The sequence below is a fragment of the Ruegeria sp. CDSB114 genome (genome assembly GCF_059611025.1).
Window position 1 is genome coordinate 229,202 of sequence record NZ_JBXWOT010000003.1, and the last position, 57,671, is coordinate 286,872.

A 57,671-nucleotide genomic window follows, 5' to 3' on the forward strand; every position below is an offset into this window, starting at 1 on the left:
AACTCGGGCAAGGATGTCCTCGGGAGCATCAGCATAATTGTATTTCGCACCGGGAACAGCGCCGGTTGCGAGGATACCCGAGTTGTACGGCCCGCCAAGAATTATGCCCACATCCCGCTTTTCGCAAAGGGGTAGAAAGCTATCTAAAGCGTCTTGTTCCAAGAGGGTATAACGGCCTGCCAGAAGAAACCCGTCAAAGTCGCCCAAGCCCAATAATTTTTCGCAGACCTGCCATTCATTTACACCGGCTCCAATGGCGGAGATTTCACCGGCTTCACGAAGTTCAACCAGAGCTTTGTATCCGCCGCCATCGAACAGTTCTCGGATCTTGGCATCAGATGCCTCCTGACTGCCCTGACTGAACGCACAGACGTCATGCACAAGCAGGATATCGGCGCATGAGACACCCAACCGGTCGCGGCTGGCGTCGTAGGATCGCATGACCCCGTCATAGGTATAGTCGAAAACGATACGTTTCTGCGGCACATCAACAAAGGCTTCGGGTGTGACATGATGCGGTGCGCAATCCAGCAGCAGACGCCCGATCTTGGTCGAAAGTTGAATCTCTTCGCGTCCGAACCGGGCAATAGCCTGGCCAAATCGTTGCTCTGAGCGGCCCAACCCATATTGCGGTGCAGTGTCAAAAAATCGGATACCCAAATCAAAGGCTGCCTGCAGCGCAGCCTGCGCATCCTCATCTGATACTTTGCGATAGAGATTCCCCAAAGGCGCGCCACCAAAACCCATCCGAGTCAGCGGAACGGGTCGCGCCGTGCGGCCATTTAGAAGCTCTGTTGCGGTAACTGTCATCCTGCCTCGCGTATTGGATGAGGGGAGTCCGTGAAAAGGTGGGACTGTTCCTGCTGCAAGCGTTGAATCCGAGGCATCAACTGCCCCAGATGACGTTGCATGGCGTCCTGTGCAGCTTTTTCATCTCTCTCAAGAATAGCGTTGAAAATGGCGCGGTGTTCGGCCAGCGTTTCCACCACCCGGCCCGGGGTGGGCAGCAGCAGCATTCGCGCTCTGGTCACTTGCAGTGAAACGGTTTGCGCGACGTCGCTTAACCTGTTGAATCCTGTGAATTTCATCAGCAGGCCGTGGAATTCTTCATCCGCCTCGTAAAAGCCGGGGACATCTTCATCTTCGATCAGCAGCTCTTGCAGACGCATGTTGCGGCCCAGTATCTTGCGCTGATCCTCGGTCAAATCGCGCGCGACTTTGGCGACCGTCGCAAGTTCAAGTGCTTCACGCAGGAACATACCCTCGCGAATTTCGGACATCGAGAAATAGGATACGCGCGTGCCGGATTGGGGCACTACATCCACCAGACCCTCGGAAGCAAGTCGGGCAATCGCCTCGGTCACGGGCGCACGCGAAACGCCAAGGCGTTCGCATATCGGCGCCTTCCTGAGGTTGTCGCCCGGCGCGAAGTCCAGCGACAGGATTGCATGCTTGATTGAGAGGTAAACGCGCTGAGACAACGAGCCCTCAGACGTAGAAATATCGCGCAGGTGCAGAGCGTTTATGTCCTGTGGTTTATTCATATTTGGTGACCTAGCATACTAACATGTTAGTTGACAAGTGCGTGTCCGACGATTAGCAGTCGGGATCAGCAAACAGGAAAATGATGCAACCAGATCAGAAAATAAAGGCTTCTCAGCCCGCAGCGCGCGATACAGTCAGGTTGAACCCGGACGACAATATCGTCATTGCACTCCGAGATCTGAAGATCGGCACGCAGCCTTCAGGGCTGAATGTCCCGCTTCGGGATCAGGTTCTACGTGGGCACAAGATTGCTATTGCCCCAATTTCTGCCGGAGAAAACGTCATTCGCTATGGTCAGATCATTGGTCAGGCAAAGGCAGATATCGCAGCCGGAGATCACGTCCATGTCCACAATCTTGGTATGGGGGCCCATCAGCAGGACTATGCCCATGCGACCGCAAATACCCCTTTGCCGCATATCGACGAAGAGCGGAGTTTTCTTGGGTATCACCGGTCCGATGGGAAGGTTGGCACGCGCAACTATATCGGAATTCTGACGACGGTGAATTGTTCGGGTTCAGTAGCCCGGTTCATCGCTGAAGCTGCCTCAAAACGTGGGTTGCTTGATCCATATCCCAACGTGGACGGGGTGGTGCCCATCGTGCATGGCACAGGCTGCGGTATGTCGGCTAAGGATGACGGCTATGCTACGTTGATGCGCACCCTGGCCGGGTACGCCCAGCACCCGAACTTTGCCGGCATTCTGCTGATCGGGCTGGGATGTGAGGTCATGCAAGTGGCCAGTCTGGTTGATGGCCGCCCCATCCGCGAGGACGGTGCCTTGCGCTATATGACCATCCAAAACGAAGGCGGTACGCGCCGCACGATCGAGCGCGGGCTTGCCGAGCTGGAGGGGATCGCTCGGCTCGCCAATCAGGCCGTCCGCAAGCCGGCTCGGATCAGTGCGATTACGGTCGGGATGCAATGCGGTGGTTCGGATGGTTATTCCGGCATCACTGCCAATCCGGCGCTTGGATATGCCTCTGATCTGCTTGTGCGCCATGGCGGAACAACAATCCTATCGGAAACCTCTGAAATTTATGGCGCCGAGCATCTTTTGACCCGGCGCGCAGAAACGCAGGAAATCGGCGAAAAACTGATCGAACGTATTCATTGGTGGGAAGATTACACCAAGCGCAATGGCGGCGAGATGGACAACAATCCAAGCCCCGGAAACAAGCGCGGTGGACTGACGACCATTCTTGAAAAGTCTCTGGGTGCGGTGGCCAAGGGGGGCACGGCCCCGATGCGCGACGTCTACAGATTTGGTGAAATTATCGACAAAAAGGGCTTTGTCTTCATGGACAGTCCCGGGTTCGATCCTTGCTCAGTCACGGGTCAGGTGGCGGCGGGTGCCAATTTGATCGTGTTTACCACGGGCAGGGGGTCGGTCTCCGGATATCAACCCACGCCCTGCATCAAGCTGGCGACGAATTCGGAAATGTTCGCCCGCATGTCCGAAGACATGGATCTGAATTGCGGCGACATCGTCACTGACGGGGTCAGTATCGAGGCCAAGGGCGAAGAGTTGTTCGAAATGTTGATCCGTGTCGCATCGGGCGAACAAACAAAAAGCGAAGAGCTTGGTTTTGGGGGCGTTGAATTTGTCCCCTGGCAAATCGGCGCTGTTATGTAGCCGCAGGTTCGTCAGAGGTAGGGGCAAAATGGGAGGAGAGATGGAAAAACTGGTCGAAATGAAGGGGATCGAAAAGTATTTCCCCGGTGTGCACGCGCTGAAATCCGTGCAGTTCGATCTGTTTTCGGGCGAAGTCCACGCGCTTATGGGGGAAAACGGGGCGGGTAAGAGTACGTTGATGAAAATCCTGTCCGGGATCTATCAGCGCGATGGCGGCGACTTGGCCATTCAAGGCAAATCAGCCAGTCCCACATCCCCGCGTGAGGCTCAGAACCTCGGGATCGGGATCATCCATCAGGAACTGAGTCTGATGAATGATCTGACCGTAGCGCAGAACATCTTTATCGGACGCGAGCCCCGGAAACGTTTTGGTCGCCTGGACGAGGCCGCGCTGAACGCTCAAACCGCTGAAATCTTCGGGGCGATGAACCTGAACCTTGATCCCAAAGCGCTGGTCGGCGGGTTGACCATTGCCAAACAGCAGATGGTCGAAATTGCCAAGGCGCTGTCCTATCGCTCCAAGGTTCTGGTCATGGACGAACCGACCGCAGCCCTGAACGATGCCGAGATTGCCGAGCTGTTCGTCATCATCCGCCGCCTGAGGGCCGAGGGGGTGGGGATTGTCTATATCAGCCACAAAATGGACGAGTTGAAACAGATCGCCGACCGCGTGACCGTCATGCGCGACGGCGAATATGTTGGCACTGTTGGTGCCAGCGACACGCCGATCAGCAAGATCATTGCGATGATGGTCGGGCGCGAAGTATCCGAAGACCCTCTGGATGTGCCGGACCTGAGCGATGCCGAGGTTTCTCTGGAAGTCGCAGGACTGACGCGGGGCACGGATCTGAAAGATGTCAGCTTTTCGGTCCGGAAGGGTGAAATCTTGGGCTTTGCTGGGCTGATGGGGGCAGGGCGGACCGAAGTTGCGCGGGCAATCTTTGGCGCTGACACTATCGATGGCGGTGAAATCCGGGTACATGGGCAGATCGTGTCCATCCGTTCCCCTGTGGATGCCGTGCGGGCTGGGATCGGGTACCTGTCCGAGGATCGCAAGCATTTCGGCCTCGCCACGGGAATGAACGTCCGCGACAATATCGCTCTGGCTTCGATGGATAGGTTTACCAGTGCCACCGGTGTTCTTAACGATAGCGAAATCAGCACTACGGCCAAAGACTATATCGCCCAGCTTGGCATTCGCACACCCTCGGATGTGCAAGAGGTGCGCCTGTTGTCCGGCGGCAATCAGCAAAAGGTAGTCATCGCAAAATGGCTTTTGCGAGATTGCGACATCCTGATCTTTGACGAACCCACGCGCGGTATTGATGTCGGTGCAAAATCGGAAATCTACAAACTGCTCGAAGAACTGGCCGCGCAGGGAAAGACGATCATCGTGATCTCATCCGAATTGCCGGAAATCATGCGCCTCAGCCACCGAATCGCCGTCATGTGCGAAGGCCGGCTGACCGGAATTCTGCCCGGCGGAAACAACACCACTCAGGAAGACATCATGCATCTGGCCACCCAACGCACGGCGGCGATGCAGGTCACAGGGACAGCAATATGACCACAGCAACGGATATAGACAAGAAAAAGCCCCTGGCGGGCCTGTCGGAAAGCGGCGCGTATCAAAAGCTGCTGGCCTTTGCCAGTCTCATCGCCCTGTTGATCGGCTTTTCGATCGCATCGCCGAACTTCATGCAGACCTCGAACATGATCGCCATTCTGCAGGCAACTTCGGTCAACGGCGTACTGGCCGTTGCCGCAACTCTGGTGATCATCACGGGCGGAATCGACCTGTCGGTTGGCACTTTGATGACCTTCTGCGCCGTGATTGCGGGCGTGGCCCTGACTTATCTCGGCATGCCCCTGCTTTTGGGTGTTGCTGCAGCCATTGCAGCGGGTGCGTTTTGTGGTCTGTGTTCGGGCACATTTGTGGCCAAAATGAAAATCCCGCCCTTCATCGCGACGCTGGGCATGATGCTGATCCTCAAGGGTCTATCGCTGGTTATCTCGGGCACACGACCGATCTATTTCAATGACACGCCTGGTTTCGATCAGATCTCGCGCGGGTCTCTGATTGGAGAAATCGTCCCCTCGGTACCTATCCCGAACGGCGTGCTGATCTTGTTTTTGGTCGCGATTGCAGCATCCTATATCCTCAGCCGCACTGTTTTGGGCCGCTATACGTTCGCTTTGGGATCAAACGAAGAGGCGGTCCGCTTGTCGGGTGTCAACACCGACGCCTGGAAGATGCGAATCTACGCGCTGGCCGGGGGAATTTGCGGCATCGGCGGCATCCTGATCGCCTCGCGCCTGAACTCGGCACAACCCGCTTTGGGGCTGGGATACGAACTTGAGGCCATCGCGGCTGTGGTCATTGGCGGAACCTCTCTGTCCGGCGGGCGCGGCACGATCCTGGGAACGCTCATCGGCGCGCTTATCATGGCTGTCCTGACCAATGGGCTGCGCGTTCTGTCTGTCGCGCAGGAATGGCAGACCGTTGTCACCGGCGCGATCATCATTCTGGCCGTCTATGCCGACATGGCGCGGCGCAAAAAGACCGGGTGAACAATTTTTAGAACCAAAGAAGATAACGACCAACTGGAGGAGAATATCATGTTAACACGTCGTTTCGTTCTGGGGGTGCTCAGCGCAGCCACCCTCGCAGCTCCGGCCTCGATGGCCATGGCGGAAGAAATCTATATTCCGCTGGTATCCAAAGGGTTCCAGCACCAATTCTGGCAGGCGGTAAAGCAGGGCGCCGAACAGGCAGCCGAAGAGTTTGACGTCACAATCACATTCGAAGGACCGGACAACGAAACGATGGTCGACCGTCAGATCGACATGCTGGCCGCAGCACTGGCAAACAATCCAAAAGCCATCGGCTTTGCCGCACTCGACAGTCAGGCCGCCATTCCGTTGCTGAAGCAGGCAAATGACAAGGGTATCCCGATCATCGCTTTTGACAGCGGTGTCGACAGTGATATTCCTGTTTCTACTGCCACAACCGACAACCTAGCTGCAGCGGGGCTTGCCGCTGACAAAATGGCCGAAAAGATTGGTGGAAAAGGCAAAGTTGCAGTGGTAGCCCACGACCAGACCAGCCGCACTGGCATTGACCGCCGCGATGGATTTGTGAACCGCATTGCGGAAAAATACCCTGATATCGAGGTTGTCACCGTTCAGTACGGGCAGGGAGACCATCTGAAATCAACCGAGGTGACAAAAGCGATCCTCACTGCAAACCCCGATCTGGATGGTATTTTCGGCACCAATGAAGGCTCTGCCATTGGTGTCGTGAACGGGGTTCAGGAATTGGGCACCGAGGGCCTTGTCATTATTGGCTATGACAGCGGCAAAGCCCAAAAAGACGCGATCAAAAGTGGTCTGATGACCGGGGCAATCACCCAGAACCCGGTTGGTATCGGCTATGAAACGGTCAAGGCGGCCGTCGCGGCGATGAAAGGCGAAGAAGTCCCGGCCCTAATCGACACCGGCTTTTACTATTACGATGCTTCCAATATTGACGATCCGAAGATCGCGGCAGTTCTTTACGACTAAGAGCCTGACAGCTTAATACGGACCGGTTCGTCCGATCGGCGGACCGGTTTTTTTGTTTTACTGGGTTGCAACAATCATCTTTTCTGTTTGTGGCGTTTTCATGCTATCCTCTACGGGTTATTTTTTTGATGTTTATTGAAGGTTGAAATTCCGGTGAAAAAAAAGCCCAGCAACAAGACCTATGTCCTGCGTCCCCTGGAAAAATCCGATCTTGAGACAATTCTGCCCTGGTTTCAAAATGTAGAGGATTTAGCCAAATTCGAACGCGTGTCCCGCATTCCTCTTAATCTTGCACAGACAGAGGAAAGCTGGAGCGACATGTTCACCGGCTCAGCCATCGGCCGCAGGTGTTGGTTCGTTGTTGAGAATTCGGCGGGAAAGCTGGTCGGCATGAGCGGCCTCGAGGGGATATCGCCGATCAATCGCGATGCTGTCGTTGCGATGTTCGTCGATCATTCGGTGCGCCGCCATGGAGTTGGTATCAGGGCGACGGCTTTGGTCGCCGATTTCGCCTTTCGACAACTGGGGCTGAACCGGCTGACTTCGTATTATAGGGCGGATAATGTCAGCAGCAGAGACCTGGTTGCCAGACTGGGGTGCCAGATCGAGGGGTCGATGCGTCAGGCCTGGTTTGCAGATGGTCAATTTCACGATATGGTTGTGGTCGGGTTGCTGAGCAGCGATTGGTTCGAAAACCGAAATTCACTGGCGAAAGAATTGGGCGGTGAAACCATCGTTAAGCTTGGCAATAATGCCTCGGATTGCTGGTGTTGGCCCCCGCAAGAGACTGGGTCGGACTAAGAGACGTTATTACCAATCATTTCAAATCTTTTTTTGTTATACAAAAGTTAGGGTTCGTTCAGAACTCAGGAATCGAGTACCGCCAGTGAATACAGTTAACCCGAATTCATCAATCACTCAGAAGCTGGGTGCAGTCTTATTTGCAGATGTCGTCGGCTATTCTCGCCTGATGAGCGAGAACGAACTCGACACCTACAACGCTTTGAAGACACTTCTATCGCAGATCGAAGCCGCATGCGCCCGTTATCAGGGGCGTGTTGTCGAAGTGCGCGGTGACGGCATCCTGGCCCTGTTTGAAACAGCGACCAGTGCGGTCGAATTTGGTGTTGAGCTGCACCAAATTTCTGCCCAGCATAACGATTCAGGATCAGATCAACAGCAAATCAAGTTTCGCGTTGGCATCCATCTTGGAGAGATCCTGATAGATGAGCGTGGAATTCATGGCGACAACGTCAACATTGCAGCGCGATTGCAAGAAATTGCGGAACCCGAGCGGGTCTATGTCAGCTCTGCGGTGTATGATCAGGTTTGTAACCGGTTGCGGTATGGGTACGAATTTCTCGGTCCGCAGCATCTGAAGAACATTCTTTCGCCGGTTTCAACCTACTGTGTCCGCAGCGAGGTTGCCGGTGCTACTTTGGCGGGCACTATGCGTCCCGACGCAATTGTCGATCTGTTGGAACGCCCGGACACTCCGTCGGTCGCTGTGCTACCGTTCAGCATCAGCGGCGGGGATGAGTCTGACGGCTGGATTGCCGATGGTCTGACCGACGACATCATTCTGAACCTTTCCAAATTCAGAAACCTTTTCGTCATCGCCCGAAACTCATCATTCTTCTTCAGGGCGCAGTCCATGCCACCGAAGGAAGCCGCAAGAAAGCTGAATGTCCGGTATATCGCCCGTGGCAGTGTGCGTCGCTCTTCCAGTCGAATCCGCATTACTGCGGAACTGGTCGATGCAAACACTGAACGCACGATTTGGGGTGAGCGGTTTGATCGAAACATTGACGATATATTTGATATTCTGGACGAGGTGACTGAATGTATCGTCGCGGCCACGGCCGTAATGATCGAATCCCATGAGCGCCAAGTTATGGTTCAGGCCGTTCCTTCAGATCTGGAGGCATATGGCTCTGTCCTGCAGGGGCAGCAGCACATCTTCAAATACACGCGCAACGACAACCGCAAGGCACAGAATTTCTATCAATCTGCGCTGGAACGGGACGGCAACTATGCCCGTGCCGCCGCCGCCTTGTCCCGAACGTTGAATCTGGATTGGCGATACTCGTGGACCGAAGATCCAGGCAGTGCTTTCGAGCAGGCGCTGTCTTTGGCACAGCGGTCGATCGAATTGGACCCAACAGACGCACGGGGATTTGGCGAGCTGGGATTTGTCCACCTGTATCGCAAGGAACATAGTGCGGCGCTACAGTCTTACCAACGTGCTTTGGCTCTCAACCCCAATGATGCGGATATGCATTCGGATTTCGCCGATGCGCTTGCACATTCGGGGGAAAATGAGACCGCCATCACGCATCTGCAACAGGCCATGCGTCTGAACCCGTACTTTCCGGATCAGTATCTCTGGCACCTCGGCGGCGCCTATTACAATCTCAGGCGCTATGAAGATGTTATCGAAACCGTCAACAAGATGAACAATCCGACCGAGGGTCAACGGATGCTGGCCGCCAGCCATGCGCAGCTGGGCAACATGGATATGGCACGTATGATTGCTGAAAAGCACCGCGCCGCACACCCGAACTTTTCTTTGTCACGCTGGGCCAAGGTGCTGCCCGACCGTCTGGAAGACGACACGCAGCACTTTGTCGAAGGGCTGAAAAAAGCGGGATTTTAGAACGGAAAAAGGCGCGAGAACCCGCGCCTTCTTTGCTGACTTTGTCCGAAGATCAGTCGCCGCCGCGTACTTTGGCTCCGCTAACCTTAGCGCCACTGACCTTGGCTCCGCTGACTTTCGCGCCACTGACCTTGGCGCCACTTACTTTGGCACCGCTGACCTTTGCACCGCTGATAGCAGGGCTGTCAAAGCCGAAATAGAGGTCTAAAAGAACCTGTTCGAACTGGCCTGTCGTGACATCCATGCGCATGGTCTGATCGGACTTATCATAGCTCCAGTACTTGATACCGTCAGCGACCTGATAGTCCGCCGCCGCAACACCGCCGATCGAAGGATCCGTGGGCGCGCGCGAGGCCTGGTTTGGTGGCTCGCCCTTCTTGGCGACGTCTTGACCATTGCCGTGAACCAGGAAAATCACCGGCTCGGGCAGGTCGTAATAGGTGCCTTCATAGGCAAACCCGTAAATCTTGGCAAATTTTGCTTCGTCATTTCCTGAACTCGCGAGTTGCTCATCAAGATGTTTGTTGTTGCCTTTGCCTCTGCTTTTCTTTTTCGCAGGGTCGTAATCCAAATCGTCGATAACTCTGCCGTAAATCAACACTTCCGAAAAACTGAGCAAGGATTCCGCCATAAACTCATCTCCCAAATATGGGTTCATCACCCGAACCCCCTTCGATTAAATCCCGAGGATGACCGCATCGGTGTCTCCTCAAAAATCACCCCGCCTCTAAATGCCATAAATCTGCCGAAAAAAAAAGAATTTTGCTGTCATCAGTCTGGAACCTGCGTGCGGACGGAGTGTGCGTGACTGTCTTCATCGGGGTCCGGCAGCCGCGGACCGGCAGTTGCCACCCCGATATCACGCATCCGAAAGTTACCTTCGATGATCCGACGGAAGGCACCCCCGGTAATTTCCTGATCCACCGCCAGCATAGCCTTTTCGACACCGAAATAGCTGAGCATATCGGCGTCCAACATGCTCCAGGCGTCGGCCAGATAGGTGCCCAGGAAATCGCGCGCCTCAAGAAGTGCTACGCGGAATCCATCAGGGTTTTCGGCATATCGCTTGTCAAAAATACCCTGCATGACCGCGCTGTAATCGGGTGAATCCTCTAGCTGATCGGACAGGTCTTCCTCGGCCTGTGTGATAAGGTCATGAACCAACAGGCGCTCATGATAGATGTCCACCAAAATGTCGAACATTGCACCTGTCAGTGGCTCGGAAAGTGCATGTTCACTGGACCATCCGGCAGCGAATTCCGATAGTGACCGGTTGTTTGCGGCCGTTCTGATCTGTGCATTTTCCGAAAGCTCGGCAAAGCGATTCAGCCGGTTGAAGCTGTAGAGATTGCCTTTGGTGTTTTCCAACAGCGTCTCTACCACTGAGCCAAAATGCAAAGAGGCCAGAAGCGCCACCATATCGGCGGCTGATTCATGGAACCCGTAATATTCACCCGAGACATCTCCGTCGGTGGGCATGCCCACGACGCTGTAAATGATTGAGTGGCCGATTTCATGTGCGACCACGTCGAAATTCAGGCTGTAGGGGCGATATTCGTCCCCGTGTTCGTGGGTGCCCCCGGTTTCAAGGAAACCCCAACCGATATGCGCATTGTCCAGGCTTGGCAGCAGCGACAGTTCCAGCCGGTCAAAATCGCGGGCGAAATGCCATGGGATTGGTCGGTCAAAATAGCCCTGCCAGACATCCATCGTGAAATGCGCCGAGCCAAACAGATGCGCTGCCTCAAAAGCCGGGTCTGACGGGCCAATATGGATAAAGTTACCGAACTCATCAGGCATTGCAGGGGGATGGATATATCCGTTCCAGGGCGGCAGATACATTCCCGGACCATCCGGTCCGGGCACGATGGCCCCATAGGGTGTAGTCTTTCCGACAGGGTTAACCGTGTACATGCGCTGACCCGATGGACCTGGGCCGATACTGCCCTGCGGGGCCGATATTTCGACTAGCTCAAGCTGTGGGTCCTCTTCCAGAAAAGGGGATTGCGGATACAGCAGAAATCGCGTTCCAGGCTCTTCTTCATCAAGGTGATCTGGTAAGTTCACAATACCCCCCTTTCAGGCCACGCCTCGGATCCGCCTTGGGCGGCTAGTCAACGGTACTATTTAATCCGGCATCCGCGTGACAAAACAAATACTCTGCTTCTATCAAATCAAAAAATGCTTCCCGCCCGGCCAATCCAAGTGAAACTGCATATGATTCAAGATCATCCGGCACTGGTTGGTCAAGCTGTGTTTCAAAATACCACATAACCATAGGTAGGCGCCCGCTTGCGGGACCGCCTCGGGCAGTCATTGATTCAGCTCCCCTTTGTGCCTTGCGATGGGCACGATCCCGCAATTCGGCATAGCTCCCGTCACGGCGCAACTCGCGCAAAAGCGATGAGTCAAGGACCGAAGCCCGAGAGGTAATGTGGCCATGCACCCGAGCGGCATCGGCCAGCATCGCCTCGTATTCCTCGACACTCAGATCATTCTCGTCCAGCCATGCCATCAAAGCGGCGCGGCGCGACAGGCCGGCTTTTTGCCGGTGCGCATCCATTTGTGCCATCAGGGCAGGGCGGTCAGGCTCTTCATCCCGCCGATCAGCCTCTTCCCGCGCCAGCAGTGTCAGCGCGGCCCGTTCACGCAGCCGCGTATACATGTCCGGGTTCAGCCTGACTTCGTCGATAACCGCCTGATCGGCCTTCTGATCGGCATCCACTCGGGCACGCAGCCCTTTCCACATCAGCGTTTTTTCGGTCAGTTGCTGCGTCGCCGGGAAGGGAAGGTCGTTTGCCAGATCTTCGGCCATACGCCCAAGCATCTCAACGGCATCACGCGCTTTTGCATCGACCTTGCCGTTTGGCAGCCAGTCCACAAAACTCTGGATATCAGAAAGCCCGTTCAACGCGTCAATAATGTTGGGCCAACTGCGCTGACGATAGTTCATGCCTTTGGCAATCCGCAGAACCTCTGCGGCACGTTCATCGACCAACATGCCTAGATTTTGCGCCTCCTCAACCGTTGCTCGGACCGAGACCATGGGCTCGCTCAATGGCAAATAGCCCAATTCTGCCGGGCTGTGCAGGACCGCAACTTCGTCGTCATCCTGCAGGGTTTGGCTGTAGAAATCCTCAAAGATTCGACCCACGCCGATCATACCGAAATCAGCCAACTCTGCCGCGCGCAAAGCACCCATGCTGGCACTGCCATAAACGGGGATTCCCTGATCCATCGCCCAAAGAATCTCTTTGTGCCAGACCGACGGGACGCCCTCAAAAAAGCCGTCTATTATCCCGATCGCACGCGGACGATCACGTGCCACGCGATATACGTCCCCCTGCCGGACCGGGGGCAAGATCACAGGGTCCAAACATTGGGCCACAGCATCGGCAGTCAACGTCGGGCCCACAAAAATAACGACACTCATCCGTATGTTTCCATTACACGCTGCGCGCGTTCCCCGGCGATATAATCGGGGTCGTCATGAGGCGCTTCAAGCCCCGGTATGACAGCTCGGACAACGGCGATCTCATATTCCGGGCGCGATAGATCGACCGTGATCACCTGCGAAATACCTACAGTTTCGAGGCGGGTAGTCAGCAAGTTCAAATCCTCTTGGAATGATCCGGTGGCATATGTCGGAGTATTCGAAAAATCCTGCGTAGCGTCCGAGCTGTCAATCTGATTGCGAATATAGGCACATCTTTCGGTCTGCGCCTGGTCAGTAAACTCTTCTGGGTCCAGATCATCACGCGCGCCAGAGATATAGGTGAGGCGGGTTTGTGCCGCTTCGGTCAGGGCCCGCAACAAAGCAATGGCGCGATCTGGATGGCAGCCATCACCAATACCGATGTGGCCGTTCTGCCCGTCCGGCTCGCTGATCGTACATCGGAAACAGGCGATTCCGATGTCCGAGGTGGTGTCCCAGATGCCCAGGTTCAGGCCCGCCGCCTCAATCATGCTTATTGCGTCCTTGCACCTGTCATCATCGATAGTGTCTGGGTGGATCCGTGCTGGCGCGGACTGAAATTGCCACAGTGTGGTGGCATCGCGTTCGATGAGTTCAAAGATCGCATGGCAACTGGCTTCAAACAGGTTGTTGCCGGATGCCAAACCATTTGTCGTTCTGGGAAAGGCTACCTGCCCACCCATCGGCAAAGACGTATAATCGGTATCGACCATCTCCATTGGAACCCAACGGGCGCAAGCGGAATTCAAATCCCGACCCTCTACCCACAATCTGTTCGCATCAGGATCAAATCGGCCACCAGTTACCCGAGGTAGCTTATCAACATCCACCACCGGCGCATCGCGCGCTATATCGGTAAATCGTGCCAGACGCTGAGGCGCCGTTACCCGTTCCGCGTGCCAGCTTTCGATCGCTTCCATAACCCCCGACGCTTGCGCGGCCGGGACTGACAATCCCTTGCCGAGCGACACCGAAACCGATCGGGAATTCGGGCGCGCAACCATGACCGTGGGCAATCCGATACGATCCAGGCCGGTTAAGTTCGCAATTCGAGTAATGCCCATTTCACGCAGATAGGGCGCTACGATTTCCAATGTTTGGCTGGGGCTTCGCAGGCGATGAGTATCAAGCACATATTGCTTTTCCGATACGTCAGACATGATGCAACCTTGCCAAAAACAAAAGAAATTGGCCAGCAGGCGAAAATACATGCCGGTGACCGGATCAGCTCAGGATGGGGGATGATTTCATAGGGGTCAACTCTGCCGCCCATAATTGTCTCAACACGACAATCTACTTGCTGGACAATGATAAGCGCGGGCTGAACCAACTGTGTCCAGCAGCCAGCACCTAGAATCGAATTGCAGCAACGATATTCAAAGGATGCCGCATTATTTTAACATAATCTTCATTCTGCGACATTTATTTCGAGACCGGAAACCCAAAATGTCTCGAAAAGCTGTCAGAAGCGCGCCTTCTTTCGTGCGAAGGTCCCAAGGCAATCGGGAAAGTTGCTCTATTGAGTCTAATTTATAAAATATAATCAATGCAATACACTGAACTATGGTGCGGGTGGAGGGACTTGAACCCCCACGCCTTGCGGCGCCAGAACCTAAATCTGGTGCGTCTACCAATTTCGCCACACCCGCACGACCAGCAGCAGCTGCCGGAATGCCGCTCAATAGCAAAGCTTTTGAACGAGTGCGAGAGGGAAATTGTAGTTTACACGAAGAATATTGATGCCCGTTTCAGAACAAACCCAACCTCTGCTCAGAGGCACCACACAACCCGAAAACATATGAAAGACCGCACGACCACACCGACCGGAAAGGCCAATGGGCTTGCAGCTGACCAAGCTTTGCCTGACGCCGCCTAAAACAGAAATCTCGTAGACCAGGCAGACCCAAAAAAGACTTTGTGAAACATAGCGTCCTGTTAAAATTCACCATTGATGAACCTGCCAAATTTAAACACCCTCACGTTGTGCCGTGTTGTTGTTGCCTTTCCCGAAAGCGCACTTTGTTTGGGCGATGGATTCTGTCCCATGACAAGATTTTGCCAAATATGGAGCTGACCACATGTATGTAAAACTATAATTTAATAAATAGTTACACCCCATTTGGAGACCAGCTATCAAATTTGGCAGGCTGTGAACATCAGCCGATATGCTCATATTTTTATACGCTTTTTAGTTTAGTAGTGGGCCCGGGCAAGTCCGCAGCCATACTTGCGCCACAATTCAAACGCCAAAAAATCTTATTCGCGTCAAAATAAGACCGCCTTGCCAGTAGTTGATGGGTGGAAAGGAGTTAATGAGTCTTTTGCCTTCGGGCGTCTTACCAGTTCGTTCGCTCAACTCCAGTACAAGGGTCTTTACCGTGACCAACATGATGAACTCTGCATCTGCCGAGCAAGACGCGATTGGTCTTGCACGCGAAAGTTTTCTTGGTGAACTCAAAACCCTGAATCGCGAACACCCGAATACCGGGTTTGGCATCTCGCTGCGTACGCATTCTGGCGGGCATTATTTGCTTGCCAATTCCCGAATGCCCCTGCCCGAGGTCAAATCCCAGGGTTTCCCAACAGGGCGCAGTGTTGCGTGCCTGGAAAATAGCGACTGCTTCAGCTCGATCGAAGTGCTGGCCGATGCCCGCGCATATGAATCGATCACACCAAGCGCCGAAGCCGCAATTTTGGGCAACGCCCTGAACCTGATCGCCCGGATTGATACGCTGACCAGCGCACCACACGGGCAGATCGAACCTCATATCGCCGCTACAGGAACCGGAGGCTAACCATGGCGCGTAACGATCATCTTTTGTCTGTTGGAAACGAAGCGCTGACCCCAATGACTTCGGCCATGTCGGCATTGACGACACAGATTGACCAACTGACAGAGGTGGCGGACGCGCGCTCCTCGGCACGTCTTGCGACGCTCAAGACACGCATGGAGAATTTTACTGCCAGCGTCACGCTGGTCGGTCAGGTCAAGGCGGGAAAATCTTCGCTTGTGAACATTCTGTCCGCACGCCCTGCCCTGCTGCCTTCGGATGTGAACCCCTGGACCTCTGTGGTTACCACGCTGAACATCAACACCAGAACCCAGGGTGATACAAAATCCCGGTTCACTTTCTTCGAACAAGAGGAATGGGACAATCTGATGGTTGGCGGCGGCCGGCTGGGAGAGCTGGCCAATCGGGCCGGCGCCGACGATGAAATGGACGATATCCGCCGTCAGATCGGCGAAATGAAAGCTAAGTCCGAGGAACGACTGGGTAAGCATTTCGACCTGATTCTGGGGCAAAGCCATCAATACGACTATTTCGATGAGGAACTGATCCAAAGGTATGTGTGTCTGGGTGATGAAGACGACCCGGACATCAACCCCAAGACCGGTCGTTTTGCGGATGTGACAAAGTCGGCTGAGCTGTACATGGACATCCCCCAGTACCCGATTTCCCTCAAGCTGTGCGACACACCGGGTGTAAACGATACGTTTATGGTGCGTGAACAGATCACCCTGCGCAGCCTGCGCGGGTCCGAAGTCTGCATTGTGGTTCTTGCAGCCAGTCAGGCTCTGACCACAATGGACATGGCGCTGATGCGGATCATCGCTCAGTTCGAAAATCGTCAGATTATCCTGTTTGTTAACCGAATTGACGAACTTGCAGATCCGGTCACTCAGGTTCCTGAGATTCGGGATCGGATTCTGGACACGCTGAAACAGAACAATATCGACACCAAGGCAAGTGTCGTGTTCGGCAGCGCCCTGTGGGCCGAGGCCGCGATAACTGGCAATCCCGATATTCTGTCCGAGGAATCCCGGAAAGCCCTTAACACGTTCTATCTGGCGGCCGGGTTTGGGGATCAAGCCCCGTCACTGGACAAGATTTGGGCGTTGTCCGGTTTGCCCGACCTATTGCTGGCGATGAATGAACGCATTGCCGAAGGCGCAGGAACTCGACTTCTGGACCGTGTACGCCACCGGGCGCGCAACATCGCCAGTCAGATCCGGGCGACCGCCGTGGCCAAAAAACTATCCGACAGCGAAGGGATCGTGCGAGAGCTGAACGGGGTAGCACCCGAAGACGCCGTGGCCGAGGTCAACGCAGAATATGAAAAGAAGGCCACTGAGCTTACAGCTTCCTTGCGCGCGAAAGTGCTTGAGCGTCTGAACTCGGCCGAAGCCAACTTTGTTAAACGTGCCACCGATTCTCTGATCGCGCATCTTGAGCAAAATGGCGAGCAAGGAACGTGGCAGTACGATCCTGCCGGGCTGCGGACCTTGCAAAAAGCGGCCTATTTTAGCTTTGCCCGGTCTATGCGCAAAGAAGTTGGTGCGTTGTATTCAGCGGCAGCCGCTGACATCGAAGCGTTGTATCAAAGCTTGCTGGGCAACCATCTGGGAGAGTTCAGCATCGAGGCACCAATCGTCCCGCGGGTACCACCTCCACTGGGTATCGGACGCACGATTGCCCTGGACTTGCAAAGCACATGGTGGCGCCGCTGGTGGCAACGCCGCAATGGTTTCGAGGCCTATGCGGCGGATTATACGCGCCTGATCACATCAGAGGCGAATTCGATCACCAAGGATATCGAAGAAAACCAGATTGCAGCAGTTCTTGAAAATGTCCGCGCCGCCCTTTCCGACTTTATGCGCGAGCAAAAGGAGACTCTGTTGAACATTTCGGCCTCGGCCGAAAAGGACCCCGTTCGCAGTGCAGCGCTGATGGAGGGGCTGGCCCCTCAGAAATCCCGCGACGATATCCTCGGCGATATCCTGAAAGATCTTAGTAACGAGGCAGCATAAGTAGCGATATGGCAAAAGATTCACAAACCCGCTTCGTCTCTTCAAAAGCATGGGAACGCATCGAGAAATGGTCCCGCAGGAAACCTGTTTTCGCACTTATGGGGGAATTCAGCGCCGGCAAATCAACCTTGATGAACTTTCTACTGCGCTCGGAGGCACTGCCTACACAGGTTACAGCCACACAGCTGCCACCAGTTTGGTTCAGTTGGGGTAGAAGGTCGGCCTATGTACAACGCCCTGACGGAACTCGCGAAAACATTGACCTGGACCAGCTGGAACAAGTCGGGGTGAATGATGCCCAGTTTATTCGCATATTTCTGGAATCCGACATCCTGGAAGCCGTCGACCTGATTGACACCCCGGGTATTTCCGACCCCAAGATTTCTACTGATGTCTGGCGACGGGCTGTCGGTCAGGCAAATGGCGTTATTTGGTGTACGCACGCCACGCAGGCATGGCGCGAAACGGAACGGGCAACCTGGGTTTCCCTGCCCGAACGGTTGCAACATAATTCATTGTTGCTGGTCACACGTGCAGACGTTTTGGATGTCAAGGATCGCCAAAAGGTCCTTCGTCGTGTGAACCGCGAAGCAGGTCACCTGTTCAACCGTTCGATCCTGTTTTCAGCACGTGATGCCATCATGGCCCGCGACAAAAGTGGGGACGCCGAATTGTGGACCCGCAGTGGCGGTGGCAAGATGGTCGACAGCTTCCTGGAAATCACAGAACTGATCATGGACAGCCGCGCTCATCAGCTGGCGCGTTATCAAATTGACACCAGCTTGTCCGATGCTCCTCAGGTACACCCGCTGCGCCCGCGGCGCAATTTCTCGAATGTACAGGGAACCGCTCCGCTGAAGCTGGTAAATCCGCTGCATGAGGGAACAGAGCCCGAGGTGGTGACACAATTCCCCGTGCGCCCTGCCCGGGTCGAACTGCGCCCCGATGAGGTTGAACGTGCCCCGCGCATTGACCCACAAGAGGCCGAACGTCTGCGCGCCGACATGACCTCGGGCGCCGAGATCGTAAAAGAAGAAAAAGAAGACGAATTGCGGGCGTTCTTCCGGGAGACCACTCCCGAGGACTCGGACGTTGCCGATCTGTCCGTTGCTCCTACCGAGGATGATGAAGCAGACCCACAGGCCGTATCCATCATTGATGAAACTGACTTTGTGGAAGTTCAGCCACTTTCTGCGGAAGTCGAAGTTGCTGAAGAAGAAAATCTGTTCAGTGACGAAGACGAAGCTGACACATTCATGGCCTCTTTGGAGGACCAGCTTACAGATGTTCCGGAGCCCGAAGAGACCATTCAGGCAGAGCCGGGAGAAACCCCGGTCGAACTTTCCGTATCCTCGATCACAGCGTTGATGGCAGAACAATCGGATGATGCCGAGGATGAGTTCGAACCAGAGCCGGAAACCAATGGCCTGGTGAACACTCAGGTTGTCGCCCTGCCAGAGAGCAGACCGGAAATCGCGGGCTCGTTTGAAGACATTGTGAACGTGTCCGTCGACACCCCGCTTAGCGCGGCGGCGATGTGGCGCGAGGTCACGGATGGCGAAGACATGCCCACCAACCCAGAAGCGTTGAAGAAGGTATTTCAAGCATTTCTTGAGGAGTTTGACCAAATCACGGCCGAACACAATGCGCGAAAATCAGATAACGCGGTAAGGCCCATGGCCAATACCTCTGAAGACACGGGTGTTGAACGACATGTACTTTAGCGGTGAGAAACCTAGGAGACAGGGCAACTGATGTCTATCGAAACAGCATTAAACGATGCGATGGCGACCATACCCGACTGCATAGCAGCCGGGTATGTCGACATGAAGACAGGTATGTTGCTAGGCACCCATGTCACAGACTCGGAAAGTGCCGAAGCCTTGGACACTCTGGCCATAGCGGTGGCCAACCTTTTTCAGGGGCGCGGTGTGATCGCGTTTGAGAATCTGCTGCGTTCGACCGACGCCGACGATACGGAAAATCCTGGGTTTGGCGAAATCGCAGTGTTTTCAAAGGATCGGCTGAATATTTTCCTGCGGACCCCGGACTACCCGGACCATGTTGTCTGCTACATCTGTCGCGACAGTGCCAATGTGGGGCTGGCGCTTACTAAATCGCACATAAGCCTGGGGCCGGTTACGGCCGCTGTATAACGGGACCAGAGGGGGTCACGGCATGATGGATACTGACATACTGGACATGCTCGAAGACATCGGGCGGTTGTCGGTCGCCCGTTTGAATCCGACGGTTACATTAGCGGCTGAGACGACTGAGATTCGTCGTGAAAAGATCCTGCGTACAATTCGCGGAACCATTTTGCCGCGTCGGCTGGAATTTACCGCGGCCAATGGCGATTGTCTGGCAATGGAGGTCAACAGCTCGCGGGTAACTGATGTTTTCCGGGTTCGCTCGGGCATGATACCGGATTTTGAAACTACTCCGCGTGAAGAGCTTGCGACTCGCTTGGCCGAATTGGTGTCCGATATTGCAGCAGCCCCTGCCCCGTTGGAGCTGCTTTCTCTGCAGCCGGACACAGCGCTTGAGGTTGATGATGTCGGTGTGACTTTCAGCGAGATTGCAAAGGCTTGCGGCACCATCGAGCTGCCGCCCGAGACGGTCGTTTCTTTGGTTCCCGACACGCCTGCTCCGCAAGAAACAGATATTCCAGCGCCCGCCGCCGGGGCGACAGCCGGAACCATTGCCAGCGCGTTTTTTGACGGCGCTGAACGGTTCGCATTGGGACGCGCCGAAGTCACCTTAGACGGTGCAGCCATATCGCGGCTCGAAGGAGTATGCGACGTCGGGCAACCCATGCACGCCGATCAGGATCTGCTTCGTCAGTTTACACAGGATCTTGTTGGGTGGGACGGTGACGCCGCCACCGCGCTGGATCATCCTCAGCTGATTGTAATGCGGCCTTCAGGGGGCAAAGGGGATGCGCTTGCCGTTCTGCATGACGGGTCACAATTTGCGCTGGCCATTCATGAAGCGCGCAAACTGGGAGCCGTCGTAAACCTTTGGAAATCAGTTACGGGATCGGAAAAATGATCCGGTGCCAACAGTTCAATTTTTCAACGAATTCGATCCGTGAAATTAAGTAGTCAGGGTATGTGTTATGAGTGAGAATAATCGTCGCGAGTTACTTCGTATAGCCAACGAGATGAAAGGCGTCAGCAATGACGAAACCGGGCAGTTTATCTCTCGGATCATTGGTGATCTTTCGAACCTGAAGCCCTCGATTGCTTTTGTTGGTCAGATCAAGGCCGGCAAATCCCGACTGATCAATGGTTTTACCGGACAGGCCGAATATCTGCCGTCGGATGTGAACCCTTGGACAACCGTAATCACTGATATGCATTTCGGCCACCCGTCGGGCCGGACGCAAGGTGCCGAGTTCCATTTCTTCGACAACCGTCAGTGGCAGTCCCTGATTGCCGAAGGCGAAGAGCTGCGCAACATGTTCCCCGATGACGAGGACAGTTATAAGCGCGAGATGATCGAAGAACAGGTCGACGCAATGAAGACCCGCGCCAAGCTTCGGCTGGGCGATAGCTATGAACAGCTGCTGGGCCAACATCATGATCTGGAAGACCTGAATTCGGATGATTTGGCACGTTATGTTTGCGCAGGCGATGACCCGACCGAGGGTGGGACACATGATCCGGCATCGGACCGGGGCCTTTACAGCGACATCACCCGAAAGGCCGAGGTCTATTTTGACATCGGACATTTCCCATTTCCGCTTACGGTCACCGATACACCCGGTGTAAATGACCCTCTGCTGATCCGCGAAGAGATCTCTCGTCAATACCTCAAAGAGTCCGACTTTTTTGTGGTTGTCCTGTCGGCGCATCAGGCGCTTTCTCGGGCGGACTTGAAACTGTTCCGCCTAATGCAAGCGCTGGAGCTGGGCCAGATCGTGGTTTTTATCAACCGCGTGGACGAATTGGGAAATGGTGCCGAAGATGCGTTCAAGGTGCGGGCCGATGTTCTGGACGGGCTTGAGAAGGCGCTTGGGAACTCGAACATTGACGTGCTGACCGGCAGTGCCCAATGGGCGCATTACGCCCTGACCGGTGACGAAGCCGGTATCAATCACGACGATGTCCTGGCCTGGCTGCGCGCGCACCCCGATCAGATGAAGCAATATCTGGACGGTGTCGAAGAGATCAAACAAGGCCCCGGCCCGATCAGCCGCGAAGGTGTTTTGCGCTTTGCCGCTATGATCGCCTCCGGGTTGCCCGATCTGCGCCGGCATGTGACCCGAGCGCTGACAGAAGGCCCGCGCGATGAACAACTGCGTATGGCCTGGCAGCATCTCAACAGCTTTGCCCAAGGTGAATTGGACCGGTCCAAAGCGCATCTGCGCGCGATCGAGAACGACACCACAACCTCGGCAGAAGACGCTGGTGAAAACAACAGGATATTGGCCGATCTGCGGAACTCGGTCAGCGACAAGACCACCAAGATCATTGACGAAATGGATGACGTCTTGGCCAACCTGAGAGGCGTAATGGATGACACCGTGGCCGAGGCCGTGTCGGGCGTTGTTCGCGGCCCGAACGGAGATTCTCCGCTGTTGTCGAAAACCGGAGAAACCGAGCTGAATTTCACTCCGCTGCGTGACCGCATGCGCGAACTTGTTCAGGGGGCCACCCAAGTTGTCCGCCAAAGAATGCTGAGCGAACTCTACGCAATCGACATGCAAAGCAATGCCACGCTGCGGGCTCTGCCCGGCTGGCAGGACGCAACCGACAACCGGATGAATACCAGCGCAGTTCGCTGGTTCCGTCCGGACACGTCCGCTTTGACCCGTGGCATCACTGTCGAACTTCGGGTAAACTGGTTGTCCCGGCTGATTTCGCGTAAAAGTGTCGTGTCCCGTGCCGAACGCATGATCGTTCAGGAGTTTGAGATGATCGGAGATGATCTGGTGGATACCGCCCGCGGTGATTTGACCGAGCGGCTCAATACCGTGCTGGACCATTATCTGGCCCTGCTCGCCACACATCTTGAACATCGTGCCGGAACCGGCGAAACAAATGCCCGGGCCGAGGCGCAAGCCGCCTTCAACCACGCACAACATATTTCTGACGAGCTGGGCACCCTATTCAGCCAGCATCAATCAGATGAAAGACTAGCAGAGGCAGCGGAATGATCGAATTTCCCGGAACCGACAAGGAAGTGAGGCAGCTCGAGCGCTTTCTGACCGCGACCGAAAGCCTGCCGAGCGACGTGGCGCTCGAAGATATGCGCGCCCGTGCCTTGGCGCATGCCGAACGCTTGTCAAACGCGGTCAATATTGGATTCGCCGGAGAATTTGGGGCGGGAAAATCCAGCCTGGCCAACATGCTGGCCGGGGCAGATATTCTGCCTACCGGGCCGCAGCATCTGAAACTGCCGCTCGTTATTGTGGCATATTCCGAAACCCCCGAAACAACTGTCGGGTGGTGGGACCGGGAACCTAAGGTCTATTCCGGAATTGCACTTGAAAAAGCCGCCAAAGACGAACCCGACTTTATCTCTGTTGGATTGAACACCCCTGCCCTGCAAGAGATATCGCTCTACGATCTGCCTGGGTCAGGCGCTTTGGATGATACCTATAAACCGACGCTCGATCTGCTTAAATTTGTTGATTGCGCGATCTGGTGCACCAACGGCACAAATGCATGGCGGGAAACGGAACGCCATCTTTGGGCTAAGGTTCCGGAAGAGTTGCGAGCAAACAGCATATTGGCTGTGACACATACAGATTTGCCTCCGGTACGCGACGCGCTTGACCGGGTGTTGGCTCGCTTGAACAAAGAAAAGCGCAATATGTTCCGCTCGGTTGTGCCGATCGGCACCCCAGTGGCTGTCCGTGCCATGGCGCAAGAGCCAGAACCGGATTTCGCCCTTTGGGAAACCTGCGGTGGACAGGGGCTGGCCGAGCAGGTGCTTGATATTGCTTCGAGCCGGCGACAGGCAGACCTGAGTTCGGCGCGCGAAGATCTGGAACAGCACTTTCTGCCCTATCTGAAATCGATTGACGTTCAGGTGCCGGACATAGCCGCCCTCGACGCGCCCTCTATGCAGACCACGCTGGAAAACGTGCTACCCCCTATCGACAATCCGATCCTGGAAGACTGGCTTGCCGCGATTGCAAGTATCTATGAAGACCTGCGGGAAACCTCAAATATGGAGCCAGCGGCTTTCCTGCAAAGCTGTCAGGAAATCGTTGAGGACTTTGCCGAGCGCCTGGAAAACGATGGCGAGATTGACCCGACAGCGGATTGGATTCCGGGTGAGTTCGAAAAGGCCACGGACTTGTTGCTTTTGCTTCAGTTCGAAAGCGGCGTTGCGCCACTGAAGGATGCGATTAGCATTCTGGCACAGCTGAGTGACAACCTTGCTTGGGCCGGCAGCCGGGTTGAATCGGCACAACCAAAGACCGGAACCTGAAATTTTCGCTCAAGGCTGAGCGGCAATTCCGCGAATCGTAGAAGCGATTCCTACGAATCTATTGTTTCGAATTTGTAGACCAATCCTTAAGAATTTGTTTTTAGCTTTCGATTTTTTCACAATATATTTCTATATGTAGTATAAACTGTCAATTAAACACAACATATAGATCAATCGCAAAAACGATCCTTAGTGAAGCCATCAGGCGGCCCCAATAAAGTCAAATTTGAATCGTCTAACCGACTTGAGTGTCCTGCGGTTGTTTTTGGTTGTGTGTTTGCGGGCTATTTGCCCAGGTTTTTTGCCGCAAAACGATTAGAACGGGCGGAATGAAATGAGCCATAACCAGGCTGTCGGTGCAACGCACGACGAACCTAAGATTGAGGGACTTGAACCTGGCGCAAAGCTGTTGCGCGGGCAGTATGAGATCCTTCGTTTCCTCAGCAATGGCGGGTTTGGGATTACCTACCTGGCCCGCGACAGCCTAGAACGCGATGTCGTGATCAAAGAGTGCTATCCAGGCGCTCTGTGCCGTCGGAATGGTGACGCGGTTGAACCCATCAATCCCGACCACAAAGAAGATCTGCGCGCGATCATCGATCTGTTCATTCAGGAAGCGCGCAATCACGCCCGACTGGTTCATCCCAATATCGTTGACGTACATCAGGTCTTTGAAGACAACGATACGGCGTATATCGCAATGGACCTGATCCGGGGTTGCGATCTTCTGGATTATTCCGAGAACCCCGAAAACGACGCTGGCCCGGATTTCATTGTCCAAGTTACCGAGAAAATGCTGTCGGCCGTTTCGTTCATCCACCAAAGCGGAATGCTGCATCGCGATATCTCACCGGACAATATTCTGATTGACCAAAACGGAGACCCGGTCCTCATCGACTTTGGTGCCGCGCGCGAACAGGCGGCCAATCAATCTGCTGCCCTGTTGACTTTGCGCGTTATCAAAGACGGCTATTCCCCGCACGAATTCTATGTACGCGGCGCAGATCAGGGACCCAGCAGCGACCTCTATGTTCTCGCGGCGACGCTTTATCACGCCATCAGTGGCGAACGTCCGATCGACGGGCAAACCCGACTGAATGCCTTCAACAATGGCCAGGATGATCCCTATACGCCCCTCGCAGGTCAGTACAGCGGCTATCCCGATGGGTTCCTTGAAGCGGTCGACAAAGCGATGGAAGTTCACGCAACAGATCGTCTGCAAACGGCCCTGGATTGGCTGCGGATGTTCCGTGGTCCCGGCGTCATGTTTGACTCGTTCGCCTATCGTCCGGTCTCGGTCATCGTGGCGATGGACCGTAAGGACGAAGTCGAAGAGCAAGCCCGGATCAAAGCCGAAAGTGAAAATGCCGAGGCGGTGGTTACTGCCTTGTTGGCTGGGAACCCTGACATTGCCCTGGGTAATGAGGATAAGTCCGAGGGCGATCTGGCCAAGTTTGCGCAAAAAGAAGAGGCCGCGGTTGCGGTCGATACGATCGTCAAGAACGGATCAGGCGGCAGCGGTAAAGTCATCGCAGGCGCTGCTGCGGTGGTGGTTGCCTTGGCTGCAGGCGGATTCGTTTTGTTCAGTGGCAGCGAAGAAACCCCCGAACCGACAGCAGCGCCGGTCCAAGTGACCGAGACAGAGGCACAAGCCTCGGAACAGCCGGAAGAAGTCGTGGAAACGGCGGCACCGGCCGCTGCGGAAGAGGTCGTGGAAACGGCAGAACCGGCCGCTGCGGAAGCTGAAGCACCAGAACAAGAAGTCGCAAGCGCAGAACCTGTTGAGCAGACGGATACCCTCACGGCGCAAAACGCCGAAGCGCAACCTGTCGAGGCAGCCCCTGTTGCTGCTGACCCGGTAGAAATCAGCGCTGCTGCTGGCCAACCGGCAGAAACGCAGATTGCGTATTCTCATTGGGATGTGGAAATACCGTTCCAGACTTCGAAACGCCGCGCCTCGACTGGCAGCGTCGTTGTCGTGACCGGCATTGACCCCACGCTGGATACTTCCGTGATCGGAGAATGGGTGCAGCATGGGGCGTCAATTTATACTGTGAACGGAGTGCCGGTCCAGGCAGATGCAAGTTTTGCCGCCCAGATTTTGGATGACCTGAAGGTCGATCCGGATGGGTATATCCGCATCACTGCCCGTTATCGGGAACTCGGAAAAACCCGTGCGCAGAACGGATTGCTGGCCCTGCCCGCCATTCGCATGTTGGGTCTCGAGAATGGTTATGTGTTCACTATCAGGAACAGCAATGGAAACGGCTGGGCAACTGTTGTTGACACAGCACCAGACGCGCCCGCAGCAGGCAGCCTGCGCAAAGGCGATGTACTGATCTCGGAAAATCATACCGGTCAGAATATTACCAACCCTGAAGGGCTGGACGCGCTTTTGAAGCTCCTTGTTTCCGAAAACCAGTCCGAAGCCCGCTTTACAGTTCTGCGCAACGGTACTGAAACGGGTGCGGTTATGCCCCTGGTACAGGAGTAATGATCCGGTCTGATTGTGATCTGCCTGTGTGTGTTTGCTGAGAGTGAAGCGTAAGCCATCACTCTGACGGGGACCGGCCTGTCGCAGAAGGTAAATGAGTTTTTTGTTCCCAATCATCAGTGCCTGTGTACCGAACGTGCAGAGGTGAGTAGCAGCCCCATGGGACGTAGATCCTGTGCCAAGAAACAAAGGTGTCGACACCATGTTTAAATATAAAAGCCCCCTTAGCCGGCTTCTCGAAGGTGCCGGCAAACCTCAAGAGACCGAAACCGAGGAGGTCGCGGCACCTGAGTCTGATAACGCTGAACCGATTGCGGATTTCAACGCACTTCGTAATGCACTGGCAGGCGGCAACACTACCGCTGATAGCTACGATGAAAGCGAAGAACTATTACCAGAAGACAAGATGCCGGAGTTCTCCGAAGCAGAACAAGCCACTGCCGATGAGATTATCGTCGAGGAAGTGGTCGCCGAAGTGCAAAGCGCCACCGAGGTTACAGTTGATGCCGACCCAAAGGACGACGAACCGGTTGTGACACTGCATGTGTCAACCGAAGAACTGACAGCCACGATTGAAGATCCCGCGCCTGAAATGGCGATGGAAGAACCGGTCGTAGACGTAGTCGTCGAGACAGTTGATCCGGAACCAGAAGCGCCTTCTGCCCCAGAGGTCGAGGCACAACCTCAGCCTGCTCCTGCGGCAAAAGAAGATAGACGCAGCCGTGTGAAAACCACCTTCTTGGGCTTCGAGCGCGCGGATACGCATGTTCAGGACTTGATGGAAACAGCCGAGCCGGTGGCTATGGCCAAGACCGAGGCAGCGCAGGCGACATTCCCGGTAGGATGGCTTGTTGTAACTTCCGGCCCCGGCCGCGGTTCCAGCGTTACGCTGACAGAAGGCCTGATGCAGATTGGGCGTAATGATGACCAGGCGATCCAGCTGGACTTTGGCGACACTGGGATTTCCCGCAGCAACCATGCGGTAATTGCCTATGACCCGGAAGACCGCAAATGCTATCTGGGCCACGGCGGCAAGGCCAATCTGGTGCGCCTGAACGGCAAACCCGTTCTCAGCACGGTTCCACTCTCCACAGGCGATCTTATCCGGATCAGTGAAACCTCAATCCGTTTTGCAGCCTTCTGCGATGACGGCTTTGATTGGCGGGATGTTTAATTGATGCTGGCGACCCCGGCATATGATCTTGCGCTGATCCTGGATCAGGGTCAGCGCGACACGCAGGAAGACGCGGTCGCGTCGCGTATGTTCGACGCGGCGGATGCGGGCTATGTCATCGTCGCGGACGGAATGGGTGGGCATGCGGCAGGAGAAGTGGCATCTGAGCTGGTAGTCAAAGCCTGGCGCGATGCACTGGATACCGAACTTGAAGCAGACGCTCCGGCTGAGACTGCGCTGATCGACGCCTTACCCTTGGCAGCCATGCAGGCAAATGCCGCGATTTCGACTTACTGCGAGGAGCAGGGTGAAGATTTCAACATGGGATCAACCATGTTGGGAGTTTTGCTGCTGGAAAAGCGCGTCTTCTGGATTTCGATTGGCGACAGCCCCCTTTATCTCTATCGCGACCGTACCCTCAGCCAAATCAACGAAGACCATTCGATGGCTCCGATGATTGATGCTCAGGTTGCTGCAGGTACCCTTACGCCAGACCAGGCGTCGTCTCACCCCGACCGAAACCAACTGACTTCGGTGATAATGGGCGCCGCAATTCCCAAGGTCGATTGCCCGGAAGAACCATTGGGTCTTAGCACCGCGGATGTGCTGATCGTGGGAAGTGATGGGCTGCAATATCTGAGCAACACAGAAATTCAGGCAATTCTTGAGGAAAACGAGGATGCGCTGGCTCAAGATATTGCGGATGCGCTGTTGCGGGCACTGAGAACCAGGAACGACCCGGATCAAGACAATACGTCGATTGGCGTCATCAAACTCAGAAGAAACGACTAGAGGCAAAGCAACCGGACCAATGAAACTCCATCTGATCATATCCAGCCTGGCACTAGCTGCCGCGACGGGCGCTGCTTCGGCACAAGAAGCATGCTCAACCTATGAAATCCAGCGAGGCGACAGCCTGCGGGAACTGACCATCGCAGTCTATTCAACCGAAGATTTTCGGATCATCTTCGAGGCAAACCGCGATGTAATCGGAAATAATCCCAATGTTATCCGCGTCGGCGACGTTTTGACCCTGCCCTGTTTGGAAGATATCGGGCGCGCGGCTGCCGTGCCGCAGACAGAGGCCGAAGCAATGGCCGCCGAAATGGCCGCCGAACTTGTCAAGGCTGCGGAAGATCGCGCTGCCAAAGCTATCGCCGAAGCCGAGTCCCGCGTGGCCGAAGCCAAAGCAGAGGCGGTCATCGCCGCCAAGGCTGCGGCCAAAGATGAGATCGAGGCCGCGCGTGCTGAAGGTGCTGCCCTAATTCGCAATGCAGGTACCGGTGAACGTCCTGAAATCCGGGATCGTCAGTTGATTTTGATCACTGGCGGCAACTATTCCCCGTTCACGGATGAAGCTCTGCCGCATCGTGGTCTATATACAAATCTTGTTGAAACCGCGATGTTGCGCGCAGCGCCGGAACAGTCCTACAAGATCCAGTTCGTCAATGACTGGTCATCACATCTGGATCTGTTGATGCCGACGCTGGCATTTGACGCAACCTTCCCGTGGTCGCGTCCAGATTGTGACGACGCAGATGCACTGTCTGAAAATGACCGTTCACGTTGTGAAACCTACAATTTCTCGAACCCGTTCTATGAAGTTGTGGACACGTTCTTTGCTCGCGAAGGATCGGGCTATGAAGAGACCCTGACATATGCGGACTTTGCCGGTGCAACCATCTGCCGACCCGAGGGCTGGTCCCTGTCGCATATGGACGCGGTGGGGCTGTACGAGCCCGCGATCACGATGCTGCGCCCGGTTTCGCCGGATGAATGTTTCCATGCATTGATGGATGGAACCGCCGACATCGCCGCCATTGAGGCCCATCTGGCCGTCGAGGCAATCGGTCGGCTGGGTTACGAGCATCGCATTGTAGAAAACCCCAACCTGGCAGCGATCAAGTCTCTTAACATCATGACTCACAAGGATAATCCTGATGGAGAAGCGATCCTTGAAACGCTTAATCAGGGTCTGGCGATCATGCAGCAATCAGGCGAGTGGCGCGACATCGTCTCAACCGCTCTGCGTTATCAAATGGAAAATGGCTAAGGCCCTTATCGGCCTAAACTCAAAAAAGTCTGGAGGAAGTGGACATGTATAAATTTAACCTGAAGAAAGTCGTGATTTCGGCCACCGCCGTCACCGCCCTGAGCGCCGGAGCTGCCGCAGCACAGGAAGCCTGTAGCAACTATACCGTCGCGGATGGTGACACGATGGCGACCATCGCCATCGCGGCTTATGGCACCTCGAACTATCAGCCGATCTTCAACGCCAACCGCAACATCATCACCAACCCAAACGCGCTGGCGCCTGGATTGGTTCTGTCCTTGCCCTGTGAAGACGGCAGTCTGCCGAATGGCCAGTCAGCACAGGAACTGATCGCAGCAGAAGAAAAGCGTGCGGCCAGTGTGAAACGTTCGAACGTCTACGCCCCGCCAATCAAGCTGGTAGCGGGTAACGGATGGGAGCCATTCACGACCGAAAGTCTGAGTGGTGGTGGGATCATGACCCGCCTGGCGACCACAAGTCTTCAGCGTGCCGGCAACAGCCGTGATTTCTCGGTCAGCTTTGTCGACGACTGGACTTCGCATTTGGAAACTCTCTTGCCGCTCGGCGCATTCGACATCTCGATCGCCTGGACAGTTCCAGATTGTACAAATCACACCTATGAGTGGTCTGCAGCGACTGAATCCCGGTGCAACGAGTTTGTTGCTTCGGTTCCGGTCTATGACATCGTCGGCGGTTTCTTCACTCTGCCGGAAAGCGAATACTCACAAGCGACGGCCTTCGAAGACCTCAAAGGTGCAACCCTGTGTCGTATGGACGGCTGGAGCATGGTTGTACTTGAAGAAGTTGGCTTGAATTCCGATAACCTGACGTTGGTTCACCCCAGCTCGGCCCGCGAGTGTCTGGATGCCGTTTTGACCGGCTCAGCCGATGTGGCCGCGTTCGAGGTCGATCTTTTCGCCGCAACCATGAAGGACATGGGCCTGACCTCGGAAGATATCGTAGAAAACCCCTATGTTTCCACGCTGTCCTCGATGAGCTTCCTTGCTCACCGCACCAACCCGTTTGCACGTGAATACATCGCTATGGTCAACAAGGGCCTGAACGAAATGCGTGAATCCGGCGAATGGTACGCGATCATCTCGGACACGCTGCGTGAACAGAACGAAAAGCTGAACGCCGCGTCGAACTAATACCGATACATATGAACAGTCGCAGGGCCGGTCTTTGGACCGGCCCTGTCTTTTTTCAAGATCCAAAGATTTTTGCGACAAGAATGAGAGTCCGAATAATGGCTGCCGCGGTTTGATGCCTAAAAGGGCCGACCTTCCCTTCGAAGCCGAAACAACTTGGTCCCGGTGGCACTATCTGCCGGCGTTTGATCCAAAAGACTCGACTCTGTAAAAGCGGAAGCATAAAAAGAACAAATCAAGAACATATTGGTATCTGGCATGTTCGATGGAATGCAGCGTCGCGTCGTTTCATTGTGGTTTCCTCGGTTGGCAAGCGACCGGGTTCTGCGTCGACGCCTGGTGAATGGGCCCTTTGTCCTGACGCTCAAACAACAGAATGCCAATCGTATTTATTGCCTGAACGCTCAGGCTGCGGAACAGGGGCTGCATCAGGGCATGTCCTATGCGGATGCGCGCGCCTTTTGCCCCGCTTTGCAAAGCTGCACAGCCGATCCTCAGGCCGATATGCGTTTCCTGCACATCCTGCGTCGCTGGGCAACGCGCTATTGCCCCTGGGTGGGGATGGAAGGCGAGGATGGGCTGGTGCTTGACGTCACCGGGTCAGCCCATCTCTTTGGCGGCGAAGAGGCGATGTTGGCTGATATGCGCGGACGGTTTGCGCGCGCAGGGCTCTGGGTGCAGATCGGGTTGGGGGATACGCGCGGTGCGGCTTGGGCGCTTGCCCGTTATAACGAGGGGGTCGCAGCCTCTGGCAATATGCTGACGGCCCTAAAGTTGCTGCCGGTGGCGGCCTTGCGTCTGGATGAGAAGACCTCGGTCGCCTTACAGCGCATGGGCCTGCGCAAAATTGGTACATTGGCGGCAGCACCGCGCGCACCGCTGACACGGCGTTTTGGTCCCGGTCTGCTGCTCAGGCTGGATCAGGCTCTGGGCGCGCAACCCGAAGCAATCACGCCGCTGTCCGATCCCCCCCATTACGCGGTGCGCATGACCCTGCCGGACCCCATCGGATTACTGTCGGACGTGATGGCTGGTACCGAACGGCTGTTGGCCCAGCTCTGCGCCAAGCTGAAGGCGCAAGAGATGGGCGCCCGGAAACTTTGCATGACATTGCGTCGGGTGGACCAGGACTGCCAGCTGGTTGAACTGCGTCTGGCCCGACCTCTGCGCGATCCTCAGCGTATCCTGTCTTTGTTCGAACGCGGTTTGGGGGAAATAGATGCTGGCTTTGGCATTGATCAAATGCGGTTGGAGGCCACCGGGGTTGAAGCGCTGCCAGTACAACAAATCAGCCATGTGTCGGACCACAGCAAGAGCCGGCTGGATGACCTGATCACCCGGCTGGGCACCCGGGTCGGGCTTGAAAACATTCAGCGTTTCCTACCTGCGGACAGCCATATTCCCGAGCACAGTTTCATCATCGCGGCCGCCGCCTATTCCAACCCCTCCAGCGGCTGGAGCATCCTGAACCCACGCCCGCTCTACCTGTTTCCACCCGAACCAATTGCGGCAACCGGCCCGCATCCGCCCGCGCGGTTCCGCTGGAGACGTATGTCCCTGACAACCGGCCATGCCACGGGCCCCGAACGCATCGCGCCCGAGTGGTGGCATCAGGATGAAAGCTGGCGCTCTGGCCTGCGGGATTACTGGCGAGTGGAAACCACGCAGGGGCGCAGGCTCTGGCTGTTTTACACGCCGCAGAATCCGGGCTGGTTTGTACAGGGAGAGTTCGCATGATCACAGCAAACCGCCCGACAGACGCCCTGCACCGCCATATGCCAAAGCCCCATGCACAGGGGCTGGGTTATGCCGAACTCTGTGTCACCACGAATTTCACCTTTCTGACCGGGGCCTCCCACCCCGAAGAGCTTGTCCTGCGCGCCGCCGAGCTGGGATTGTCGGCAATAGCTATCACGGATCACAATTCGTTGGCAGGGGTTGTGCGCGCATGGTCGGCACTGCGAGAGCTTAAACGACAGACCAAACAGCCCCTTCAAATCAGATCCGAACATCGTGTTGATACCTCTTCCCGGCAGGAGGTTGGCCACAGGCAGGCGCTTCCGAAACCGGACTGTACTGTTCTGCCTAAACTGATTACTGGCTGCCGGCTGCTGCTGCGCGACAGTGCGGTAGATTGGGTGGCGTTGCCCTGTGATCTGGCAGCCTACAAACGCTTGGCCCGCCTGCTGACTCTGGGCAAACGGCGTACAGATAAGGGCGATTGCGAGCTCTATACGCAAGACATGCTGACGGCCTGCAAGGGCATGATCCTGATCGCCCTGCCCCAGACCACCCTGTCAGAGGCCGCATCAGATATTCAGACCGTGCGACGGCGCTTTCCCAATCATGTTTTTCTGGGCGCTGTTCCGCGCTATGACGGCAGCGATCAGGCCTACCTGGCCGAATGCGCCCAACTGGCCCAGAAAAGCTGCGCCCCCATGGTCGCGGTCGGGGATGTTCTGATGCACCGCGCCCACCGCAAGCAACTGGCCGATACCCTGACCTGCATGCGCGAAAATATTACGATTGATCAGATCGGTACACGCGCATTGGCCAATGCCGAACGCCGCCTCAAATCCGGCCAGGATCTGGTCCGGCTGTTCCGCCATCACCCCAGCGCCTTGCGGCGCACGATGGAGATTGCCGACAGGTGCAGCTTTGATCTGGCGGAGCTTTCGTATGAATACCCCGATGAGATTGCAAGCGGGGAACATCCGCAAACGCGTCTGGAACGTCTGGCACACGAAGGGTTGCAGCACCGGTACCCCGAAGGGCCGCCCGACACGGTGGTCGGGCTGATGCGCAAGGAACTGGCGGTGGTCGCGGATCTGCAGTTTCCCGCTTATTTCCTGACTGTACATGACATCGTACAATATGCCCGGTCGCAGGGCATTCTGTGTCAGGGGCGCGGGTCCGCGGCCAATTCGGTGCTCTGTTACCTCTTGGGCATCACGGATGTCAGCCCCAACCAGATCGCCATGGTCTTTGAACGGTTCGTGTCCAGATACCGGGGCGAGCCGCCGGATATTGATGTCGATTTCGAGCATGAGCGGCGTGAGGAGGTGATCCAGTGGATTTACGAGAAATATGGCCGCGAACGTGCTGGTCTTTGCGCAACTGTCATCCATTTCCGCACCCGTGCAGCCATTCGCGAGGTGGGCAAGGTCATGGGGCTGTCGCAGGATGTGACCGCTGGGCTGTCGAGCCAGATCTGGGGCATGAGCAATGGCGGCGTTGATCTGGACCGTATTCGCGAGCTGGGGCTGGACCTCAGCGACCGGCGCCTCATGCAAACCATTCATCTGATTGGCGAAATCATCGGCTTTCCCCGCCATCTGTCCCAGCATGTTGGTGGTTTTGTGATCACCAAAGGACGCCTGGACGAGCTTTGCCCGATTGAAAATGCCGCAATGGAAAACCGCACCGTCATCTGCTGGGACAAAGATGATATTGATGCTCTGAACATCCTGAAAGTCGATGTGCTGGGGCTTGGTATGCTCAGTTGTCTGCGCAAATCCTTTGGTCTGCTGCAACAGCATGAAGGCCAGACCCTGAGCATCGCCAAGGTGCCTCAGGACGACACCGCCACATATGACATGCTCTGCCGGGCGGATGCGATCGGCGTCTTTCAGGTCGAAAGTCGGGCGCAGATGAATTTCCTGCCCCGGATGCGCCCCCGCGAGCTTTATGACCTGATAATCGAAGTTGCCATTGTGCGCCCTGGCCCCATTCAAGGGGATATGGTGAAGCCCTATATCCGGCGACGCAATGGGCTGGAAAACCCCGAACCCTTTGGCCCGAAACTGGAACAGGTGACAGCGCGCACATTGGGCGTCCCCCTGTTTCAGGAACAGGCCATGCAGATTGCCGTGGTCGGGGCCGGATTCACGGCGGAAGAGGCCGACCATCTGCGCCGCTCATTGGCTACGTTCCGGCGAATGGGCACAATCGGCACATTCCGGGATAAATTCATCAATGGGATGCTGGGCAACGGCTATGACATCAAAGTAGCTGAGCAGTGTTTTTCCCAGATCGAAGGCTTTGCCGATTACGGGTTCCCGGAAAGCCATGCGGCGGCCTTTGCCATGCTTGCCTATGTCTCCGCCTGGCTGAAACGCCATCACCCGGCGATCTTTGCCTGCGCGCTTTTGAACTCTCAACCCATGGGGTTTTACGCGCCCGCTCAGATCGTGCGCGACGCCCGCGAGCATGGGGTCGAAATCCGCCCTATCTGCGTCAATCATTCCGAGTGGGACAATATACTGGAACGCCGCCCCGATGGCGCGCTGGCGCTGCGGCTGGGATTCCGCCAGATCAAGGGGTTCAGGGAAGAAGACGCCGGCTGGATTGAGGCCGCCCGCGGCAATGGATATCAGGATCCAGAGGCGCTGTGGCTGCGTGCGGGGCTGCGGCCTGATGTACTGACGCGCTTGGCCGAGGCAGACGCTTTTTCCGATATGGGGCTGACCCGGCGCGATGCACTCTGGCAGGTCAAAGCCATTCAAAGCCCCAAACCTCTGCCCTTGTTCAATGATCCGATTGACGGGGAAACGGTTCACGAACCCCTGGTCAACCTGCCCGCCATGCAGCTGGGCGAAGAGGTGGTCGAGGATTATGTTGCCACCCGCCTGACCCTGCGGGCCCACCCGATGGAACTGCTGCGCCCCTCTCTGCCAGGGCTGACCACACATGTCGCCTTGCTAGAGGTGCCCCTGGGGCGGCACAGCGTTTGTGGTCTGGTTATCACCCGTCAGCGGCCGGGCACGGCGTCGGGTATAATTTTCCTGACGCTAGAGGATGAAACCGGGGTCAGCAATGTGGTGGTCTGGCCCAAGGTTTATGAGCGTTTCCGCCGGGCCGTGATGGGCGGGCGCCTGCTGCGGATCACAGGGTATCTGCAGCGTGAAGGGATTATCGTGCACCTGATCGCCCAGGACGTTCAGGACATGTCACATAAGCTTTCCGAATTGGGGCACCCGCAACCAGAGGTCCTAAGCACCGAAGGGTCCCGCACTGATGATACACCGAAGAAATCCCGCTATCCTACCAGGGCAATGCACCCACGGGATCAGGCAAAGCGGCTGTTTCCAAGCCGGGATTTTCATTGAACCGCACTGCTGCATATCTCTGGCAGGGTCCGCACTGTCGGATTGCCGCAACTCAAAACAATATTGAGGCAAACTCACCCCTACCCCGTTCACAGGGCAAGACACCCTGTGCTAGGTTAAGCACGTATAATTGTTTATGAATTGGTGAGTTTCCGATGGCGCGAAAATGTCTGGCAATCCTGATTACGTCGGCGGGTCGCCGTGTTGGCCTGCTGCAATGCTTCAGGGCGGCTGCGGAACGTCTGGATGTTGATCTGACCATCATCGCCTGCGACCTGAACCCAGATGAAAGCGCGGCCTGTGCGCTTGCCAATCACGCCGCCGCCGTGCCGCGATGTGACAGCCCCGACTATGCAACCTCGATCCTCGAGATTGTGCGCCAACACGGGGTCAGCCTGGTGATCCCAACAATCGACCCGGAACTGATGCCCCTGGCACAGGCCGCGCCCGCCTTTGCCAATCTGGGCGCGCGAGTCCATGTCTCGCCGGTGAACGTGATCGAGGTTGTCCGGGACAAGCGCCTGACAATCCAGAAACTGTCCGAAGCCGGGGTTCCAGTTCCGCGCACATTGGATCATCAGGAATTGCTAGAGCGGCCACAGGACATCAGTTGGCCCATCTTTGCAAAGCCAAGTGGCGGCAGTGCAAGCCGGGGGCTGGATGTATTCGAAACCCTCGCTGATGTCCCCTCTGAATTCCCCGAACCGATGATCTTTCAGGACAAGCTGAACGGACCGGAATACACAATCAACATGTTTGTAGATGCCTCGGGTCAGCTCTGCACGGTGATCCCGCATCTGCGCATTCAAATTCGCGCCGGTGAGGTTGAAAAGGGTGAAACCAGGCGACGCAATGATCTGCAAACCATCGCCGAAGGCATTGCACAGGCCCTGCCCGATCTGCGCGGTGTCGCCTGTTTTCAGATCATCGACGACCCAGAACATGGCCCCGCAGTGCTTGAGATCAATGCGCGTTTCGGGGGTGGCTACCCTCTGGCCGATCATGCGGGCGCACAGTTCGCACAGTGGCTTTTGGAAGAGGTCGCCGAATTACCGTCAACCGCTCATAACAACTGGCGCGATGGTGTGAAAATGATGCGATATGACAGTGCGGTGTATCAGGGCTGATGCTGGTATTTGATCTGGACGACACCCTGTATCTGGAGCGGGATTTTGCCTTTAGCGGCTATGACTGGCTGAACGGTTGGGTCCACGAAAAGACCGGCGTCGAAGGGTTCGGGCAACAGTGTCAGGACGCATTCAATGCGGGGGAAAGACGGCGCATATTCAATGTGGCTTGCGCGCAGACCGGCCTTGATGCGACGGATGCCTTCATACAGGAGCTGATCGCCAACTACCGATCACACCCGCCCAGTATTTCGCTGTGTAGCGACGCCAAGCGGTTTTTGACAAACGCAGATCGGCCGATAGGGCTGATCACCGACGGGCCCGAAAAGATGCAGCGCAACAAGATCGCCGCGCTAGATCTGGACCGCTTTATCGCGCATATCCGCCCGACCGGTGCCTGGCCGGATGGCTACGGGAAACCGCATCCCCGCGCCTATGAAGAGATGGAACTGGCCGCGCAAAACCCGCGCAGAATGGTCTATGTCGCGGACAATCCGGCCAAGGATTTTATCACCCCGAATGCCCGAGGCTGGCGGACGGTTCAAATCCTCCGGCCCGGAGCGGTTCATGATCCTATTCCACCCAGTACCCAGCATACCGCATATGCCACGGTCACCAGCTTAGACCAGCTTACAGAAGTTCTGTCAGACCTTTAGCCGTGCCGGCTTTGGCAGCAACTCCGATTTGCACATTGGCAATCAAAGAATCCCAGTCCGACAGGACGTGCTGCGGTTCCAGCCATTCCCTGTTATGGCGCGCATTCTGACGCATTTTATGCAGTAAGGCATCATCCTTTGACAGGCTGAAAATCGCCTTGGTCAGACCGGCAACATCCTCGGCCGGAACAAGCAATCCGTTTTCCCTGTCGCGAATCAATTCCCGTGGCCCATAGGCGCAATCGAACGATATGACCGGCAGACCTGTGACCGTGGCCTCGGCAACTACATTCGGGAACCCTTCAAAGCGAGACGGGAATACAAGAATATCCGCGTCTTGCATCCAGTCTCCGGGTTTTGGGCTGGCGCCGGGCAATGATACGACATCCGATAAATTCGCAGCAGAGATCTGCTGTTCCAACGCGTCGCGCTCTGGGCCCTCGCCAAAGATCGTCAACCGGATGTCTGGGTTGTCGCGCAGCACTTCGGGCATTGCCCGCAGCAGCATATCGAACCCCTTTTGACGATCCAAACGCCCGACAGCCACAAGCCGGGTCTGTCCGGACCCGATGTGGATCCCCCCCAGCGGAGCACATGGATTGGGGATTACACTGGCCTTTGGGATCAGGTCCGCAGGCAAATCCAAACGCGCACGTTCGGTCTGCATGACAATTCCGGATGCCCCCCGCGCAAGCCTGTTCACCGCTTTCAGCCACATGGGATTTCCGCTTTGAACCAGCGGATTGTTCCGCTCAGAGATCACGACAGGCACCCCGGTTCCACGCGCGGCCAACATGGTCAGCACATTCACCTTGGTTAGAAACGAGATGATCAGATCGGGACGCACAGCCCGGATGACCTTGCGAATATGCAAGTAGCGCCGTGCCTGCGTCAGTCGCCGCGAGATCTTTAGCGGCTGAATCATGTGTAAATGCGCGCACTCAGGATAGGCGAAGTAGGAACCAGAATCCTCTGTCGCCATCCCGGCGACGTGAACCTCATCCCCGGCCGAGATTCGATGCGCGGCGATCATTGCGGCGATCTTTTCCGCACCGCCCGCTCCGAACCCAGCTTGCACCAATAACAGTTTCATTTTTCACTCAGCGGCGCTTTTTACACGATCAGCTTGCTGTACCAGATCCAGAGTTTCTGGACGGTTCAACTCTTGTTCGACAATGGGCCGGTTCAGGTCTTTGGACTGCAGGAAAATCCGCCCAATATATTCGCCCATTATTCCCAGGAACATCGCATTCAAGGTCATCGACAGCAGCAACAGGATGGTGGTTGTGGCAAAACCGCCCGGCCAGTTCTGGCCAAAGAACAGCTTGCCGATCACATATCCGATCATCAGCAAAAACGTCCCTGTGCCAACCGTCAGACTGATCATCGAGGCAAGGCGCAAGGGCAGAAGCGAGTGGTTGATCAACCCGTCGACAGCAAGCGATAGCATGGCCCGAAACGGAAATTTCGACTCGCCAGCGGTGCGCGCATTGCGATCATATTCAAAGCCGATCTGGCGGAAACCCATCCCACTGATTAACCCGCGAACATAAGGAGAGCGATCATCGACCCGGCGCAGCTCGTCCAGAATACGCCGGTCAGTCAGCCGAAACTCGCCCGCATTTCTCGGCAAATCATCATTGCTGATCATGTCGATCAACGCATAAAAGCCGCGCCGCGCGGCAGCGACGATGGGGCCGTCCGGCAGGCTACGGCGAATGCCGTAAACCACGTGATATCCCTGCCGCCAGGTATCCAGCATCTGCGGGATCAGCTCGGGCGGGTCCTGCATGTCGCAATCCAGTTGGATCGAACAGGCCCCGTTTGCGGATCGATAGGCCGTCAGAACTGATGACTGATATCCCATATTGCGGGCAAACCGGATAACCCGGACACGGGGATCAGCAGCAGCAATATCCGACAGGATTTCAAATGTACGATCCGTGGAATGGTTGTCAGTGAAAATGATCTCGGGCTCATAAGAGGGCAGATCGTCAAACACCTTGGTCACACGTTCATAGGCCGTGCGAACGTTATCTTCTTCGTTCAAAGCGGGGATCAGGATTGAAACCAAAGTCACGCGTTCATCTCCGCTTGTTGTGACTGTTTTGTCCATTGAACCGTCCTTTCAAGGCCTTCACGCAAAGCGATTTTTGCCGACCAGCCATAACGTTCCGCCATCTGTGAAGGATCCGAAACCAACAATACCGGGTCATCCTTCGGCGGCGCAGAGTAAACCAAATCCAGAGCTGCTCCGGTCAACACCTGCAACTCTCCTGCGACTGCTGCCATATCCGGAGCATCGCCAGTGACAACATTGATGACCGACCCCGCCTTGTTCGGCGCGTCAGCAATCAAAAGCAGCGCTTCGACTATATCGTCAATATGTATCAGATCACGCCGATCATGTGGACGATGAAGGAAAACCGGGGCTTTCCGCAACAGGCGGCCAATGGCATGGGGTATGAAGAAATCTTCTGACTGTCCGGGACCATAGGTCAGCGCCAACCGAGCCGTAACAGCCTTGAACGGCAGCCGGGGCTGAGCCATTTCAATATATTGTGTTCCGGCCACCAGAGACGCACCATAGGAACTTCGCGGGTTCTCTCGCGAAGTTTCGACATAGGGCAGCTTGATATCACCATATTCCGCAATGGATCCTGTGCGCACAAACGCATCGGGCGGCTGATCACAGATGGCCAAAGCGGACAGGATCGCAACCAGCGTCGAGAGATTTTGCAAAATACTGGCATTCAGATCTGCCAGGTCATCAGTCTCGGCAAATTTTGTCTGCGCGGCGGTATGCAAAACTACCTCGGGTCGGAACGCATTCGCGACGCGTTTGATCGCGGCAACATCCGAATAACCATCAGTGAAAACGCGGATTCCCGAAACATCTTGCAAACGGTCCAGAGAGGAACCCGGCCGCGTAAGCACAGCGACCTCATCGCCCCGGGCCAAACAGGCCCGAGCCAGATGAGAGCCGATGAATCCGCTGGCTCCGGTGATCAGTACGCGCGTCATTGTTTTCCCTTCAGGGAATAACTACTGGCATTGGCAAAGGCACGATGAACTTGCCGCCAGCGGCTTCGAAATCAGCCATCTGCTCGCGGATTTCGTCAAAGAAGTTCCAGGCCAAAACCAACAGGTAATCAGGTTTGCGTTCCATGACCGCTTCGGGGGCCAATACAGGAATAAGCTTGCCCGGCGAATACAGGCCCTGTTTCAACGTGTTCCGGTCAACCAGAAAATCCAGAGTTTCCGTGCCGATATCAAAGTAGTTCAACAGCGTGTTACCCTTAGCGGGCGCACCGTAGCCAGCGATCGTTTTACCCGATGCCTTGAGGTCGGCCAGCATGGAAACAAGGCTGTCCTGCATCACGTGAACACGCTCGGCAAAAGCTTCGTAAGCCTCTTTGCTGGTCATGCCCGCGGCGTCTTCGTCGGCCAGCATTTCGGCGACGATCGGCGCTGGGGCTTTGTTCAACGCGGCAGGCTGCATGAACACGCGCATCGATCCACCATGAACCGGCAGCTTGGTGACATCCACCACATCCAGCCCGACGGACTGGCCCAGCTTGACGACGGACAGAAGGCTAAGTTCAGAGACATGTTCGTGATAGACATTGTCGAACTCGTTGGTCTCGAGGATCATCTTGCCCCAAGGCACTTCGATGATGAAGACGCCGTCGTCGGTCAGCAGGTCCAGCACGCCTTCGGTAAAGCCGTGCAGATCGTCGATATGGTTGAAGGTATTGGTCGTCGTGATGACGCTGGCCGGCCCTTCGGTTTCACGAATCTGCTGCGCGGTGGCGCGGTTGAAAAAGTCCACATGGACCCGAACGCCCCGTTCGCCGGCAATCTTGGCAAGGTTGGCCGCCGGGTCGATGCCCAATGTGCGCCCGCCCTGATCATTGGCATGGGACAGCATCAGACCGTCATTACAACCGATATCAATGATCAGCCCACCTTGCGCACGCTCTACCGCGACCGAGGCGAGTTCGGCGAAATGTGTATGCATTGTTGCCGCACCGGACGGGACATAAAGATAGTCCGTAAAGAAATCAGCAGGCACCTGATCTGCAACCTGGATCAAGCCACAATCCAGACAGGCCTGAGTATTCAGCGGGAAAGCCGGTTGCGGAACATCCTTTTGCTCGGGCCGTGCGAACATATTGGCGGGCGGGTGATCGCCCATCGGCAGCACAAGCATAAGGTTGGTAGACCGGCAGGTACGGCAGGTCGTACGAACAGACGTATTGATGCTTTGATCGTTCATCAGACCAGTGCTCCTTGGAATTTCAATGCAAATTCTTCAAATTTTGCATGCATATAATCGATTTGCGCTTGTATCAGGCCATGGTGACAAGCCAGCAGAATACCCCCGCGCATAACCGCATCGGAATTGGGATAGCCCGCGGGATCTGCTCGATATTCTACTTGCTTCATGGCAGGCTGACGCAGAATGTTTCCGGTAAAGACAGGCCGAGTTTGAATGTCTGAAGTCTCAAGGAATATCTGCATCTCGCGCCGCGTGAATGGGGCACCTTCGCGCAATGTCAGCGGGAAGGCCAGCCAACCGGTGCGCGAGTTCGGCAGTTGTTCAGGCAGGATAAACCAGTCTTCATAGCGGGCAAAAAAGGCGCGATGAGCAGCGAAGGCCTCTTCGCGCACGCGGATGTTGTTGTCCAATTTACTCAGCTGCACCAACCCGAATGCCGCGCTGATTTCCGAAGGTTCAACGTTATAGCCAAGATCCTCGAACAGAAATTTGGCATCATACTCGATCCCGTCCAGTTTGACGTTGAACCGGTTCTCGATGGCCTCGGATTCCACAAACAGCGAGGACGACCGCCCCCAGGACCTCAACAAAAGCGCCTTGCGGCCAAGCTCTTCGTCATTCACGCACAACATGCCGCCATTCCCGGCGCCATTGATGACGTGGCTGCCGTAAAAGCTGGTGGTAGAGACGTCGGAATAGACGCCCGTGCTTGTACCGTCGATGGTTGCGCCCAGCGTGTCGGCACTGTCTTCAATCACCTTCAGGCCATGCGCATCGGCCAGCTCGCGGATACGGCGCCAATCTGGCAGGTTTCCGATCAGTGACGGGATCATGACGGCAGATGTATTTGGCGTAATCATGCGTTCGATCGCGTCTACGTCGATATTATAGGTCCCGACCGCGGCATCCACAAAGGTCGGGATCAGGCCCTGACGGACAAGCGGAGCAACCGTCGTGGCAAAAGTCAGGGCCGGAGTGATAACTTCGCTGCCCTTTGGCAAGTCCAGAATCTCGACCGCGAGATAGTTCGCCGATGACCCCGAGTTCACCATGATGCCGTGGCGTTTGGAAAACAAAGCAGCCACTTTTTCCTGCATCTCGCGCACTTTGGGGCCCATCTGGGTGGACGTTTTCAGAACTTCGACAACCGCGTCGATCTCTTCCTGGCCATGCACGGTTTGACCGTAATTCACTCGCATTATTCTTTTCTCCTCAATAACCCGCTATTGCGCGGCGACCGGAGCCCGGTCGAAATCCCGTGAAGACATCAGGTCACTGTAGAACCCGATCTGATTGTTTGTGATCCCACCCATCTCCGCACCGGCGGCATGGGCCTTGTACCAGTCTACTGTCAGGCGAACGGCTTCGGGCAATGTCAGTTGCGGACGCCAACCCAATCCCGTTTGCGCCTTAGTGCTGTCCAGTCGAAGAATACCTGCCTCATGCGGCGCGGCAGATGTCTGTTCAGTAGACGCCATCGAAAACTGTGGAGCTCCGTCGCCCCAGGCATCCTGCATCAAGGTTGCCAACTGCCGGACATCCACCGTCCCCGACACATCAGGGCCAAAATTCCAGGCGCCAGCAAAGCTTTGCCCATCCCGATACATTCGCGCGGCCAAGGCCAGATAGCCCGACAGCGGTTCAAGAACATGCTGCCAGGGGCGCACGCTGAGCGGGTTGCGGATAACCACCGGTTCGCCCGCCTCGGATGCGCGGATCACGTCGGGGATAAGCCGATCTTCGCCCCAGTCGCCCCCTCCGAACACATTCCCGGCCCGGACTGTTGCCAGTTGCGGCCCATCCGCTGATGAAAAGAAGGAATGACCATAAGATTGCGCCACTAGCTCGGTACAGCCCTTCGAGGCGCTATATGGGTCCCTGCCGCCCATCGGATCGTTTTCGCGATAACCCCAGGTCCATTCCTTGTTGTCGTAACATTTGTCACTGGTGACAACGACCACCGCCTTCAACGAGCGCATCCCCAAAGCGGCATCCAGAACATGGGCCGTTCCAGATACATTGGTCGCAAAGGTTTCGGCAGGATCCCTATAGGACCGGCGCACCAAAGGCTGTGCAGCCATGTGGAACACGATTTCAGTGTCCACCCCTGACAGTGTATCCAGCACCGCCTGACGATTGCGGATATCCGCAATCCGGCTGTCGGTCAGCCCGTCAACAGAACAGGCATCAAAGAATGAATGCCCCTGTTCGGGAGGCAATGACAAGCCTGTCACCTCTGCCCCCAGACGCCTCAGCCATGCACAAATCCACCCGCCCTTGAAGCCGGTATGCCCGGTCACAAGAACACGGCGGCCGGCAAAAACGCCATCAAACTGAGAATTGACCTGCCCGCTCACGGTTCACCTCATATCGCCAGAGCAGGGTAGCTCTTGCCCGAACCTTCGTTGAAATTCAGCCAGGGCGGCGTTTCACCTTCGCACAGACCGTCCAGCGTATTCCTGTCGCGCAGAGTGTCCATCGGATGCCAGAACCCATCGTGGCGATAGGCCATCAGCTCTCCGTCGCGGGCCATCTGGGTCAGCGGGGTCTGTTCCAGCGGCTCATTGTCATCAACCATATAGTCCAAGACGCCCGGCTCGAAGACGAAGAAGCCGCCATTGATCCAGGTTTCGCGATTGCGGACCTTTTCGGTGAAGGCGTCAACCCTGTCGCCCTTGAGCTCGATGTTACCAAACCGCGCCGGGGGCTGAACCGCAGTTACGGTCGCCAGCTTGCCGTGTGATTTGTGGAAATCAATCAGTGCATTGATGTCGATATTTCCCACGCCGTCCGAATAGGTACACATGAACGGCTCATCAGGAGTCAGCCAATCCTTGAGCCGACGGATACGACCACTGGTCATGGTATGCGCACCGGTGTCGACCACTGACACATTCCACCCGCCCGGAGCAGAAGGGACCAATTGCAATTCCCCAGTGTCCAACGATACCGATATATTGTTGGCGATCAGGTGATAATTGGCAAAGAACTGCTTCAGCAGCAATGCTTTGTACCCGGCAGCCACAACAAAATCACGATGCCCGAAATGGCTGTAGATATCCATCACGCGTGCGATGATCGGACGCCCGCCCACTTCAACCATGGGCTTGGGAATGGAAACCGTTTCTTCGGCCAGACGCGAGCCTAGTCCACCAGCCAGAAGTACCGTTTTCATTGTCTATCCTTCCTTTATTCGATCAATAGAATTGATGGTCATGTGAATGGGCCCGCCCAGGAAAAATATAGGCAGGTTGAGTCGCGCAGGCACTGGTCATTGTTCAGCCCCTGCAGCTTTCAAGTATACCACACCTTGGCCGTAGCGGTTGTTCAGACCTGATAATTCGACCGGGCGGTAGTTGTTTGCCCGCGCATAGCTCAACAATGGGGCTTCCAGAACGGAATCGTATCCAAGCAGGAAAGCCGAAGGCGGGTTATCTGCAAACAGAGCCGGTAAGTCTTCGGCGCCTGCCATCACGTATTTGCCGGCAAGTTCCGGATCCGTGAAGGGTGCAATTCGGTAAGCGAATGGCCCCGTTGCAAATTCTGGATAAACGCTCAAGCCCGCCTCAAGCGGATAGATCGGCAGCAAAGTCGCGACCGGACCATCAGGCAGTGCACTGCCTACCACCGCATCCCGCAGGACAGCGCCGGAACCGGCAAAACGGGCCGAGGTGAACTTCGAAGGCTCTGTCAGCGAGACCAGGCCCATCCCAATACGCGGGAGTCCCAGGATGACCATCAAGACAATACCTGCCGCAAGCACAGGCACTGCCTCGTGCCGCCGTGGCGGGTCAAGCCGACGGAACAGAACCGCGAGCAGCAGAGGCAGACAGACCAGAGGCTGGATATAATATTGCGGAAAACCGGGCGTTGGAACAAAAGCCATTGAGGCAGTCAAGATAATGATCGCCAGAACAACACCACCATGCCGCAGTTGCGAGGGCTGCATTTCGTCGACACGCGCACCACCACGCAGGATAATCCAAAGCACGGACAGAATGGCCATAACCATCACCAAGCCCACTCCGGCCACCCATGCCGAATGGGCCAGCATCAACTTGCCCGACAATCCCAGGGCCAGCCCCGGTTCTGTTGCGGCGTTGGCCTCCCAATAGGCGACATGTGGTCCGGTGTGAAACCCCAAGACATGCGCCAGAAAGACGCCCGGATCAGCGAGCAGGAAGGCAAACAGGGGCAAGGCCCCGATCAACCCTCCGATCAGCAGCGGCAGAACCACGGCTTTCAGTCGTCGTGCCATCGAAACATCCGCAGGCAACAAGAATGCGGCAAGAGCAATCGGCGGAATAAACAGTACCGCACTGACCTTCATCCCCGCCGCAATAGACAATGCGACGCCCGATAGGACCAGCGTCAAAAATCGCGGCGCGGGCTTTGACGTCTCGATCAAAAACAGGCCAAGCCCGATGACCGCAAATGGCAGTGGCAACAGATTGTTGGTTGCGGCCATACCGGCACCGGTCAGAAACAGCTCGCATGTCACGATGCCGATAACTGAAAAGACGGCGAGAACCGGCGATCCTGACAAGCGCAGCGTTACCCAGCCAGTCGCAGCGATCAATCCAAGCCAGGCCAGAAACAGGCCGATCCGAGCGGACCCCAACAGGCCGAACTCATCGAACAGAATGCCGGACCCAAGATAATACCACGCCGAATAAGGGACGTGATTGTAGAAGAAGTCCGAATAGAGCTCCCACTCTCCGAGCAAACGCGCCGGAGGGACGAACATCAGCTCATCCCGGCGCAGATCATAGGTCATCAGGCGGCCGAACAAACCGGCAATCAGCAACACAAGCCCCAGACCAGCGGTCACGATCCCAAGCATAGCACCCATGCGCGTACTTGACGGGGTGGTGCCCTTAAAGCTTGATATTCTCGCATCGCTCATCTCAGCCCCTCCGATCCAACGCTTGACCCCGGCCAAGCGCACGCGAAATCATGAGGTAAGACAATATGACAACCGGCCCCAATGCGACCGCCTGTGCCAGATAGGGATCAAGCCCAACCTGCATCAAACCGCGCAAAAGCAGCGCATTCACAAAATACAGCACGACATAAGACATCGCATATAGCGGGAAACGGCGGTATCCCTGCACGCCAAAGACAAACCGGGCGTGGATACAAAAATTCCAGATCACACCCAAGATAAACTGAAGCAGAAGCGCAAGCTGTGGATGCATGCCCGCAAAAATCAATAGGGCAAACACGCTGTAGCCAAACGCCGTGTTGATCAGGCCGGCCCAGATAAACCGTACCACCTGCGCACGTTCCTCTGACGGCGCGAAAGCCGAGCGTATATTAAGCCTCGCCATCAAATGTTGGCCCTTTCGGCGGAAATATTAAACACAGAAACCAAATTCGGCAAAATAACCGACACTAGAAAACAATTCTTAATCAGCTGCCAGCGGGCAACAGTTCCGGGTTTTCTCCTTCAGACTGACTGACTGCATTTGCTGCGTTTGTGCCAGCGCTTTTGAAAATGGGCTTAGACGAGAATTCCGAGATCGGAACCGGACGCAGGCCATTTGCACCATACCCTGGCACCAACTCTTTCAGCAGGCGTTTGGCAGCCAGTTCGTCACCTTCTGCCGCAGCCTGTTCCAGTTTCCGGATCATGGCGCGCAGGCGGGCGACGGGAATGCCCTCGGGCCGTGCGGATCCGACGCCCGGAATGCCACATTCGTGGCGCTTCTCAGACGCATCAAACAATTCCTCGAACAGCTTTTCGCCTGGACGAATTCCAATGAATTCGATGTCGATATCCTCATAAGGCTTTAGCCCGGCAAGGCGGATCATCCGTTCTGCCAAATCCACGATCTTGACCGGCCGACCCATATCCAGAACGAATATCTCTCCGTGGCTGCTTTCCATTTTCAACCCGCTTGCGGCCGCAACCAGAGTCAGTTGCACGGCCTCACGGATGGTCATGAAGTACCGTTCCATCCGGGGATCGGTCACGGTCAGCGGACCACCGTTCGAGATTTGACGTTGAAACAGCGGGATCAGTGAGCCCGACGACCCCAGAACATTGCCAAACCGTACCGAGAAGAACCGGGTTTCTTCCTCGGTTCCGTTGGTTACACGGTCCTGCGCCTGAACGTAGAACTCAGCAACGCGCTTCGTTGCACCCATCACATTGGTGGTGTTTACAGCCTTGTCGGTGGAAACCTGCACCATCGCGATAGCACCATAGTTCCGGGCCGCATCCGCGACGTTACGGGTTCCGATCACATTGGTCAAAACGCCCTCGCAGGGATTCATCTCAACCATCGGAACATGCTTCAGGGCTGCGGCATTGAATACCAGCTCGGGGCGATGACGTTCAAAGATGTCATTCACACGCGACGCATTGCGAATGCTTGCGATATACATCCGCCGAGGAACATCTGGAAAGTTCTGCGACAAATCCATGTCGATGGAATAGGCGTTGAACTCGCAATGGTCGATCATCACCAGTTCCGCCGGATCGAAAGAGGCTATCTGACGTGCCAGTTCGCTACCGATCGAACCACCGGCACCGGTCACCAATACGCGGCGCCCACGGAACATCTCGCGCAACATCGAGCGTTCGACAGCTTTTTGTGGCCGCTCGAGAATTTCTTCCGGGTTGATAATACAGCCATTGGCCGCATCCTGGCCTTCTTCCCCAAGACCCGGCACGCGTGAGACAGCGATACCGTTGGATTCACACCAGCTGGTCAGCTTGCGGATGCCGTCACTTTCAAAATGCGTGATCGGTTCGGTCAGGAACAAGCGTCTGGGCAAATGATCCCAGGCTTTAAGCCGCTCGACCACGCGATCGGCATCCAGAAGAGATCCGATAATCTGAACATCGTGGAAATACAGCCCCATGGTATTGCGCGCATCGTCAATAATGCCCACCGGCTGATACTTGGAATGCGTATTCCGCAAAGACCTGACAAATAGATCACAACTTGCACCTGTACCAACCAAAAGCACCGGAACTTTGTCCTGATGTTCGGCCATCAACCGCGCATTCTGGCGATTCAGCTCACGGCTACGGGCAACTACACGCAGGGCACTGAGCAGAAGGATCATCAAGCCAAGCTGAATAATGAAAGCAGCGAAGGGTACAGCCTTGGTCACTTCGAAAACTGCACTGGCAGCCATGAGGCACAGGACCAACATTGTCGATCCCCGCAGAATCAGACGAATGTCTCGCAGTGATGTCGAGCGTGTGTGGCGCCGGTACATGCCCGCAAGCGGGAAAACCGCCAGTCCAATCAGGCTGGACAAGAGCATCAGCGGGAACATGGCTGGCGCCATCTGTTGCGCTACCGTTCCACCATTCGCAAGATTGATTGCCACTACGGCTGAGAAAGACGAAGCAACAATGTCTCCAAAGACTAATCGATGATTGGCACGCAACTCACTAACAATCTGCGTTTGCCAGCAATGAAAACCCGAAACCATTTACCTCACCCCTTTATCTCATCACCGGCTCAATTCCGGTCGAGAATTACTCGTACATCGTTACCCAACAGGGTCCTGCAGCATCAAAACATTGCCACAGCTCCCAACTGATCACTCACAGACCGCTTGCAGCTGTCCTATATAAACCAAAGGCTCGCGATCAGATGATCAACCGAAAGCCTTGTACCCGTATCTTTGTTTTGCCCCCTTCACTTGAGCTTGTCTCAATCGCCCAAGTTGAACACACTCACTTCACTCGTTAATAATAATAATTCGCGCAAGTAACAAAATTGTTCCTCTGGTTCGCCGGTTAGCGCAATTTCTTCAATCTCCTTCAACGCTAACATACGTTTCCGCGCCCTCAAAAGTAATTTCTTCACACTTCATTAACGAATTGCAGCGTTTTCTGAAGTACTCTTTGACTGATATTTTGCTGAGGGTTGCAGAATTTCCTCCCTGTTTCGGCTGACTTGAGCGCCGATTGACCTAGCGTAAACAAGAGAAATGCTAATCTCACGGGGAAAATTACAGTCATTTTCTCAATCCGATGAAATCTTCGGGGGCCGCTGTCCGGGTCTCAATATTGCCCAATCGATCCACAATAAGCCCCTATCGGGGCATTGTGAACCAAGACGCAACAAAGATGACAACTCCTTTCGGCCAATCCTCTAATGAGTCGCAGGCCGGTTTTCCTGACAAAGGCTTTGTGAACTTGGCGCATGCTTGGAAAAATTTCCGCATAGTCAGGGTGCCGGTCAGCTCTGCCGCTTGAATCGAGAATCGATTTGGGATCAACTCAGCCCAGACTTCGTATCAGTGCGCCGGAACTTGGATCCGGCCAGCAGGATGATCCGGGGAGATGTTGGTTCTTGGTTTGATATTCGTAGTTTTCAGCTACAGTTCTTGGGTTTGAATATGAACAGATTTCTCGAAATACTGTGTTGCCTGATCGCGGGCACGATCGCGCTGCCCTTTTTTCTGGCGGGTTGTGTGATTGTGCTGTTTTCGGTCGGGCAACCTTTGTTTTTTGGCCAACGGCGGGCAGGCTGCAACGGGCGCGTCTTTCGCATCTGGAAGCTGAGAACAATGTCCGACACACGCGATCAAAACGGGGCTTTGCTGCCAGATTCGGAACGTCAGACAAAAACCACCAAGCTTCTGCGCCGCGTAAGGCTGGATGAGATGCCCCAGCTTGTGATCATCTTGCGCGGAGATATGGCCCTTGTTGGCCCCCGTCCCCTGCTTCCCGAAACCATCGAAGAGTTTGGAGACAATGGGCGGTTGCGCTGCACGGTTCGGCCCGGTCTGACAGGGTGGGCTCAGGTCAGCGGCAATACCGCGCTTTCAAATGACGAGAAGCTAAAGCTGGATCTATGGTATGTCGCGCACCGGTCACTGTCGCTTGATCTGAAGATATTGTTCGAAACCATTATGGTAGCCTTGGCCGGAGAGCATAAACGCCCTGACCGAATTCAGGCCGCAGACAACTGGCTGGACAGCCGAAAGGAGACACCTGCATGAAGACGGTATTTGTGGGGGCGGTCGAAGGATCGCATGTCGCCTTATCCGCCATATGTGCCCGAGGGTTTGTACCGGATTTGGTGGTGACACTACCGCCGGACTTGTCTCACCGGCACTCTGATTTTGCAGATCTCAAACCCACTGCAGATCGGTATGATATTCCTGTCCACTATACCGCCAAAAGTGACTCGGCCGGAACAATCAAAACCATTCAAGCCGTAAAACCTGATCTGATACTGGTCATCGGGTGGTCTCAGATTTGCGGGCCGGAATTTCGGGCCCAGGCAAAGATCGGATGCGTCGGGTTTCACCCATCCGCCCTGCCCCGTCTGCGCGGGCGCGGTGTGATCCCCTGGACTGTCATATTGGGCGAAACCGATGTAGGCGCGTCATTGTTCTGGCTGGGTGAAGGGGCCGATGACGGCCCGATTGCGGCGCAAGCTCGATATGCGGTCGATCCCAACACGGTAACAGCGCGCGAACTGTATGACCGGGCGCTTCAGGCCCTGACGCAGCTGCTGCCTCAGCTTCTGACGCAAATCTCTGAAGGCGATATCCCGGCGGCTCCGCAGCCAGAAACCGGGATCAGCCTTTGCGCGCGGCGGCGGCCCGAGGACGGGCTGATCGACTGGACTAGACCCGCGGCAGAGATTAACCGGTTGATACGCGCAGCCGGACCGCCCTATCCCGGCGCTTTCACCTACACTGCCTCCGGTGAGAAGTTGGTCCTGCTGGGTGTACAGAACACCGCCCTGCAGGGCTACTATATCGGCCTGCCTGGTCAGATACAGGCCATCGAAGGAAACCGGTTTACGGTCGCCTGTGGGGATGGGAAATGTCTAGACATCACAAGCTGGACCGGCGCCGATGCGCCGCCCGAACTGCACTCAAAGCTCAGGAATTCCGAATGACAACGCTGACACCTTTTGACGGACAGGACGGACCGGTACTTGTGGTTGCTCCGCACCCGGATGATGAAGTCCTTGGGGCTGGCGGCACCATCGCACGACTGGCAGATGCAGGTCGCGCAGTCCATATCGCGATTGTCACAACGGGTCGGTCGCCCCGGTTCAGCACGGAACAGATCGCCAATGTACAGGCCGAAGCCAGGGCCGCACATGAGCATCTTGGTGTGACGCATACGCACTGGTTGGATTTCCCTGCCGCCGAACTGGCTGAGCACCCCCATGGTGACCTGAACGCAGGTCTGGGAACACTGATCCGCGATCTCGACCCAAGTGTCATCCTGGCGCCGCATCCCGGCGACATCCATCTGGACCACCAGTTGAGTTTCCTTTCGACTTTGGTGGCAAGCCGACCTTATCAGGACAAATACCCGACGACGATCGCGGCCTATGAGACGCTGTCCGAGACAAATTGGAACGCGCCATATCTGACGCCGCCATTCGTGCCGAACATGTTTGTGGATATTTCGGACACATTGGAGCGTAAACTGGAAGCCTTCCAGTTATTTGCAAGCCAGGTCAAACAGCCCCCGCACGAGCGTTCGGTTCAGAGCTTGAAAGCGTTGGCAACTTTGCGTGGCGCGACGGTTCACCGGGCCGCGGCTGAGGGCTTTGTCTTGGTCAGGTCGGTTATCTGACTGACTGATCGCAAAATCGCCAAGCTGCGATCAGCGCATCCACGCTTCGGACCATAGTTGGAACATAAAGACCGTCCACAGCTGAGCACCCCAGTTGCGTTTGCCTGATTGGTGCTCGGCCCAGCATTTTTCCAGCGCTGCCTTGTCCACGAAACCCTCAAGCCCGTTCCCATCCAGAAGAATGCTGGAAACACGGGACTTTAGGGGCCCGCGCAGCCAAGCGTTGAGTGGGATACCGAACCCGCGCTTTGGCCGGTCATACAGCGATTGCGGAACCCGCTTTTTCAAAAGCTCCCGCAACGCCACCTTGCCAACCTTCCCGTCGCACCGAAGCGATGCCGAAGAGCGCCAGGCGGCGGTGACAACGCGGTAGTCCAACAACGGCGCGCGCATCTCAAGGCCCACCGACATCGAAGTGCGGTCGGCCTTCACCAGAATATCATCCGGCAAATAATAGAGCGAATCCAACAACATCATGCTGTCCAACTGGCTCAACCCTGCGGGCAAATCATGCGTTCCGATCTCATTGCCCAGCGGGATGCCGGACTTTCCAAGCATACCGGAGGACCAGATCGAAAACTGGGCCTGATAGCGGCACTGGAACTCTCGCCCCTGCAGAACCGGCGCCAGCTTGGCCAGACGATCCGCGCTCAGATCGTCACGCATGCTGCTTGGGGCGAATGGCTTGAGGACAGGCACCAGAGCGCTCAGCACCGATTGCGGCGTCTGCGACAGCGCCTGAATCGCCAGGTCAGGCATCTTGCCCTTCAGGCGTTCAAAAGCCTGCATCCGAACATAGCGAGCATAGCCACCAAACGACTCGTCACCGCCGTCGCCGGACATGACGACCTTAAGCTGCTGGCGCGCCAGTTGCGAAACCAGCAGGGTTGGTAGTTGCGACGGGTCGGCGAAAGGTTCGTCAAACACCTGCGGCAAGCCTTCGATGGCTTGAAACGCCATTTCCGGCGTCGCCGTCACCTCGTGGTAATCCGTCCCAAGATATTCGGCGATGGCCTTTGCATGGTCGGCTTCGTTGGTGTCTTCGTCATCGAAACGCACGGTAAAGCTGGGCACTTTTCTGTTCGACTGCTCTTGCATCATCGCGGTGATCAGCGACGAGTCGATGCCACCCGACAGGAAGGTCCCAACCGGCACATCCGCAACCATCCGCTCGCCCACCGCGCGCAGCAGTTCGGATTCGATTTCAGCTATTGCTGTTTCATCGTCGGGATATGGGTTTGCGCGTGCCTCGGTGACTACCGCCTCGATATCCCAAAACCGCTCGATCCCTTGCAGAAGCACATCCAGCGAGGCCGGTGGGGTGTCAAGTTTGATCTCGACCATAGAGCCCGCAGGTAGTTTCAGGACATTTGGGTAAATCGTGCGCGGGGCAGGAATATATCCCAACCGAAGAAACGATCCTAAGGCTGCGCGGTCCACCTCTGCCGGTCCAAATTCCGGATGCGCGCGCAGTGACTTCAATTCGGACCCAAACAGAACGGTTTTCCCGGCCAGGCCCAGATAGAGAGGTTTTTTGCCAATCCGGTCGCGCGCCAGTGTCACGCTCTGGGTTTTCCGGTCAAACACGGCAATGGCAAACATCCCGTGGACGCGGTCCAGTGTCTTGCGGATACCCCAAAGCTGCATCGCCGCCAGCAAAACTTCGGTATCAGATGTGCCCCTGAAGCTTATGCCCAGATCCTGCAATTCCTGACGCAGTTCCAGATAGCCATAGATCTCACCATTGAACACAATGGTGAACCGGCCATCGGCGGAATCCATCGGCTGTACCCCAGTTTCCGACAGATCAATAATGGCCAGACGCAGATGCCCCAGGGCCACACCCTGATCTGGGTCCACAAACAACCCGGTTCCATCCGGGCCACGGTGTTCAATCGATTGACACATTCTGCCAAGGACGGATGAGGCCTGAGACCGATCAACGGTGCCAAAGTTGATAAATCCGGTGATGCCACACATCGCTCAGATCCCCTTCTGTTCTGGCTGAGAGGCAATCTTTTCGGGATCAAGACTGCCGCTCTCCAAAATGTTCCGATACTGCGCGGCAACGCGGTCAAGCTGGTAGGTATTGGCCACAATCGCCCGGGCTTTTTCTCTTTTTTCCAGATACTCCGGGGCCGACCAATTTGCGGCATGGACCAAAGCGTCTGCCAGCAATTCCGCGTTGCGGGGCGGTACGATCAATCCGCAGTCGCGAATGATCACCGCCGCATCACCCACATCCGTCGACACAACGGGGTGGCCATAGCTCATCGCTTCGACAATGACATTCGGAAACCCTTCGGTTCGGGATGAAAGCACCAGCGCATCAATCCGTTTGTAGAATGCAGCCATATCATGCAGGTCGCCGCACAGCTCTACATTGTCCGCAGTCAGGTTATAGCGCGCCAGCAATGATTGTACTTCGGAGTTTTCAGGCGACATATTCTCTCCGGCCGCGATGATGCGCAGATCGGGGACTGACCGCAGCGCCAGGGACAGAGCCTGGAAAAGGGTTTCGTGATCCTTCTGTGGATGAAACCGCGCCGCAATCCCGAAAACCCTGGGCGGATCGTTCCGCACCAATTTCACTTGCGGCATGATCAGACCGTTCGGAATGACGCAAGACCGCGCAGCAGCAAACCCGTTCTTCGCGTGCTGATCCAATGCGCGTTGCGAATTATAAATGATCCCCGCGCACCTGCCCGACAAACGCCGACACAGGTCCACCGCAATCCGTGTGCTGCGCGTGAACGAGCTGGTGTCGTCCAAAGCCTGCCTCACCGTCCAGTAAATTGGCACCTTTCGACCTGATATCCAGCTGGCAATCAGCCCGATGACCATCGCATGGTACATCCAGCACAGAACCGCCTGCGGTTTATACTGACGGATAAGACGCGATATCTGCAATATCGCGCGGGGCATGGACGACAGTGATCTGGCATTCAATCCGATCAGAACGGCGTTTGGATTTGCACATTGGCTTTTGATCCTGTCCGAAACCTCCGTCAGCGACACCACCAATACCCGATCCCCGGATTTGGCAATCAGCCGCGCCAGCATCGCCTGGGCCCCGCCCTGACCGGAAAAATCGGTGATGACATGCATGATCATCCGTTCAACACCCGAAACTCACTAACCTGATCCGGCGGCACATGCCGGGTCGGAACCTTCAGACACGCGCCCTGGATGCGGCGGTGTGAACTGCCTATGCACGCGCCCGATCTCCGATTTGGCGTACAAATTCTGCCAGACCGGTGATGTCTTGATGCGACCAGGTCGGATCAACCAGAAAAGCAAGGCTGGTTTCACCAAGCTCTTTCGCCACCGGCAAGGGATCAACCGGGCCGACACCAAGGCGTGCGAACATCTCTTCTCTATATATTTCAGAACAACTGCCCGAGAACACGGGGAAACCCGCCTCAGAAATCTCAGCTATGATGCGATCCCTGCTCCAACCCGAGGCCAGATTCTCTGGTCTTATGAACGCATAAAACCGGTAATAGGCGTGTGTCAGCCCGGCAGGTGGAACAGGTACCCGAAACGCAGCGCATCCGGATAGAGCTTCCGCCAAAATCTCGGCATTTCTGGTTCTATGGGCGCGCCACCCGTCCAATTTCGCCAGCTGAATGCGCCCGATGGCGGCGGAAAGCCCGGTCATCCGCAGATTGGTGCCCGGCTGGCCACTATGTAGCCAGCGAAACCCCGGAGGGTGGCTTTTGTTAAACACCTGTTCATAGTTTTTACCGTGATCCTTATAACTCCAGACCTTGGACCACAATTCATCATCATTGGTGATCAGCATTCCGCCTTCGCCGCCGGTTGTGATGATTTTATCCTGACAGAAAGAATACGAGCCGCAGGTGCCAAAGGTTCCCACGTGCTGGTCACCGATCATGGCACCATGCGCCTGCGCGCAATCCTCGATCACCCAGAGGTCCCGACTGCGCGCCAGATCCATGAGACCCGCCATATCCGATGGCCACCCGGCCAGATGGACTGCGATAATCCCCACGGTTCTGTCGGTCAGAACCGGTGCAATCGTTTCTGCGGTGATATTCTGGCTCTCGCGATCCACATCTGCAAATACCGGCTTGCCACCGGCCAGAAGGATCGAACTGGCAGACGCGATAAAGCTACGCGGTGTGACGATAACCTCGTCTCCGGGTCGGATGTTCAACGCCAGCAGCGCGGCGTCCAGAGTGACCGTGCCATTTGCCATGGCGATCGCATGCTGCGCGCCGGTATAGGCGCTGTATTCACGTTCGAACTCTTTGACATCGGGGCCGGTCCAGGCATTCACGCAACCGGATCTTAGCACTGCGCTGACAGCATCAATTTCATCTTCTTCGAAGAATGGCCATTTGGGCATCAGCTGTTTCCCTTCAGATAAGCGGCCAGAGGATAGCCGATGGAAGATGGGCCAAGCCTATTATTGCTCAAATTTAGACAGCAGGATTTCCGGATCATTTCTTTACCTCACGCCAAACCATCCGAGGAGGTCAGGCAAACTCAACAATTAACAAATTTTTGGCGGCCAGCGCCTGAATTGGAAACAAACTCCGCAGTTTCGGAAATATCTTTTTGTGCCGCGGCAGGCGAAACCTGACCTGAATCGATTGCTTATGCAAGGTTCCAGGTCACTTAACAGCGTGATTTTTCAACAATCAGGCCGCAGACAGTCAGAGGTGAAAAATAGGCAACAATCGGCTTTGGTGACAGCCCCGTTGACAGCTTCGGCGACATGGATCAGCATCGCCTCAACCTTGGTTTTTAAAGTTTGAAATGTTTCTTTGATGAGTGATATTCCCAACACCGCTTCCGGTGCCCAAGTCGTACCTGCCGAACGTAGTTCGACAACTGGCGGACGTCCAAAAGTTCTATTTGTCGGCAATCTTACGACCTCACTGACCAATTTTC

The 57,671-nt window shown here is 55.8% G+C and carries 45 protein-coding genes and 1 tRNA gene (2 of these 46 running past the window's edge); 26 read left to right on the forward strand and 20 right to left on the reverse strand.

Features of this window, described 5'->3' with window-relative positions; all coding sequences use genetic code 11:
• On the reverse strand, positions 1-810 hold the 5' portion of the coding sequence (locus AC2FIP_RS10565) for an aldo/keto reductase (protein WP_496786313.1). 243 nt of this gene lie to the left of the window's left edge; only the first 810 of its 1,053 coding nucleotides appear in the window; its start codon is at positions 808-810; its stop codon lies beyond the left edge, outside the window.
• Positions 807-1,544 carry a GntR family transcriptional regulator gene (locus tag AC2FIP_RS10570; RefSeq protein WP_496697013.1) on the reverse strand — a complete coding sequence of 246 codons (738 nt, stop codon included), beginning with the start codon at positions 1,542-1,544 and terminating at the stop codon, positions 807-809. The genes AC2FIP_RS10565 and AC2FIP_RS10570 overlap by 4 nt, the downstream gene beginning before the upstream one ends.
• 83 nt (positions 1,545-1,627) lie before the next feature.
• On the opposite strand from AC2FIP_RS10570, the gene AC2FIP_RS10575 reads away from it, so the two are divergent.
• From AC2FIP_RS10575 to AC2FIP_RS10600, 6 genes are all read left to right on the forward strand, one after another.
• The gene (locus AC2FIP_RS10575; RefSeq protein WP_496786452.1) at positions 1,628-3,181 is read left to right on the forward strand and encodes a UxaA family hydrolase; all 1,554 of its coding nucleotides are present in this window, start codon (positions 1,628-1,630) and stop codon (positions 3,179-3,181) included.
• Between the two features lie 40 nt (positions 3,182-3,221).
• Entirely contained in the window at positions 3,222-4,748 is a 1,527-nt protein-coding gene (locus AC2FIP_RS10580) for a sugar ABC transporter ATP-binding protein (protein ID WP_496786315.1), read from the forward strand.
• Entirely contained in the window at positions 4,745-5,752 is a 1,008-nt protein-coding gene (locus AC2FIP_RS10585) for an ABC transporter permease (protein WP_281995092.1), read from the forward strand. The genes AC2FIP_RS10580 and AC2FIP_RS10585 overlap by 4 nt, the downstream gene beginning before the upstream one ends.
• Positions 5,753-5,800: 48 nt before the next feature.
• The gene (locus AC2FIP_RS10590) at positions 5,801-6,745 is read left to right on the forward strand and encodes an ABC transporter substrate-binding protein (protein WP_271948847.1); all 945 of its coding nucleotides are present in this window, start codon (positions 5,801-5,803) and stop codon (positions 6,743-6,745) included.
• Positions 6,746-6,898: 153 nt separating this feature from the next.
• A complete protein-coding gene (locus tag AC2FIP_RS10595) occupies positions 6,899-7,546 on the forward strand; it encodes a GNAT family N-acetyltransferase (RefSeq protein WP_246097210.1) in 648 nt (215 codons plus the stop codon).
• An 85-nt stretch (positions 7,547-7,631) separates the two neighbouring features.
• On the forward strand, positions 7,632-9,401 hold the full coding sequence (locus tag AC2FIP_RS10600; RefSeq protein WP_281286267.1) for an adenylate/guanylate cyclase domain-containing protein: 1,770 nt from the start codon (positions 7,632-7,634) through the stop codon (positions 9,399-9,401).
• Between the two features lie 52 nt (positions 9,402-9,453).
• Here AC2FIP_RS10600 and AC2FIP_RS10605 read toward each other — a convergent pair whose 3' ends face one another.
• The 5 genes from AC2FIP_RS10605 to AC2FIP_RS10625 all read right to left on the reverse strand — a co-directional run bounded on the left by AC2FIP_RS10605 (position 9,454) and on the right by AC2FIP_RS10625 (position 14,525).
• On the reverse strand, positions 9,454-10,059 hold the full coding sequence (locus tag AC2FIP_RS10605) for a hypothetical protein (protein ID WP_496786317.1): 606 nt from the start codon (positions 10,057-10,059) through the stop codon (positions 9,454-9,456).
• Positions 10,060-10,172: 113 nt separating this feature from the next.
• Positions 10,173-11,468 (reverse strand): gluzincin family metallopeptidase, encoded by a 1,296-nt coding sequence (locus AC2FIP_RS10610; protein ID WP_496786319.1) that lies wholly within the window; start codon positions 11,466-11,468, stop codon positions 10,173-10,175.
• Positions 11,469-11,511: 43 nt separating this feature from the next.
• Entirely contained in the window at positions 11,512-12,834 is a 1,323-nt protein-coding gene (locus AC2FIP_RS10615; RefSeq protein WP_496786321.1) for a TfuA-like protein, read from the reverse strand.
• Positions 12,831-14,036 carry a YcaO-like family protein gene (locus tag AC2FIP_RS10620; RefSeq protein ID WP_496786323.1) on the reverse strand — a complete coding sequence of 402 codons (1,206 nt, stop codon included), beginning with the start codon at positions 14,034-14,036 and terminating at the stop codon, positions 12,831-12,833. Before AC2FIP_RS10620 ends, AC2FIP_RS10615 begins: the two co-directional genes overlap by 4 nt.
• Positions 14,037-14,440: 404 nt before the next feature.
• Positions 14,441-14,525 (reverse strand) — tRNA-Leu (locus tag AC2FIP_RS10625).
• 663 nt (positions 14,526-15,188) lie between these two features.
• Here AC2FIP_RS10625 and AC2FIP_RS10630 point away from each other — a divergent pair.
• The 16 genes from AC2FIP_RS10630 to AC2FIP_RS10705 all read left to right on the forward strand — a co-directional run bounded on the left by AC2FIP_RS10630 (position 15,189) and on the right by AC2FIP_RS10705 (position 37,893).
• Positions 15,189-15,671, forward strand: a complete 483-nt coding sequence (locus AC2FIP_RS10630) for a hypothetical protein (protein ID WP_246097206.1) — start codon at positions 15,189-15,191, stop codon at positions 15,669-15,671.
• Positions 15,672-15,673: 2 nt separating this feature from the next.
• A complete protein-coding gene (locus tag AC2FIP_RS10635) occupies positions 15,674-17,686 on the forward strand; it encodes a dynamin family protein (RefSeq protein WP_496697027.1) in 2,013 nt (670 codons plus the stop codon).
• An 8-nt stretch (positions 17,687-17,694) separates the two neighbouring features.
• A complete protein-coding gene (locus AC2FIP_RS10640; RefSeq protein WP_496786325.1) occupies positions 17,695-19,410 on the forward strand; it encodes a dynamin family protein in 1,716 nt (571 codons plus the stop codon).
• Between the two features lie 30 nt (positions 19,411-19,440).
• Positions 19,441-19,842 carry a hypothetical protein gene (locus AC2FIP_RS10645; protein WP_142636257.1) on the forward strand — a complete coding sequence of 134 codons (402 nt, stop codon included), beginning with the start codon at positions 19,441-19,443 and terminating at the stop codon, positions 19,840-19,842.
• A gap of 22 nt (positions 19,843-19,864) precedes the next feature.
• On the forward strand, positions 19,865-20,737 hold the full coding sequence (locus AC2FIP_RS10650) for a hypothetical protein (RefSeq protein ID WP_496786327.1): 873 nt from the start codon (positions 19,865-19,867) through the stop codon (positions 20,735-20,737).
• Between the two features lie 67 nt (positions 20,738-20,804).
• The gene (locus tag AC2FIP_RS10655; protein ID WP_496786329.1) at positions 20,805-22,847 is read left to right on the forward strand and encodes a dynamin family protein; all 2,043 of its coding nucleotides are present in this window, start codon (positions 20,805-20,807) and stop codon (positions 22,845-22,847) included.
• Positions 22,844-24,130 (forward strand): dynamin family protein, encoded by a 1,287-nt coding sequence (locus AC2FIP_RS10660; RefSeq protein ID WP_496786331.1) that lies wholly within the window; start codon positions 22,844-22,846, stop codon positions 24,128-24,130. The genes AC2FIP_RS10655 and AC2FIP_RS10660 overlap by 4 nt, the downstream gene beginning before the upstream one ends.
• Before the next feature lie 334 nt (positions 24,131-24,464).
• Positions 24,465-26,624, forward strand: coding sequence for a serine/threonine protein kinase (locus AC2FIP_RS10665; RefSeq protein WP_496786333.1), 2,160 nt, complete (start codon positions 24,465-24,467; stop codon positions 26,622-26,624).
• A 202-nt stretch (positions 26,625-26,826) separates the two neighbouring features.
• The gene (locus AC2FIP_RS10670) at positions 26,827-27,798 is read left to right on the forward strand and encodes an FHA domain-containing protein (protein WP_496786335.1); all 972 of its coding nucleotides are present in this window, start codon (positions 26,827-26,829) and stop codon (positions 27,796-27,798) included.
• A gap of 3 nt (positions 27,799-27,801) precedes the next feature.
• Positions 27,802-28,590, forward strand: coding sequence for a PP2C family protein-serine/threonine phosphatase (locus AC2FIP_RS10675; protein ID WP_281995081.1), 789 nt, complete (start codon positions 27,802-27,804; stop codon positions 28,588-28,590).
• A gap of 19 nt (positions 28,591-28,609) precedes the next feature.
• Positions 28,610-29,851, forward strand: a complete 1,242-nt coding sequence (locus tag AC2FIP_RS10680) for a transporter substrate-binding domain-containing protein (RefSeq protein ID WP_142636243.1) — start codon at positions 28,610-28,612, stop codon at positions 29,849-29,851.
• 44 nt (positions 29,852-29,895) lie between these two features.
• Positions 29,896-31,002, forward strand: a complete 1,107-nt coding sequence (locus AC2FIP_RS10685; protein ID WP_142636241.1) for a transporter substrate-binding domain-containing protein — start codon at positions 29,896-29,898, stop codon at positions 31,000-31,002.
• A 258-nt stretch (positions 31,003-31,260) separates the two neighbouring features.
• The gene (locus AC2FIP_RS10690) at positions 31,261-32,739 is read left to right on the forward strand and encodes a Y-family DNA polymerase (protein WP_496786337.1); all 1,479 of its coding nucleotides are present in this window, start codon (positions 31,261-31,263) and stop codon (positions 32,737-32,739) included.
• Positions 32,736-36,110 carry an error-prone DNA polymerase gene (locus AC2FIP_RS10695; protein ID WP_496786339.1) on the forward strand — a complete coding sequence of 1,125 codons (3,375 nt, stop codon included), beginning with the start codon at positions 32,736-32,738 and terminating at the stop codon, positions 36,108-36,110. Before AC2FIP_RS10690 ends, AC2FIP_RS10695 begins: the two co-directional genes overlap by 4 nt.
• Positions 36,111-36,265: 155 nt before the next feature.
• Entirely contained in the window at positions 36,266-37,237 is a 972-nt protein-coding gene (locus AC2FIP_RS10700) for an ATP-grasp domain-containing protein (RefSeq protein ID WP_496786341.1), read from the forward strand.
• A complete protein-coding gene (locus tag AC2FIP_RS10705) occupies positions 37,237-37,893 on the forward strand; it encodes an HAD family hydrolase (RefSeq protein WP_496786343.1) in 657 nt (218 codons plus the stop codon). Before AC2FIP_RS10700 ends, AC2FIP_RS10705 begins: the two co-directional genes overlap by 1 nt.
• Here AC2FIP_RS10705 and AC2FIP_RS10710 read toward each other — a convergent pair.
• The 10 genes from AC2FIP_RS10710 to AC2FIP_RS10755 all read right to left on the reverse strand — a co-directional run bounded on the left by AC2FIP_RS10710 (position 37,868) and on the right by AC2FIP_RS10755 (position 49,468).
• Positions 37,868-38,986 (reverse strand): glycosyltransferase family 4 protein, encoded by a 1,119-nt coding sequence (locus AC2FIP_RS10710; RefSeq protein WP_142636233.1) that lies wholly within the window; start codon positions 38,984-38,986, stop codon positions 37,868-37,870. The genes AC2FIP_RS10705 and AC2FIP_RS10710 overlap by 26 nt on opposite strands.
• A gap of 3 nt (positions 38,987-38,989) precedes the next feature.
• Complete coding sequence (locus AC2FIP_RS10715) at positions 38,990-40,009, reverse strand: glycosyltransferase family 2 protein (RefSeq protein ID WP_185956666.1); 1,020 nt, start codon at positions 40,007-40,009, stop codon at positions 38,990-38,992.
• Positions 39,970-40,917 (reverse strand): NAD-dependent epimerase/dehydratase family protein, encoded by a 948-nt coding sequence (locus AC2FIP_RS10720; protein ID WP_496786345.1) that lies wholly within the window; start codon positions 40,915-40,917, stop codon positions 39,970-39,972. Before AC2FIP_RS10720 ends, AC2FIP_RS10715 begins: the two co-directional genes overlap by 40 nt.
• A 10-nt stretch (positions 40,918-40,927) precedes the next feature.
• Complete coding sequence (locus tag AC2FIP_RS10725) at positions 40,928-42,172, reverse strand: class I SAM-dependent methyltransferase (protein ID WP_496786347.1); 1,245 nt, start codon at positions 42,170-42,172, stop codon at positions 40,928-40,930.
• Positions 42,172-43,374 carry a DegT/DnrJ/EryC1/StrS family aminotransferase gene (locus AC2FIP_RS10730; protein ID WP_142636227.1) on the reverse strand — a complete coding sequence of 401 codons (1,203 nt, stop codon included), beginning with the start codon at positions 43,372-43,374 and terminating at the stop codon, positions 42,172-42,174. The genes AC2FIP_RS10725 and AC2FIP_RS10730 overlap by 1 nt, the downstream gene beginning before the upstream one ends.
• 24 nt (positions 43,375-43,398) lie before the next feature.
• A complete protein-coding gene (gene rfbG, locus AC2FIP_RS10735; RefSeq protein WP_496786348.1) occupies positions 43,399-44,532 on the reverse strand; it encodes a CDP-glucose 4,6-dehydratase in 1,134 nt (377 codons plus the stop codon).
• Between the two features lie 8 nt (positions 44,533-44,540).
• Positions 44,541-45,350, reverse strand: a complete 810-nt coding sequence (gene rfbF / locus AC2FIP_RS10740; RefSeq protein ID WP_142636222.1) for a glucose-1-phosphate cytidylyltransferase — start codon at positions 45,348-45,350, stop codon at positions 44,541-44,543.
• Between the two features lie 96 nt (positions 45,351-45,446).
• Entirely contained in the window at positions 45,447-47,081 is a 1,635-nt protein-coding gene (locus AC2FIP_RS10745; protein ID WP_496786349.1) for a glycosyltransferase family protein, read from the reverse strand.
• 1 nt (position 47,082) lies between these two features.
• Positions 47,083-47,505, reverse strand: coding sequence for a GtrA family protein (locus AC2FIP_RS10750; protein WP_496691638.1), 423 nt, complete (start codon positions 47,503-47,505; stop codon positions 47,083-47,085).
• A gap of 82 nt (positions 47,506-47,587) precedes the next feature.
• Positions 47,588-49,468, reverse strand: coding sequence for a polysaccharide biosynthesis protein (locus AC2FIP_RS10755; RefSeq protein ID WP_496697057.1), 1,881 nt, complete (start codon positions 49,466-49,468; stop codon positions 47,588-47,590).
• A gap of 1,074 nt (positions 49,469-50,542) precedes the next feature.
• Between AC2FIP_RS10755 and AC2FIP_RS10760 the strand changes: the two genes are divergently transcribed.
• The 3 genes from AC2FIP_RS10760 to AC2FIP_RS10770 are packed head-to-tail and all read left to right on the forward strand — an operon-like array spanning position 50,543 to position 52,751.
• Entirely contained in the window at positions 50,543-51,148 is a 606-nt protein-coding gene (locus AC2FIP_RS10760; RefSeq protein WP_281972943.1) for a sugar transferase, read from the forward strand.
• On the forward strand, positions 51,145-52,059 hold the full coding sequence (locus AC2FIP_RS10765; protein ID WP_496693741.1) for a methionyl-tRNA formyltransferase: 915 nt from the start codon (positions 51,145-51,147) through the stop codon (positions 52,057-52,059). Before AC2FIP_RS10760 ends, AC2FIP_RS10765 begins: the two co-directional genes overlap by 4 nt.
• Positions 52,056-52,751 carry a PIG-L deacetylase family protein gene (locus AC2FIP_RS10770; RefSeq protein ID WP_496693740.1) on the forward strand — a complete coding sequence of 232 codons (696 nt, stop codon included), beginning with the start codon at positions 52,056-52,058 and terminating at the stop codon, positions 52,749-52,751. Before AC2FIP_RS10765 ends, AC2FIP_RS10770 begins: the two co-directional genes overlap by 4 nt.
• 30 nt (positions 52,752-52,781) lie before the next feature.
• On the opposite strand, the gene asnB is transcribed toward AC2FIP_RS10770, so the two are convergent.
• From asnB to AC2FIP_RS10785, 3 genes are all read right to left on the reverse strand, one after another.
• On the reverse strand, positions 52,782-54,731 hold the full coding sequence (gene asnB / locus AC2FIP_RS10775; RefSeq protein ID WP_496786352.1) for an asparagine synthase (glutamine-hydrolyzing): 1,950 nt from the start codon (positions 54,729-54,731) through the stop codon (positions 52,782-52,784).
• A gap of 3 nt (positions 54,732-54,734) precedes the next feature.
• Positions 54,735-55,865, reverse strand: a complete 1,131-nt coding sequence (locus AC2FIP_RS10780) for a glycosyltransferase (protein WP_496786353.1) — start codon at positions 55,863-55,865, stop codon at positions 54,735-54,737.
• A gap of 94 nt (positions 55,866-55,959) precedes the next feature.
• Positions 55,960-57,123: a DegT/DnrJ/EryC1/StrS family aminotransferase gene (locus AC2FIP_RS10785; protein ID WP_496786355.1), complete on the reverse strand. Its 1,164-nt coding sequence runs from the start codon at positions 57,121-57,123 to the stop codon at positions 55,960-55,962.
• Between the two features lie 424 nt (positions 57,124-57,547).
• On the opposite strand from AC2FIP_RS10785, the gene AC2FIP_RS10790 reads away from it, so the two are divergent.
• Positions 57,548-57,671, forward strand: the start of a protein-coding gene (locus AC2FIP_RS10790; RefSeq protein ID WP_496786356.1) for a glycosyltransferase family 4 protein. The gene runs 1,109 nt beyond the window's last position; the window shows 124 of its 1,233 coding nt (coding positions 1-124); the start codon lies at positions 57,548-57,550; its stop codon lies off the right edge, out of view.

What these genes read in the sequence shown, in the direction of transcription:
- AC2FIP_RS10570 (WP_496697013.1), bottom strand. Translation starts at nt 1,544, where the DNA reads ATGAATAAACCACAGGACATAAACGCTCTGCACCTGCGCGATATTTCT.
- AC2FIP_RS10575 (WP_496786452.1), top strand. Translation starts at nt 1,628, where the DNA reads ATGCAACCAGATCAGAAAATAAAGGCTTCTCAGCCCGCAGCGCGCGAT.
- AC2FIP_RS10580 (WP_496786315.1), top strand. Translation starts at nt 3,222, where the DNA reads ATGGAAAAACTGGTCGAAATGAAGGGGATCGAAAAGTATTTCCCCGGT.
- AC2FIP_RS10585 (WP_281995092.1), top strand. Translation starts at nt 4,745, where the DNA reads ATGACCACAGCAACGGATATAGACAAGAAAAAGCCCCTGGCGGGCCTG.
- AC2FIP_RS10590 (WP_271948847.1), top strand. Translation starts at nt 5,801, where the DNA reads ATGTTAACACGTCGTTTCGTTCTGGGGGTGCTCAGCGCAGCCACCCTC.
- AC2FIP_RS10605 (WP_496786317.1), bottom strand. Translation starts at nt 10,059, where the DNA reads ATGAACCCATATTTGGGAGATGAGTTTATGGCGGAATCCTTGCTCAGT.
- AC2FIP_RS10615 (WP_496786321.1), bottom strand. Translation starts at nt 12,834, where the DNA reads ATGAGTGTCGTTATTTTTGTGGGCCCGACGTTGACTGCCGATGCTGTG.
- AC2FIP_RS10620 (WP_496786323.1), bottom strand. Translation starts at nt 14,036, where the DNA reads ATGTCTGACGTATCGGAAAAGCAATATGTGCTTGATACTCATCGCCTG.
- AC2FIP_RS10630 (WP_246097206.1), top strand. Translation starts at nt 15,189, where the DNA reads ATGAGTCTTTTGCCTTCGGGCGTCTTACCAGTTCGTTCGCTCAACTCC.
- AC2FIP_RS10635 (WP_496697027.1), top strand. Translation starts at nt 15,674, where the DNA reads ATGGCGCGTAACGATCATCTTTTGTCTGTTGGAAACGAAGCGCTGACC.
- AC2FIP_RS10640 (WP_496786325.1), top strand. Translation starts at nt 17,695, where the DNA reads ATGGCAAAAGATTCACAAACCCGCTTCGTCTCTTCAAAAGCATGGGAA.
- AC2FIP_RS10645 (WP_142636257.1), top strand. Translation starts at nt 19,441, where the DNA reads ATGTCTATCGAAACAGCATTAAACGATGCGATGGCGACCATACCCGAC.
- AC2FIP_RS10650 (WP_496786327.1), top strand. Translation starts at nt 19,865, where the DNA reads ATGATGGATACTGACATACTGGACATGCTCGAAGACATCGGGCGGTTG.
- AC2FIP_RS10655 (WP_496786329.1), top strand. Translation starts at nt 20,805, where the DNA reads ATGAGTGAGAATAATCGTCGCGAGTTACTTCGTATAGCCAACGAGATG.
- AC2FIP_RS10660 (WP_496786331.1), top strand. Translation starts at nt 22,844, where the DNA reads ATGATCGAATTTCCCGGAACCGACAAGGAAGTGAGGCAGCTCGAGCGC.
- AC2FIP_RS10665 (WP_496786333.1), top strand. Translation starts at nt 24,465, where the DNA reads ATGAGCCATAACCAGGCTGTCGGTGCAACGCACGACGAACCTAAGATT.
- AC2FIP_RS10670 (WP_496786335.1), top strand. Translation starts at nt 26,827, where the DNA reads ATGTTTAAATATAAAAGCCCCCTTAGCCGGCTTCTCGAAGGTGCCGGC.
- AC2FIP_RS10675 (WP_281995081.1), top strand. Translation starts at nt 27,802, where the DNA reads ATGCTGGCGACCCCGGCATATGATCTTGCGCTGATCCTGGATCAGGGT.
- AC2FIP_RS10680 (WP_142636243.1), top strand. Translation starts at nt 28,610, where the DNA reads ATGAAACTCCATCTGATCATATCCAGCCTGGCACTAGCTGCCGCGACG.
- AC2FIP_RS10685 (WP_142636241.1), top strand. Translation starts at nt 29,896, where the DNA reads ATGTATAAATTTAACCTGAAGAAAGTCGTGATTTCGGCCACCGCCGTC.
- AC2FIP_RS10690 (WP_496786337.1), top strand. Translation starts at nt 31,261, where the DNA reads ATGTTCGATGGAATGCAGCGTCGCGTCGTTTCATTGTGGTTTCCTCGG.
- AC2FIP_RS10695 (WP_496786339.1), top strand. Translation starts at nt 32,736, where the DNA reads ATGATCACAGCAAACCGCCCGACAGACGCCCTGCACCGCCATATGCCA.
- AC2FIP_RS10700 (WP_496786341.1), top strand. Translation starts at nt 36,266, where the DNA reads ATGGCGCGAAAATGTCTGGCAATCCTGATTACGTCGGCGGGTCGCCGT.
- AC2FIP_RS10705 (WP_496786343.1), top strand. Translation starts at nt 37,237, where the DNA reads ATGCTGGTATTTGATCTGGACGACACCCTGTATCTGGAGCGGGATTTT.
- AC2FIP_RS10710 (WP_142636233.1), bottom strand. Translation starts at nt 38,986, where the DNA reads ATGAAACTGTTATTGGTGCAAGCTGGGTTCGGAGCGGGCGGTGCGGAA.
- AC2FIP_RS10715 (WP_185956666.1), bottom strand. Translation starts at nt 40,009, where the DNA reads ATGGACAAAACAGTCACAACAAGCGGAGATGAACGCGTGACTTTGGTT.
- AC2FIP_RS10720 (WP_496786345.1), bottom strand. Translation starts at nt 40,917, where the DNA reads ATGACGCGCGTACTGATCACCGGAGCCAGCGGATTCATCGGCTCTCAT.
- AC2FIP_RS10725 (WP_496786347.1), bottom strand. Translation starts at nt 42,172, where the DNA reads ATGAACGATCAAAGCATCAATACGTCTGTTCGTACGACCTGCCGTACC.
- AC2FIP_RS10730 (WP_142636227.1), bottom strand. Translation starts at nt 43,374, where the DNA reads ATGCGAGTGAATTACGGTCAAACCGTGCATGGCCAGGAAGAGATCGAC.
- rfbF (WP_142636222.1), bottom strand. Translation starts at nt 45,350, where the DNA reads ATGAAAACGGTACTTCTGGCTGGTGGACTAGGCTCGCGTCTGGCCGAA.
- AC2FIP_RS10745 (WP_496786349.1), bottom strand. Translation starts at nt 47,081, where the DNA reads ATGAGCGATGCGAGAATATCAAGCTTTAAGGGCACCACCCCGTCAAGT.
- AC2FIP_RS10750 (WP_496691638.1), bottom strand. Translation starts at nt 47,505, where the DNA reads ATGGCGAGGCTTAATATACGCTCGGCTTTCGCGCCGTCAGAGGAACGT.
- AC2FIP_RS10755 (WP_496697057.1), bottom strand. Translation starts at nt 49,468, where the DNA reads ATGTTCCCGCTGATGCTCTTGTCCAGCCTGATTGGACTGGCGGTTTTC.
- AC2FIP_RS10760 (WP_281972943.1), top strand. Translation starts at nt 50,543, where the DNA reads ATGAACAGATTTCTCGAAATACTGTGTTGCCTGATCGCGGGCACGATC.
- AC2FIP_RS10765 (WP_496693741.1), top strand. Translation starts at nt 51,145, where the DNA reads ATGAAGACGGTATTTGTGGGGGCGGTCGAAGGATCGCATGTCGCCTTA.
- AC2FIP_RS10770 (WP_496693740.1), top strand. Translation starts at nt 52,056, where the DNA reads ATGACAACGCTGACACCTTTTGACGGACAGGACGGACCGGTACTTGTG.
- asnB (WP_496786352.1), bottom strand. Translation starts at nt 54,731, where the DNA reads ATGTGTGGCATCACCGGATTTATCAACTTTGGCACCGTTGATCGGTCT.
- AC2FIP_RS10780 (WP_496786353.1), bottom strand. Translation starts at nt 55,865, where the DNA reads ATGATCATGCATGTCATCACCGATTTTTCCGGTCAGGGCGGGGCCCAG.
- AC2FIP_RS10785 (WP_496786355.1), bottom strand. Translation starts at nt 57,123, where the DNA reads ATGCCCAAATGGCCATTCTTCGAAGAAGATGAAATTGATGCTGTCAGC.